We start from the raw sequence: 49,654 nt of genomic DNA on the forward strand, positions 1-49,654 counted from the left end.
TCCGCGTGGCTCAGCGGATCCTGGCGATGACCTGCGCGATCTGGCACAACCGCACCATCGGCGCACCCGTCACCCGCTCGCTGATCGCCTACGACCACTGAGCCACATCGGAACTAATCGTCTAGGGCTGGCTGCGCCACTCCTCGCGCTGGTCTACACACATGGTGTCAGTGAAGAGAGCGCCGCAGGCCGTGCGCATCCCGGCACGTCCGGCCCGGTGACTATGCACACTCAGGCGGCGGCCGCGGCCGAGCACAGCCGCGGCCATCAGGGGCCCGGATCCCACCCTGGGGAACTGCACGCCGACCATCACGATGCCCCAGAGTCCGATCATGCGGCTCACCAGTGCGCGACCGGCCACCCCCAGCAGCGTGCTGCGCTGCCTGCTCCGTGCGAGGCTGCGCCGGAGGCGATTCAGCCTCCCCGCGCGCCCATGCTGATCGCCGCGCGATCCGCCGCCGTCCCCTGGGCGTCTCACCCTTTGCCGGATTCAACGGTCCTACGGATCTAGATCCTCGCGCCGCAAACCCATCGACGACCGGACCGGCACCCCCAACTCTGTTTCCGCCTGCCTGTCGGCGGCGCTTCGGCGACGTCTCGCAGCGCCTCTCGCTGCCCCGCCATCGGCCGCCGAACTCCCTTGAAAGGCCAGCTCTTGTCCTCCTCACCCGGCATTGCAACCACCCCTGCCCCGCATCCCGTCCCAGCCGACCAGCCGCAACGGGCGGTCCCGCAGAAAGCAGCGAGTCCCCTCCCTGTCGTGGCGCTACAGCGGCTACGTGGGCTACTACATGGGGGCCTGACTCATCAGCGGCGCGGTGGTCCACCACCCCATGGATCCGACCCGGCATTCGTTGATCGCCCTGTCCGGCGTACTGGTCTTCCTGGTCGCAACCGTTCTCAACGAGGTCACGCGTCCGAGAAGCCCCCGCTTCGGGGATCAGGCGGTGTGGTGGGCTGTTCTCTTCGCCGCCGTCGGCCTGGGACCCTGGCGATGTCCGTACGCGATGTGGTGACGCGCGGCTGGGGGCACGTTCATCACTGGGCCCACCATGTGGTGGGGGGCGCGGCCATGGTGCTGATGACGCTGGCCATGCCCGGAGCATCCCGGGAACGGTCCTCGCCTTGGGCGCCTCTCACGGACGAGCGCATGGTGCGCATAGGGGCACGGCATGGGATCGATGCCGGGCATGGAAACCGCGCACAGCATGCCGGGGATGGAAGGCATGCCGGCCCACGCCGCGGCGGGAGCGGTGACATCCTCGGGCTCCACCGCTATGTGGCGCCTGGCCTTCGGCCTGTTGGCGGTGTACTTCCTGGCGTCCATTGCCCTGTCCGTGCGGTCCCGGCTGCGGGGCCGCGGGCAGCCGGTGACTCTGGTGAGTGGCTCATGCGCTCGGCACCGCCGACCCAACCGGGCCCACAAGGGACTGCTCGCACCGAATACGGTTCTCGCCGGCCAAGTCGGCATGGGCGGGTGCATGGCGACGATGCTGATCATGATGGCGGCATGACGGTACTCGTGCCCTTCGGGCTGGGGCCCAGCCCCGCCCGGGGACGGCAACTTCGCCCCAGCGGAACTCGAGACGCCGACTTTCCAGCCCCTCGAAGAGCCGGAGATGCCCACCGCTCCCGCCCATCCCGGCGCAGGCTCGGCGGCCCGCGCCTCGGGCCGATCGGATGGCTGGGCCGGCTGACGACGATTCCTGACGTCGATGCGTACGGCGCTCGTGCTGCTCCTTCTGCCCTCCTCGCGGTGATCCCCTGTACGAGGTGGCTGCCGCCCGAGCTCCCGACGCCGCGGCGTTCTCTGCGGGCGGCCCGCGTCGTCCTGCGCATACGGCGGATACTCACGCCCGCACCCGAGCGCCACCGCGCGCTGACAAGCACGATCCTGCTTACCGCTGCCGCGGCCCCGGTGCTGCCTTTTCTGGTCGCGTGCGGGCCGAGGACCTCCGTGAGGAGGCGGGCCGGGCCCCGGCGGCGCCCGTCGGCGCTGAGCACCACCGATGGCCGCGCTCCTCGTCGCTACCGGGACAGGCGTCCACCGCTCCAAGGACGGGGGTGCCTCCTTCACGGAGGTCCTCCCGATGGAAGGCGAAAGCTCCGGCCACTGACGGTGCAGCCGCTCGCGAGTCGTAGTGAAGCCCTGATCCCCCCGCCGTGTGGGCAGGGCGCTGTCTACAGCGGAATGTGCGCCGGGGAGGCGATACCGATACGGTCCGCCACCATCTGGCGGAACCGTGGGCACCTGGTGAAGTCCTCGTGGTCGCAATCCAGCGCGCACTCGATGAGGTCGAGCGCCGCCTGCGTCTCGGCGATGCGCTGCCGAAGTGCTGCCCGCCGACGCTGCAAGGTGGCTCGGCGCTCCGCTGGTGCATCCCGCCCGCGGGCGGGATGCACGACGACCTCGTCGAGGAACTCCTGGAGCAGATGCCGCAGGAGGTCGGGGCGCTCCAGGTGCACGTCGTGCCCTGTGCCGGGGACGCTCGCGGCCGTTGCCTCCGGTTGCCGTCAGAGCATGGTCTCGGACTCCTGCGGAGGGATGATGCCGGACTGGCCCAGGACGGCCAGCACCGGGCACGTGATCCTCACCCACTCGCTCCAGAAGGAGCGTTGGGCGTTCTCGGCCAGTGAGGCGACCATGACGTCCCGGTCGAAGCGCGGCCACCAGCCTCCGTCGCGCTCCTCCAGTCCGGCGGCCCGCCCCTCGCCGACCAGGCCGCCGCCGAGAAACTCGGCGGCGGACTCCCGTGACGGGAACGGCATCGGCCACGCGTCGAGCCATCCGCCGATCTCGGCCTGCACGTTCGGGTTCGGGCCGCCGGGGCCGGCTTCGACCAGGACGAGCGCGCGCACGAGGTGAGGGTGTGCGGCGGCAGTGAGCATGGCGGTGTGGCCACCCAGGGACTGCCCGGCCCTTGACGGGTTGGTGCAGGTCGAGCTGTTCGAGGACGGCGACGACGTCGGCGACGTACGCGGCGCGCCTCATCTCGCGTGGGTGGCGTTCGCTGGCGCCGTGGCCGCGGTGGTCGACGGCAACGACCCGGTAGTCCGGGCTCAGGGCCCGGGCGAGGTCGTCCCATTCGCCTGCGTGTCCGGCGAGCCCGTGCAGCAGGACGACGGGCGGCCCCGAGCCGCCCCAGTCGCGGCAGGACAGACGGACGCCGTCGCGTTCCACGGTGCGTTCGGACCAGGTCATGCGGCCCCTTTCCGGGTCTGGTGGATCGGCTGTTGCGGTGTGGTGGTCAGCGGTAGGCGGCGAGGAAGACGCGGGCGCCGGCGGTGGCGTAGCGGTCGAGGTCGGCCTCGGTGTGCTGGGCGCTGCCGGTGAACATGGCCTTGTTCACCGGGATCCACAGCAGCAGGCCGGAGAAGTGGTTCGCGGCCAGGAGTGCGTCGTCGATGCGGAGCAGTCCCTGGTCGGCCAGGCGCTGGAAGGCCGCCGCCAGCGTGGCGAGCCCTCGTTCGAAGCCCCGCTCGTACCACTTGGTACCCAGGTCAGGGAAGACGTCGGCGTTGGCGATGATCAGGCGCCGCAGCTGGATCACTCGGGGGTTGGTGAGGGCGGTCAGGAACTGGCGGGCGAGCCGGGTCAGGTTCTCTTCCAGGTCGGCATCGTCGGTTGGGAGGTCGGTCAGCAGGTCGATCGTGGTGTCGAGCCGGTCGGTGGTGGCCAGGACGATGTCGGCGAAGAGCTTCTCCTTGTCGGAGAAGTGCTTGTAGACGGTCTGTTTGGACACCGCGGCCAGTTTCGCGATGTCGTCCATGCTGGTGCCCGCGTAGCCCTTCTCCATGAACACTGCGGTCGCGGCCTCCATGATCGCCTGGCGTTTGCGGGCCGAGCGGCCTTGTCCGTTGGCGTCCATGTATCTCCTCCAAAAATGGGTACTGGACAGTCTAGTTCCTCAATGGGTACTGTACCGTCCAGTTCCGAAGCCGCGGGACGTATCCAAGGGAGGACAACCATGCGGAAGATCGTTGCGGGCCTGTTCATGTCGCTGGACGGCGTTGTGGAGGGCCCGGAGAAGTGGGGCATGCCCTACAACACCGGTGAGGCGGCCGAGGCGGTGACCCGGTTGTTCGACGACGCCGACACCGCCCTGCTGGGCCGCAGCACCTATCAGATGTGGAGCTCGTTCTTCCCGCACATCACCAGCGAGCAGGTGCCCACCGCCGACTGGATGAACGCCGCTCCGAAGTACGTCGTCTCCTCCACCCTCACCGAGGTCGACCAGTGGCAGGGCAGCCGCCTGATCACGGGCGACGACATCGCCGGCCAGATACAGGACCTCAAGCAGCAGCCCGGCGGCAACATCAACGTCGGCGGCAGCATCACCCTCGTCCAGTGGCTCATGAGCAACGGCCTGTTGGACGACCTCTACCTGCAGATCGCTCCCGTCATCGCCGGCACCGGCCGAACCCTGGCCGACGGCGAGCAGATCCCCATGCACCTGGCGGCCACGCGCGCCTTCGCCAACGGCGTCATCGAAGCCCACTACACCCCCAGCCCCGCTGAGCACGCCTGACCGCCCCCTCTGTCCACGACCAGGAAAGACCTCCACATGTCCCAGACGCTCAACCCCCCGGCCGTCCTCGACGTGCCACCGGCCCGCCCGGTGCCGCGGCTCCTGTCGGCCGCCGGCATCGCGGCAGGCCCGCTCTTTCTCGCGGCGGGCCTGGCCCAGGGCCTGACCCGGGACGGGTTCGACTTCACCCGCAACGCCCTCAGCCAGCTCAGCCTCGGCGCCCTCGGCTGGATCCAGGTCACCGTCTTCCTGCTCACCGGCCTGCTGGTCATCGGCGGCGCGATCGCGATACGCCAGGCACTGCGCGATGCTCCCGGCGGCACCTGGGCGCCCCGGCTGCTCGGCGCGTTCGGTGCCTCGTTCCTGCTCGCTGGGGTCTTCCCCGCCGACCCGGGGGCCGGGTTCCCCGCCGGTGCCCCCGAGGACCGGGTCACCTCGCTGAGCGCACACGGCACCGTCCACATGCTCAGCGGCACGGTCGGCTATCTCGCGCTGTGCGCCGCGTTCCTCGTGCTCGCCCGGCACTTCGCCGCCCGCCGACAGCGCGGATGGGCGCTCACCGCCCGCCTCGTGCCGGTGGGGGTCCTCGCCGGATTCGCCGCCTCCGCCACCACAGTGGCGGCCTTCACTGCCGGAGCAGGACTCGGCCTGCTCGGGCTCAGCGCCGCCACCGCCCGCCTGACTTTCCCCGCACGGCAGTAAGCAGCCGGGCTCCGCCCCACCCGCAGCAACTGCACCATGACCATCGCCGACCGACAGGAGACTGCGGCATGACCGCACCGGCAAAGGGCCCCGCCAGCTACTTCCCCGCGATCGAGAAGAAGTACGGCCGCCCCGGTAGAGGAGTGGCACGACCTCATCCGCACCTCACCGCTGACCAAGCACATGGAACTCGTCGCCTGGCTCAAGGCCGAGCACGGCCTGGGCCACGGTCACGCCAACGCACTGGTCGCGCACACACTGGCCAGCCGCGGCAGGTGAGCCCTGACCCGACGCACGCCGTCGATACTCAAGGAGCCGACCGCCCCTCCCGCGCCATGTCGTCCGCGGCTGTTTGGGGCCGGGAGCAGCCCCGCTCCCGGCCCCGGCTGTAGAGCGAGAGGTCATGCTGCCCGGCCATAGCCGTCGGCCCTGACGGATCGTCGCCGTGCAGCGGGCTGAAGTCGACGTCCAGGTGCGGGTCGTATGCCTCGGGCTGAGGCCGAGTTCGTGGATGGAGCGCCAAGGCACCTCAGCTCTACTCGGGCTCGGCTTCGCGCACCCACGCCACGGCCGCCGCCAGATCGGCTGCGGTCCCAGCGGGGACGTAGGTGAAGCCGTCCCACTCCTCCAATGCCCTGGGCTCGTCGGGGTGGAGGTGGCCGGCGCCGCCGTGCAGCGGCCGGTGGCGCCGGTGGATGTCCAGGGGCGGTCGGCGCCGCTTCACGTAGGGTGCGAGCGGGTCGGCTGGGTCGACGTGCGCAGCACGCGATGGCTGGTTCGGGGGGCCGGGTCGGCTGTGCTTGCCCATGCGGTCGATGGTCTCAGGCGGCGATCGTGGTCGGGCGGGCGGCGGCGAGATCCCTCGCCCTGCTCCGTACGTCCTCCACCGCGGCGGTGTTGTACGGGCGGGCGGCGTCCAGCAGCGTGTTGAGCCGGGAGGCCACCAGCGTGGAGTCGACGCGGGCGGCGTCGTCGAGCGCCTGATGGGCCGCGGCGGCGCCTCGCTCCGGCTCGCCCTCGTCGAACAGCGCGGCGGCGAGCCCGATGCAGTCCATCACGCGGACCCGTTCGAACCCGGGCTTGCGCAGCCGCAGCGCCTGCTGGAAGTGGGAGCTCGCCGACCCGCTGGGGCGGCCCAGTCCGGTCAGGTCGCGGGCGGCCACCGCGCGGGCGCCAGCGTGCTCGGCGGCGTCGAAGTACGCCACCCACTCGGGCACCTCCTCGCCGAGCCCGTCGGCCAGCAGCTCGTCCGCCGCGGCGAGATGCACCTCGGCTTGGCGCTCGTCGCCGAGTGCCGCGTGCACTCGTCCCGTTTGCGAGGCGACCAGCGCCTTCACCGCGGGCAGCTTGGCCTTGGCCGCGGCCACCCCCAGCAGGCCAAGGGCGTCCTTCGGCCGGCCGAGGTAGATCATCTGGTGGGACATGCGGGTGACGATTTCCACCCCGCGGTCACGCTGCTCTGCCTCACCGGCCGCATAGGTGCCGTAACTCCAGTACCGTTGCGCGGTCGCATACCGGCTGCTGTCGTGGCTGACCCACCCGGCGAGCGCCGCCAGGTCGGCGGTCGCGGCGAAGACCCGGGCCCGCAACGAAGGCGGGATGCCGTCTTGGATGCGCCGGGCCACCTCGGCGAGCTGTGCCACGATCGCCGAGCGGTACAGTCCTCCGCCCTTGGAGGCGTCTGCCTGGGCGAAGAAGGCGGTCACCTCTTCAAGCGCGATGACGGTATCGGCGTCGAAGCCCTTGCGGCCATTGTTCAAGGCCCGGGCTTTGCCACCGAGCATCCGCTCGGCAGCCAGGATCAGCGGAGTGCCCACGGCCAGCTTCAGGGTGTCGCGGCGGTTCATGAACCGGTCCATCTGCGTCCATCCGGCCAGGGCCTCGGCGGCTGCCTCGGTCAGCAGCGGCAACTGGATCGTATCCAGCGCGGGACCGGTAGCCGTCAAGCCGAGATCACCAGGAGTAAGCGGCTCGCCGACCGCCTCGGAGACCACCTCGGCGAGCAGGGCAGGCACGGGCGGGCGGGGCCGCTCACCGTCCATCCAGCGTCTCACCCGGGTGGCGTCCGGGGCGATCTGGCGGTGACCCTGGCGCATCGCTCCGGCGGCCACCCGGCGGGCGATCTCGCCATGGGACAGGCCGGTGGCCACGACCCACAGTGCAAGGTGCGGGTTGCTGGTTCTGCCGGTCATCGCCGTCACCCTCCGTCTCGCCGTCACGGAGCGTAGCAACTTCGCTACGGTTCGCGGCACTTACGGTACTGGTCAGAACCAGGGCGAGGGGCGGATTCTGCTGTTGCGGGGGCCGCCCGGCTACCCGCTTTCCGCTACAGGGAAGGATCTCGCATGGCGACACTTGCACCTGGAGCACCGTGGGCGATGCGGCTGGTCACCGACCGGCTGCCGGTCGGGGCGCCGTCGTACGCGACGGTGACGCTCGACCCGGCCACCCAGACCGCCCGCTACACCGATGCCGCCGGCCAGGTGGTCGAGATGGGCAAGCACGGCTCGTCGAGGACGAAGGGCACCGCCTCGATGTCCGGCGGGGGTGACGGGCAGAACCCGCAGCCGCAGTCGCAGGACGACAACACCACCGACTACGAGTCGGACTGACCGCGATGGCTCCCCTTGTCCTGGCCGTCACGTCCCTGGAGGACGTCACCGCCGACATGGTCATCGCCGCGCTGAACGAGCGTGAGGTGCCCGTCGCCCGCGTCGATCCGGCGGACATCGGGCCTGACCTGCTGTTCGGGGCCCGCATTGACGCCCAGATGCCGATGTGGGCCGGGCGGCTGCGGACGGCCAGCCGCGAGGTGGAGCTGGGGGAGGTGGCGGCGGTGTACTACCGCCGCCCCACCCCGTACCCCGCTCGGTTCGGCCACCTGCCCGCCCAGCAGCGCGACTTCGCCGCCGCGGAGGCCCGGCACGGGCTCGGCGGCATCCTGACCAGCCTGCACGGCGCGCGCTACGTCAACCACCCGGCCGCGGTCACCCGTGCCGACTTCAAGCCCGCCCAGCTCAAGCGGTTCGTCGAACTTGGCCTCACGATCCCGCCGACCCTGGTCACCAACGACGTCGAGCAGGCCGGAAGTTCGCCGCCGACCACGGGCCGGTCATCTACAAGACATTCCGCGGCCTCCCCGCCTCGGAGGACGGGCACTCCGGGGCGATCTGGGCCCAGCGCGTCGACCCTGCCGCCTTCGATGAGGCGCTCGCGGTGACCGCGCACCTCTTCCAGGCCGAGATCCCCAAGACCAAGGACGTGCGCGTGACCGTGGTCGGCAGCAGGGTGTTCGCCCAGCAGATCGTCGCCCCGGACGGCGCCCTGGATTGGCGCCGCGGTGACTGGGACCAGCTCATCCACACCCCCATCACCGTGCCGGCCCCGATTCCGGCCGCACTGCACAGCTACCTGGCCTCACTCGATCTGGCCTTCGGCTGCTTCGACTTCGCCCTGACCGGCGACGGGGACGACCCCGAGCACTGGACGGCGATCGAGTGTAACCCCAACGGCCAGTGGGGCTGGCTGCCCGACGCCCCGGCCATCACCGAGGCGTTCGCCGACCTTCTGCAGGAGGGAGTACGCCGTGACGGCGTCCACCGACCTTGAGACCGACGCGGCCCGACTGCGCGAGACCCTGACGAGGGGCCTCGCCGAAGAGGGCGTGCTCACCGATCCGGCCTGGCGTGAGGCGGTGGAGTCAGTGCCCCGGCACCGGTTCGTGCCAGGCTTCTACCTACCCGCCCCCGAGCTCGACGACAACGGGCTGACCGTCTGGGAGCCGGTCACCGCCGAGCTCGGCTACGGCCGGTGGCTGGCCGCCGCATACTCCGACACCACGCTGATCACCCAATTCGACGGCGAGGAGCCCGACTGGAAGAACCCCGCCGTCCGGCACGGTGGGGCACCGACATCTTCCTCCACTCTGCCGTCACTGGTCGTGCGGATGTGGGCCGACGCCGAGATCGCCCAGGGGCACACACTGCTGGAGATCGGCACCGGAACCGGCTACTCCACCGCGCTGGCCTGCGAACGCCTCGGCTCCGACGCCGTCACTTCGATCGAGGTCGACGGCCGCCGCCTGGAGACGGCCGCGACCGCGCTGTACTCGCTCGGCTACACCCCCACCCTGGCAGTCGCCGACGGACTCTACGGCTACTGGCCCGAGGCCACATTCGACCGGATCGTGGCAGCCTGCTCCTTCCGCGCCGTCCCGCCCGCCCTGCTAGCCCAGACCCGGCCGGGCGGGAAGATCCTGCTCACCCTGTCAGGCTGGCTCTACGGATACGCCCGCGTCCTACTCACCGTCGGTGAGAACGGAACCGCCGAAGGCCCGCTGCTATCCGGAACCGTCTCTTTCATGTCCGCCCGCACCCATGCCGCACCAGCGTTCGGCAACCCCACCCACTGGGCCGCCGAACTCCCCGATACTGCGCGAGCTTCCCGGCACGACCCGGAGCGGATCACCGCCGCCACCGACGAGGCGTTCCACCTGCGGTTCCTCGCGCAGTGCGCAGTGCCGGACGCCCAGATGACCACCGTCGGCAAGATCGTGCACCTGGTCGACGTCGTCACCGGCTCCGCCGCCACCCTCACACCGCGCGGCGACCGCTGGGAGGTGCGCGAAGGCGGCCCGATCAAGCTGTGGGAGCGGATCGAGAACATCCTGAGCGCCTACGAAACCGCGGGCCGGCCCGGACCAGAGGGCTTCCACTTGCACGTCTACGACGGCGGGCAGCACCTGCGGCATCCGCAAATGCCCATCGGGCCCTTGCCTAAACCCTGACCTCGAAACTCCCTCTGCAATACCGGATTTGTGACTGAGGCATTAGCACCTGAATTGAATCGGTTCCGAGCAATGCGCAGCGGTGGGGGAATGCTGACGCAGGTGGCACCCCAACCGTCCCCGGCGAGCACCTACTTCGGACGCGCGGTGAAAGGCTCGCGATCCGTCGACTCCCTACGTACAACGACTCGCATGCACTTACCGGCGAGGCGAGGTCGCCTGGTCGTGAGTTGCCGCCGGAAGCCCAGCGACCGCCCGCGAGGGGGGCAAGGGCCAGCCGCACTGCGCTGCTCAACACGCTGACTTGCCAGGGAACGCCATGCGGAAGGAGCTCTGCCAGATCTGCCGATCGCCCGCCGCCCGTGACGAGCGCGGCGTGCTCTATCTGGTCGAAGACGGCAGTGGCGACTGGGAAGGTTGGCCCAACGGTCTTGTCACCGCTCATCCGCCCCTGTGCCTGGCCCATGCTCGGCAATCCGCTGGGGCCTGTCCTCACTTGCGGAAAGGGGTGGTGGCGGTACGCGTTCAGCAGTCCGAGGTCTGGGGCGTCATGGGGGTGCGGTACCACCCCGGTCGGCCTGGCGCTCCCCTCCCTGTACGGGGCGAACGCGTCGAGATGCCGTACGACGATGACGAGATCCGGTGGGTCCTGGCCGCTCAGCTCCTGCGGGTACTCGACGGCTGCACTGTCGTCAGCCTCAACGCAGAGCCCGCACGCCCCCGATGACTGTCGCCCGGCGGGCCGGCTGCCTCGGCCCGGCCCATTGGGCGGCGCAAGCCCGGCGTAAGGGTGACAGCTTCACGCCCTCACCGGCCGACGTAAGAACCCGCGTCAGGACGCATAACGCAAGCGCTCAGCCACCCTCGGCGTACCCCTCACGAAGGGCAACCCGATGATTAGCCTCCTCCATGTGGACGCCGCTCGGCACCAACGCCGGGCACAGCTAAGGCCATTGCCCGCACTGGTACGTCACTGCCCGGGCGCTACCCACCTGCCGACCAGGCGCAGCCGGTCCCCTCCCCCGCGGCGAGCATCAGCGAACCGGTTCCACCATCTCCGGTGCCGTTCGCACTGCGCCACCGGCCACCTCATGAGCAAGCACGACACGAAGGAACTTCCCCATGACCGATGCGACGACCGTCGACCCCGACCGCGCCACGCTCCTGCGTGACAAGGTCGTCGATGAGCTGCGCGCGGACGGCACGATCGTCTCGCCCGAGATCGACGCCGTGATGCGTAAGGTACCGCGCCACCTGTACGCCCCGGAGGCTTCCCTGGAGCAGGCCTACAGCACGTACGCGGCCGTCATCACGAAGACGGACGAGCACGGCGTGCAGCTGAGTTCGGTGTCCGCGCCGCAGATCCAGGCGCTGATGCTGGAGCAGGCCAAGGTTCGTCCCGGGATGCAGGTGCTGGAGATCGGCTCCGGCGGCCTGAACGCCTCCTACCTGGCCGAACTGGTGGGTGAGGACGGCGAAGTCACCACTGTCGACATCGACCCAGAGGTCACCGACCGTGCCCGCCGCATGCTGGACGAGAACGGCTACAAACAGGTCCGCGTGGTGTGTGCGGACTCAGCCGAGCCCATTCCCGACCTCGGCCAAGTCGACGTCATCATGGTCACCGCCGGTGCCTGGGACATCCCGTCGGCCTGGATCGAGCAACTTACGGCGGGCGGCCGCCTGGTGGTGCCGCTGCGGATGCGCGGCCTGACCCGGTCCGTCGCCTTCACGCGCCTCGGGGACCACCTAGAAAGCGAATCCGCGAAAATCTGCGGATTCGTGCCCATGCAGGGCTCGGCTGCGCATCAGGAAGAGCTGCTGCTCGTCAACGGCACACCGGAGATCGGGCTCAGGTTCGACGACGGCCTGCCGGCCGACCCGAGCCTGCTGGACAACGCAGTCCGCACCCCCAGGATCGAGGTCTGGACAGGCGTCACGGTCGGGCTCCAGGAACTCCTGGACACCCTCCAGATGCACCTGGCGATCGTGCTGCCGGGGTTCTGCATCATGGCCGTCGATTCCGACCTGGACACCGGCGTGGTCGCGCCGGTCAACAAGGGCTTCTCCCTCGCCGCGGTCGACGGCCCGAACTTCGCCTACCTCACCACCCGCCGTACCGAGGACAGCAAGCACGTCGAGTTCGGCATCCACGCCCTGGGCCCGGACGGTCCCGCCTTCGCCCACACGGTCACCGAGCACGTCCGCGATTGGGCCCGCGAGCGGCGCGGCGGCCCCAGCCCGGTCATCCGGGTCTGTCCGGCCGACACCCCCGATGGCCCGGTCTTCGGAGACCGGGTCATCGACAAGGTGCACAGCCGGATCTCGCTGTCCTGGCCCCCGGCGTAGCTATCGGGTGTCAGGCGAAATCCGCACCACTCCACCGATCAAAGGAGCGTGACCGACATGACGAACACCATGGCGCTGGCCGAACGGCCAGCAGTCGACGAGGACGAGGACTTCGCCCCGCTCGACGTCAGGGTCGTCGTGGCCGCGCACCCCCACGGGAAGTTGATGTGCTCCACGGGTGACGGCTGCGGCCAGACGTGCGCGACCGGCGCCTCCGCCTGCAGCTCGTTCACCGAGGACCCGGCCTGACTCTCCCCCCTCGTCGGTGTGCCGGGCGTACTGCGCCCGGCACACCGGCACCACACCCCCGGCGCGCCGCACTGAAAGGAAGAGCTGCCCGTGGCCTTCAGAGCAGTCGTCAGCTACCAGTGGCAGGGTGCCGCGATGCTGCGCGCCACCACCAGCCCAGGCCTCGCCGACCTGCCCCGAACGCTCGATCTCGACGACCCTGCCGTCACGCAGGCGTGGCTTGCGAGGGTGTGGCAACGCGAGGAGGTCCGCGACGCTTTACGTGCGGCCAGCCCGGTCCTGTGCCAGAGCATCGACGCCATCGTGAGCGGTGCACGCTCGCAGCCGAGGCAGGTCCGCCGGACCGCGCTGTCGGTCGCCTCCTATCTCCTGCGCTGGCAGCACCGCCCCACCCCGTTCGGCCTCTTCGCCGGAACCGCCCCCGTGTCGGTCGGATCGGTGCCGCGCATCAGGTGGGACGCCAAACACCGGGTTGCGGTGCGAGCCGACGCCGAGTGGATCACCGACATCATCCAGCACCTTCAGCAAAGCCCCGCGCTGCTGGAGCGCCTGCCGCTGGTCGCCAACAACACCGCTCAGGTACGGGGTGACCGGCTCGTCGCACCGGGCCCGCCCGCGGACGGCCGCGCCCACCTCATGGCGCCGGTCGAGGTGTCCGTCCGACACGCGCGGCCCGTGAAAGCGGCGATGGCCGCGGCGGACAGGCCCATCCGGTACCGAGACCTGCGCGACCACCTCGCCGCCCAGTTCCCGACGGCCGCCGCCGCACAGATCGACGCGCTGCTGGGCGACCTCATCGCGCAGAACCTGCTCATCACCAGCTTGCGGACGCCGATGACCACCTTGGACGCACTCGGGCACGTGTGTGCCGAGCTGGAGAAGGTGGAGGCCCACACCCTGGAGGATGTCGGCGAGCTGGTGCGGGAGTTGTACGCGATACGCGACGGCCTGACCGGTCACGAACCCACGCTCTCCCCCTCCGCGCTGAACGACATCACCGCGCGGATGCTCGCTCTCTCCCCCATCGCACCGGCCCCTCTGCTCATCGACACCGTTCTGGACTGCGACGCCCAGATCCCCGTTCAGGTCGTTGCAGAGGTGCAGGATGCCGTCGCGGCCCTGTACCGGATCACGCCGCAGCCCTACGGCTACCAGCAGTGGCGCGACTATCACCGCCGCTTCCGCGCCCGGTACGGCGTCGGTGCGGCCGTCCCCGTCCTCGACCTGGTGGCCGACAGCGGACTGGGGCTACCCGCCGAGTACGTCGGATCGGAGCGCGGCCGGGCACCCAAGCAGCTCACAGACCGCGACGATGCGATTCTCGCGCTACTGCAGCAGGCCCTCATGGAGGGCCGCGACGAGCTGGTCCTGACCGATACCGTGATCGCCGACCTTGCGACGGCCGCAGGTAGCGACGAACCGATGTTCGTCCCCCGTGCGGAAGTCGCCTTCGAGATCCATGCCCCCTCGTCCGACGCTCTGGCGCGTGGCGCGTTCCAACTCATGCTGACCGGACTGCCCCGGCCCGGCAGCAGCATGGCCGGACGGTTCGCCCACCTGCTGCCGCCCGAGCAGCAAGAGGTGCTGTCCCACACCTACCGCACCACCCGGCCTGACACGATCACCACGCAGCTCTCGTTCGCACCGCGCCGCCGACGCAATGAGAACGTGGCCCGCACCGCACGCCTGCTGCCGCACGTGATCGCGTTGTCCGAGCACCGAGCCGCTGACGAGGGCGTGATCCCGCTCGCGGACATCGGGGTCACCGCGGACGCCCGCCGCTTCCACCTCGTGCAGCTCTCGAGCAGCCGGCCCATCGACGTACATGTCCTGCACGCGCTCGAAGCCGGGGTCCAGACGCCGCCTCTGGCCCGGTTCCTGGCGGAGATCGCCACCGCCCGGTGCGCCGTCTATAAGCCGTTCGACTTCGGCGCCGCTGCTCGCCTGCCCTACCTGCCGCGCGTGCGCTACCGCAGGACCGTCCTCACCCCGGCCCGCTGGCTGCTGATGGCCGAGGATCTTCCCGGCCGTGCCGCCTCGACAACAGAGTGGGAACAGACGTTCGCCGCGTGGCGGGCCCGGCTGAGCGTCCCCGACCGCATCGCGATGGTCGAGGTCGACCAGCGTCTCCCCCTGGATCTGACGCACCCGGTCCACCGGCGTCTGCTGCGCTCCCGCCTCGACGACACCCGCCGCCTCGAACTACGCGAGGTGGCAGACCCCGATGAGTACGGCTGGATCGGCCGCGCCCACGAGATCCTGCTCCCCCTCATCCGCACCCAGCCCGAGGAGAACGGCACGCTTCCCACGCCGCGCCTGCTCACCGCGGTGAGCGCCGAGGACACCCAGCTGCCGGGGACCGGGACCGTGCTGCGTGCACACCTGCACGCCCACCCGCAGCGCCGCAGCGAGATCCTGGACCGCCATCTGCCCCGTCTCCTCGCTGAGTTCGACGCTGCACCGCTGTGGTGGTTCACCCGGCACCGCGAGATGGCCCGCCCCGAGGCCGACCAGCACCTCGCGCTCTTCCTCCACCTCGAACCCGGCAGGTACGGGGCCGCGGCCGAACGCGTCCACGCCTGGACTGACGGGCTACGCCGCAGCAGACTGGCGTCGCACCTGACGCTCGCCAGCTACCAACCACAGGTGGGCCGTTACGGGTACGCGGCAGCGATGGACGCCGCCCACCGCGTCTTCGCCGCCGACTCCGCCGCGGCCCTCGCCCAGATCCGCTTCACGGCCCGCGCCGAGGCCCTCGACCCGCAAGCCCTCGCGGCCGCGAGCATCCTCGACCTCATCACCCACCTCGCCCCTGACGCCGACCACGGCATGAACTGGCTGATCCAGAACGTGCCCCAGGGACACGGACGGCTGGAGCGGCGGCTGTGCGACCAGGTGCTCGACCTCGCTGCCTCCAGCGAGCCGTCTCCACTCTTCGCCGCGCTGCCCGGCGGCGAGGACGTGACGCACGCATGGCAGGCCCGCGCCACAGCCGTGCACGCCTACCGCGAGAGCCTGGCCATCCAGCGCGACCCGCTCACCGTTGCACGGTCGCTGTTCCACCAGCACCACGTACGGGCGCTCGGCGTTGACCCGGCCGCCGAAGCCGTCACGCTGCGGCTCGCTCGCACGGCAGCGCTGCGCCACACCGCCAGGGCGGACGCGTGAGTGCTCCGGCCGCGTACGCGGCACACCTGACGCGGGAGTTCACCGATCACCTGGCTCAGCCCGCTCAGCGGCCCCCTGATGAGCCGTGGACGGCGCAGTCCCTCGCCGAGGGGGCAGCTGGCATCGCCCTGCTACATGTTGAACGCGCCCGCGCGAGCCTATTGCCCTGGAGCCTGGCCCACCGCTGGATCACCCAGGCGGCCTCCGGCGAGGTCAGCGCCGCCGACACGATCGGCCTGTTTCTCGGCGCACCCGCCGTCGCGTTCCTCCTGAATACCACCCCTACCAGCCGCCACGCCCTCTACCGCGACGCGTGGACGACCCTGCACGCCCACGTCACCGCGCTCGCCCACCGCCGTACTGACAGCGCCCTCGCCCGCATTTCCATCGGCGACCTGCCCGCCTTCGCCGAGTACGACGTCTTCTACGGCCTCACCGGCATCGGCGCCTACCTCCTGCGCAGCGACCCCAGCGGCAGCGCTCTCGAGAGGGTCCTCAGCTACCTCATCGCACTGACCCGCCCCCTGAAGTCCGACGGCCGCAGCCTTCCCGGCTGGTGGGTCGGCCACGACCCACACCGAGGCCGCTCCGTTCACTTTCCCGGCGGGCACGGCAACCTTGGGGCCGCGCACGGCATCACCGGACCACTACTCCTCCTCGCCCAGACCCTGCGGCGCGGCATCAGCGTGGACGGACAGCACGAAGCCATCCGCACCATCTGCACCCATCTCGACGCCTGGAAGCGGGACAGCGAGGCGGGCCCCTGGTGGCCAGAACACCTCACCCTCACGGACCTCGACACCGGCCGGTCCCACCAACAGGGGCCCGGACGACCGAGCTGGTGCTACGGCACGCTCGGCATCGCGCGCGCCGGGCAGCTCGCAGGTATCGCCTTGGACGACCCGGCCCTTCAGCGCTCGTACGAGGATGCCCTGTACCGCTGCCTAACCGACCCCGTACAGCTCGCCCAGGTCACCGACACCAGCCTGTGCCATGGCTGGGCCGGCATCTACCAGACCGCTTTCCGGGCCGCCCACGACGCGCTCAACACCCACCTTCACACCGTGCTCCAACCACTGGGGGAAGCACTGGCCGCCCACGCCCGACCCGACTCATCCAAGGGCCCCGGACTCTTGGACGGCGACGCCGGATGCGCACTCGCCCTGACCACCCTCGCCGCCGACCAGCCACCGACCACCGGATGGGACGCATGCCTGCTGATCGATTGACCCAGGCCACTCGACCTCACGCCCCCAGCACGACCGGCCGCGCCGTACTCGACGTCCTGGCCGGCGAGCCGATAGCCGACGCCGCCCACCGCGCAGGCGTGGAACCAGCGAACCTCGCCGACGCCGTCGAAGTCTTCCAGCAGGCCGGCCACGCAGCGCTCGCCCAACAGGCCGGTCGCACCGACTGGTCGCAGGTCTACATCGAGTTCGCTGACTGGGCGAGCGCAGAGCAGACCGCCGCCACCCACCTCGCACCGCTTCTGCACGACGCGGAGGCGAACGGCACCGTCACCGCTTGGTGGTTCACCAGCAAGCATCCCTGCTGGCGGCTACGCCTGCGCGTCCAGCCCGAAACCGGCGTCAAAGCCGACCTGGGCACCGTGCTCGATCGCCTCGTGACCGACGGCCACCTGCGGCGGTGGTGGCCGGGAATCTACGAGCCGGAGACCGCGGCCTTCGGCGGTCCCGCCAGCGTGACAGTCGCACACGAACTCTTCGCCACTGACAGCCGCGAAGTCCTGAACCTGGCCACCCGCAACGACGTCACCCTCGGCCGCCGCGAGCTGTCCGTCCTCCTCTGCGCGATCATGATGCGCGCCGCCCGCCTCGAATGGTACGAGCAAGGCGACGTGTGGCAGCGCGTCATCGGCGAGGAACAGCGGTCCACCCTGCGCGACATCCCCGCCGGACGGCTCCAAGCAATGGCGAGGCAGCTCCGAGCGCTGCTCCTGGCCAACACCGACCCTGCAGGCCCCGTCCTGAGTTCCGGCGGGCCGCTGGAACCCGTCACAGGATGGGCCGACGCCTTCCACCACACCGGTCTCGCCCTCGCCGAAGCAGTCCAACAGGGAACACTCGACCGCGGGCTACGCAGCGTCCTGGCTCTCCACGTCATCTTCCACTGGAACCGCCTCGGGCTCTCTATGCGCGCCCAAAGCGCACTGGCCTGGGCGGCCCGGGAGACGATCCTCGGTAGTTGACGTGCAGCTGGTTGATGAGTTGGTCGAGGATGGATGCGTACGCACGCCCCGCGGAAGAGGCGATGCGGAAGGTACGCCCCCCGCCACCTCTTCGTCCTGGATGCGCCGTTGGAGAAGGCGTACGGGAACGCACCGGTGAACACGAAGCTCGACGACAGCAGCGCACCGATCAGTTGCGGCTCGCAGTCCGACGTTGTGGGGATGATCCTGGAGCAGCTCCAGGTCGAGCGGGGCCTGAAGGTGCTGGAGCTGGGCGCCGGTACCGGCTTCAACGCCGCGCTCCTCGGCTGCTTGTGTCGCGAGCTGGCGTCCGGCCCCGCAAAGCGGCCCACGCCGACGCCGCCCGGCCAAGCCGTAGCGACTGGCTCAGGTACTTCTGGGCGATGCTGTGCTCGCCGTTGTCATAGATCATCCACCCAAGTGGATAGGTCTGTTCGGCTGCAACCTCGCATAGCGTGCGGCACACCCGTTCCGTGTGGGTTCGGTGGAGCAGCGGGAACACGTCCAAAACGGCAGCGAATCCCCTTTCACTTGGGACGGATCAATCGTTCCATGATGGAGAGTAGGCGATCAGGTTCGACGGGTTTTGTCACGTAGTCGGAGGCGCCGGAGTCGATGGCCTTCTCCCTGTCGCCCTTCATAGCCTTAGCGGTGAGCGCGATGATCGGCAGCGCGGCGAACTGCGGCATCCTGCGGATGGCCGTCGTCGTCGTATAGCCATCCATCTCGGGCATCATGATGTCCATCAGAACGACCGCGACATCACGGTCTTGTTTCAGGACTTCGATGCCCTCGCGCCCGTTCTCCGCGTACAGCACCGTCAGTCCGCGCTGTTCTAGCACGAGCGTCAGGGCGAACACATTGCGGACGTCGTCATCAATGATGAGCACCTTCTCGCCGTTGAACTCGAAGGAGCTCCGTGCGTAAGGCAGCCGCGCATCTATGCCACTGGCTTCAGATATGGGCTCGTGCACCGTCTCTGCACCTGTGGGGACGGTCCTCATGGCGATCTCGGTGCTGGGACCGCGTTGGGGGTCGTCCTGCGGCGGCAGCTCGCCAGGGTGCAGCGGCAGGTAGAAGGTGAAGACGGACCCGTGGCCCAGCTCGCTCACCGCGTGGATCTCGCCGCCCAGCAGCCGCGCGATCTCCCGGCTGATGGACAGGCCGAGGCCCGTGCCGCCGTACTTCCTGCTGGTCGTGCCGTCCGCCTGCTTGAACGCCTCGAAGATCACCCGCATCTTGCTGGCCGCGATGCCGATACCGGTGTCCGTCACCGAGAAGGCGATCAGATCGGCGTCCGGGTCGCGCAGCGAGCCCCTCTCCAGCAGCTGCTCGCGGATCGCGGCCGGCACATCGCTGCGGGCCAGTCTGATGACCAGCTCCACCGCCCCGCCCCCGCTGTCGGTAAATTTCACCGCGTTGGACAGCAGATTGCGCAGCACCTGGAGCAGCCGCTGCTCGTCGGTGTGCAGCGTCGCGGGCAGCTCCGGGGATAGCCGTACGGAGAAGTCCAGGCCCTTCTCGTCGGTCAGCGGCCGGAAGGTCGCCTCGACGTAATCCACCAGCTGCACCAGGGCGATACGGGTCGGGCTGACGTCCATCTTGCCCGCCTCGACCTTCGACAGGTCGAGGATGTCGTTGATCAGCTGGAGCAGATCGGAGCCCGCTCCGTGGATCGTCTCGGCGAACTCCACCTGCTTCGGGGAGAGGTTGCCGTCAGCGTTGTCGGCGAGCAGCTTGGCCAGGATCAGCAGCGAGTTGAGCGGGGTGCGCAGCTCGTGCGACATATTGGCCAGGAACTCGGACTTGTAGCGCATCGCGACCGCGAGCTGCTCGGCACGCTCCTCCAAAACCTGCCTGGCCTCCTCGATCTCGGTGTTCTTCACCTCGATGTCACGGTTCAGACGAGCCAGCAGCTCGGCCTTCTCCTCCAGCTCCGCGTTCGAGGCCTGCAACTCCTTGGCCAGCTCCTGCGACTCGCTCAGCAAGAGCTTGGTCCGCTGCTGCTCAAGGACCGCTGAGCTGCTGTGCTCAATGAGGGCGGCCACTTCCTGAGGAATGTCGGCGCTGCGCTCCCCCAGCCATCGCTGTGCTTCCGCTACCCGCGTCGCTGATAGCAGGTCGCCTTCGGCGGCTCGCTCCTCCATGACAGCGAGCCATTGCTGGAATTCAGCGTCTTCGTCCACCCAAGTGGCTAACCGGCCCCACTCTCGGATCAGCGCCTCGTGTGCGATTTCAGCGGTATCGGGGCCGCTGGAGCCGAGAACGACCAGCCGCTGTTCAGGCTGTGCGAGAAGTTGCGCGATATACCAGTCACTGCCGAGGTGAGAACGCTGGGCGGTGACACGGACGGCGCTGCCTGCACCACCACGGGCTCGCACCATGGACAGCAGCACTCGACGCATTCGGGCCTCATCCACCTGCTGAGCCAGGAAGTGGTACGCCTTCTCCGCATGCCGGTTCAGCGCTCCAGACACCCCGCCCAGGCCGTGGTAGCTGTCAAAGCTGATGCGCCGCTGCTGTTGTGTGGGCCACAGTTCCGTCAAGGCGAATTCAAGGAGCGGCAGGCTTCCCGGCGCCTTGCTCGCCTCGCGAGCGATGTCCTTTGCCAGTCCTGGAGTGAACGTGACGCCAGAGAGTTCAGCCGGTTCGACGATCACCCGGGTCAAGGCCGCTTCGTCCAGCGGAGAGACATTGAGTTGACGGTCCTGCAGGCGCAGTCCGAGATCAGGAAATTCGAGCAGGTTGGGGAGAAAGTCCGCCCGCAGCGTACACACCAGGCGTACGTCTGAGTTCTGCAAGGTGTCGGGAGGCGGCAGCATGTGCTGCAGAAATTCCAGGGGTTTCTCAGTGTCCCGGCCGCCGCTGAGCACTTCCTCGAACTGGTCGCCGATCAACGCCAGCCGACGCCCGCTCAGCAGAGCTACCCGTGCGGCGACCTGCCAGAAGCCTTCCTCGCGCAGTGAACGGGCCCGGCTATCCAGTTGCTCAAGCGAGTAGTCCCCGGCAGGCTGCTCGAGATCCAACAAGGCGCGGGCTACGGCCTCGTACGGAGTTGCTCCTGGGCGGAATGACGCCACGGCCCACCCGTCTGCCGCCAGCGCCGGCTGGAGCCCGGCCGCCACAAGCGACGACTTGCCCACGCCCGACGGGCCGGTCACCACGACGAGGGGCTGCGTCCTGACCATATTCTGCAGCCGCTCAACCTCCCGTTCCCGGCCCACGAAAACCCCGGCTTGCGCGTCTGCGGCCGTGAATGACTGAAGGCCGCGGTAGGGGCACGGCGGAAGCACACTTCGGTCCAGTGCTTCCGGCCAGGCAGCAGCTACCTCCGAGAGCGGCACGGCATACGCGTCATCCGCTGAGCCATCCCGGCTTGCGATGGCGAGCATGCCGACGACGGCGTCTCCCCACCGATCGGTGGTGATGACCGGTGCTCCGCTGTACCCCGGCTGCGTTCGCAGAGCTGACTCACTGTCGGAGTCCAGCTGGATCAGGCCCCCGCCGACGGCTCCGCGCAACACACACGCAGTCCACGCCCCATTGACTTTGCGTGGCGGTTTGCCGGGATAGCCGAACACCGACACGTGGGCATCAGCGGCTGTACCTGCCCGCGCATCGACCAGCCGTGCTGCGCCAGCACCGGGCGGCAATGTATCCCCTCCGACCATCACCAGCCCTGCTGTGTCCCGACCGGGCTGACCGACCCCAGGCGGCGGGTCCCAAGCACTGATGCGGCAATGGCGCAGCGGCGCACCCTCGGCATCGCCCAAAAGTGGGAACTCAACCTGGATCCGTGCTTCGTCCGGGGGGCGGTCGCGGGCGCCTTTCTCTCGCCCCAGTGCCGCATTGACCACGTGGGCACACGTCACAATTTGCTTGCTGCCCACCACGAATCCCACTCCGACAGGAGCGTCACACGTGCCGAGGCGCACTTTGACAATGAACCCCTCGCGCTGCATACCCATGCGAGTCAGGGGCGGTTCCAGACAAGCCGCACGGCGAAATTCACTTCAGCTGTCCCTTTCGCGATGATCACACCAGTCTCGCCGCCCATCTTGAGACCGAACTCGATCTCGGCCTCGTCCGGTTTCAGCTCACGGACTGTCCCAGCAACCCGGGACAGAGTCGGTTTCACCTGTTCCAACGCGTCATGAAGGGATACCCGGGCCCGGGCAACCGTGCCCTCTCCTGCTGCCAGTTCCAGATCAGTGCCCATGAGGTCGCCATCCACCTCGAACACTGCCCTTTGAGCGCCGCTGCCATCCAGAGTCATCTCGAACAGCTGCCCCACAGGGATCCCCTTCCATTGACCAGGGCGCCCATCGCCCCCGGCGCCAAAATCGTCGGGTTCATCCTCGGACATGACTCGTTCACTTCGCAGGAATACCGGCCAGGAAGATACGACCGACCGCTCTCCCGGTCACAGCACCGCAACCCCATGTGGCGTGACGGTCGGCGCTGCCTTTGGTGTGGCCGTGTGAGAAGTCGCTGACGGTTGAGCAGATCGAGTCGTGGGAAGCCGGGGACGGGTATGCCGCACAGGACGTGCTCGCATACGACGGGTGCCGAGCGCGCCCGACATCAGCGTCACCAGCGCTTCGGGGCGATGGACATCCGCTACTCGTCCCAGCGAGCGGCAGCCAGACGGGCTCGCGCCTCCATCAGGGCGAAGCCGAGCAGATTCTGACCACGCCACCGGGAGGGGTCGGTGACACGATCGTCGGACGCGTCGAGACCGATGCCCCACACCCGGTCACGCGGGCTGGCCTCGACCAGCACCCGGTTACCCGTGCCGAGCAGGTACGCGCGCAGAGCCGGGTCCTGCCCGAACTTGGCGACATTGCCCGCGACGACCAGCTCGAAGCGGGCGGCGGCCCAGGGCGCCTCGTCGAAGGCGTGGACCAGTCGCCCGAGGTTCTTGGCTTCGGCGGGAGTGCGAGCCGCGAGTATCGCCGGGAGCGACGCGTCGTCACCGAACAGGCGGGCCTTACCCGCCATCATCCAGTGCTCCGCGCTTGCGTAGGTCACGCCGTCCACGGTGAAGGGTGAAGGCCACCACTGGCTGAGCGCACCCGGACCGATCGAACCATCCCGCTGCGGCTGATGCCCCCAGAACATCAGCCACTTCGGCCGCGCTCCGGCAGCAACAAGCACCGAGAGCTGTTCTCGCGTGCGGGCCTGGACCGGGCTCTTCATGTCGATCGTCTCCATACCAGGGATCCTTGCAGCTGTGGGCGGCAGTTCAGTCTGTGCGCGCGTTCACGGCCACCAGGTGCAGACGTCGAGCAGGGCGCCGACCACGTCCTCGACTGCCTCGCTGCCACGCCCCGTCAAGAGGATGTCGCCTCGCACCAGGACGGAGTATCGACGTCCCTGCTCATTTCTGGCCGAGGGGCGGATCAATGGCGGAGGAGGTAGCGGGTCAGGCGTGAGCGGGCCTTGTCCGCACTGAGTCCGAGCGCCTTCCCGATTGACTCCCACGACAGCTCATCGGCCTCCGCCGCGCGGGCAGCTTCCCTACCGACATAGTCAGTGAGGCGTTCCAACACCGCCACTGCCTTAAGCGCGGCCACTGGGGCCTGCTCAGCGAGGGTGGTCAGTTTCTCCTCCAGGTGCTCGATCGTCTCGGTGAGTTCGGCGGGTAGCGGCACCGTCTGGTGTTCGACCGTGTGGATGTGCTGGCTCCAGTCGTTGTACGTGCCGGAGGTGTCGAGGTCGTCCAGGCGGTCGTCTTCCGCCTGATCCCAGTCGATCGGGTAGCTCGGGCCGCGCCAGCCGCACGCGCAGGCGGCCCTGTAGGCGGCCGCCTTCGGGCGGTTCATCCGGCCGTCGTAGGCCCACCACTCGCTCGTGCTGTGCCCGCCACTACCGCTGCCCACGTCCAGGTACACGGGCTTGGGCTCGCTGCCCTCGGCTAGGACGGCTCCCACGATGCCCTCGTGGGACTCCCCGAACTCCTCAGTCCTCCATCCCACTGCTTCCTCTTCCTTCCTGCCCCGGAGCAACCCCGGCCGGCTCCTCAGTTGGCGCCACGCCGGTCAGCGAGAAGCGATGCCCGCGGCGGCCGAACGGTGATGCGCTTCGCGGTCCGAGAATGCCGCAGGCCAAACACCTGCGTCGGGCGATTCACCTAAACCGGCCGGATCGAAGCGGGCGCCTCCTCCCGGTCGAATGACGCCGCCTTATCCTCGATCCACCGGTCCCCGAAGACCGATGTCAGGGCTCCGGTCCGCTGCTCGTGGGCTCGTTGCCCTGTGTGGGCGGTTGAGTACGCTGATGGGGTAGGCAGGTCCTGAGGCTGTTTCGAGATGGGGGGTTCATCGGTGCCAGGGGAGGTGGATCGGCACTACGAGCGGCTTGCCGACACATACGACGACAATTGGGCTTACAGCCCGAACTACGTACGGTGGATGGCGTCCCGTATCGCCGAAGTCCTGGAAATCCGGCCCTCGGACCGGACTGCGGATATCGGGTGCGGCACTGGGTTGTTCGCTCGTGAGGTCGCCGACCTCGTCCATCCTCAGCTGCCGCTTCAGTGTGTGGACCCGTCGGCGGCCATGCTCAAGCAACTCGATGCCTCCGCGAGCCTCTTGCCTGTCCAGGCTTCTGCTGAGGACTTGGCTGAGCAGCGTGTTCGGCTGCCGCATGGGCCGCTGGATGCGGTATGGATGAAGGAGGCCGTGCACCATGTGGCTGACCGAGCGGCGACGCTTGCCGGACTGGCCGAGCTGCTCGCCCCGGGCGGTCGGCTGCTGATCGTGATGCTCCCGGCCACCATCGAGTACCCGCTCTTCAGCGAGGCCCTCAAGCGGTACGAGGCGCTGCAGCCCGACCCGGCTGGCATTGCCGAGCACCTGACTGCTGCGGGTCTGCGCACCAGCCTCACGTATGTCGAGCACCAGCTCACCCTGAACACGGAGCGGTATCTGGCCATGGTGCGAGCCCGCTACATGTCGTTGCTGTCCATGTTCAACGACGAGGAGATCGAAGCGGGCATCGAGGAGATCCGTGCCCACCATCCAGAGCCGGAGCTGCGCTTCCCCGACCGATTCGCCTTCATCCTGGGTCGGCGCGACGATGTCCCGCCCTCTTCGGCACCGTCGGATGCTTCCGGGGGCGCAGGGTGACCGGGGTGGTCGATGAGCGGCTGAGCCGTCTGCGTCTGGAACTGGATGACCACACCCGTATCGCGGAACGGTTGGGCCTTGACCTCGAGCGCCCGCTGCGGTCGCTGAGCGACGGCTATCCGGAGAACGCCATCACGCTGATCGGCAAGCTCACCGAGAAGCTGCTGAAGGAGTTATGGCGGCACCATCAAGTCCCCGGCGACCCTTCAGGCCGCGCCCTGAATGAACTGATCAAGGGGTGCCGCCACCACGTCCGCAGCAGCACGGTCATCGATGCGCTCACCGATATCCAGCGCCTGCGCAATCGCTCCTCCCACGACGGGTATGAGATCGCCGAGGAGGACGGACTACTGGCCGTACGTCGGCTGGTGACGGTCCTGGCCTGGTTCACCAGCACCGCCAACCAGGCCCTGACCGGCGGTGATCCCCAACTGCTGCCCGAGGCCGCCCGTCGGACGGAGTTCCTCTCCGGTCTGTACGTGACCCTGGGCTACCGCGTCGCCAAGCGCTTCGTCCTCTCACAAGACACCGTCTACCAGCTGTTTTGCCGCGAGTCCGGCGTGCGCTTGGAGTACGTCGAGCTATTGCTGTCGACCAACGCGGACGAGCTGGGCTCAGTCCTGGAGTCCACCGGAGGGGAGCTGCTGCGCACCCGGCTTCCAAAGGTCACCCGCTTCGTCATCCTCGACGATGACCTGGCCGATACCCACGCCCTGTTCGGGCAGGACTGCCGCTGCGTGCGCTATGAACACTTCGTCGGCACCCTGATCGACTTCGATAGCCACCTTGCGGCCGTCGCCACCGCCGCCCCGGTCCCGCCGCCTGAGCGTGCCCCGCTGCCCGCGGCGCTGCTCGCCTCCGATCCGCGGACCGGGGAGAGCCGGATCACGGACGTGGCGGACGCGCAGCCGCTGCTCACCCAGCTGGCCAGCGGTTCGGCCAACGTCCTGGTCATTGGGCGGCCCGGGAGCGGTAAAAGCACCTTGCTGCGCACTCTGATCACCGATTCCCCATCGGGGGCCGTCCGTCACCGCTTCTACTTCGATCTGAGTTTGAAGGCGAAGGACGAGACGTTCCCCGAATACGTCGCCCGTTCCCTCACCACCCGTAGCCCCGAGGACCGCGACCGGGCCTTCGCCCTCTTCCTGTACCTTGTCCGCTCGGGCTCTGCACTGTGCGTTCTCGACGCCATCGACGAAGCCGTCGACGAACCGAGCCCCGCAGGGTTCCTCCGCCTGTTCGCCGACCTCGCCCCCGTGCTCTCGGCGGAGTCGTCGGTGGTGATGAGCTCGCGCGTGGCCTTCCTCGCCGACTCCCCGCAAGTCCGCGGACTGCTCGACCACCACAGCGCACTGTCCGAGCAGCTGGTGGAGCAGATGTACGCAGGCGGCGTGGACCCCGACCGCATGCCCCACATCAGCGTGCTGCGCCTGATCGACGACCACCCTGACCCCGCCAGACAGCCGACCACGAACGTCGTGGGGTCGACACCGCTGGAACGCCAACTCTCCGCCGCTCTCGACATCGACGCACCGGTGCCCCTGGGCCACCTCCTGGCCCGCCATATCGACACCACACTCCACACCACGGGCCTGACGCACCTGGCCGAGCCGCTCGCTGACCTCGCCGGGCAGGCCTTCACCACAGGCCGGACCGTTCTCCCGCTGCTCGAGCTCTACAACACTCTGGGCCCGGACATCTTCAGCGGCGGCCGCATAGACACCGCCGCGCTCCGCCTGGCCCCGCTGTTCCGCCCGGTCGGCACCGACGCGGTGGCGTTCCTGCACTCGGCCTACCAAGAACTCCTCACCGCCCGCTACCTGACCGTTCCTGCCAACCGGGAGCAGGCTGCGGCCCTGCCGGGTGGCGCACGCCTTACCGAACAGGTCCGCGCCTTCCTCTCCCGCCTCTCCGGCAGCGAACCCATCAGCGACGACTGCGTCCTCCCGACCGGCGTCTACCTCGTCGGCCCTCCAGAGCGCCTCCTCCTGCGTGCGATCAGCCACCCGGTCCGCTTCGACCGCCACCCGGTCACCGTCGCCCGCTACCGCCGCTTCCTCCAGGCGCTGAACGAGGACGGCACCTCTGCCTGGGATCACCCCGACCAGCCTGCCGGAATCACCCACACGCCCTGGACGCAACGGCTGCGGGTGACCGACTACTTCCGCGACCCGCGCTACGACGACTACCCCGCGGTGTGCGTCAACTGGTGGAGCGCCTTCGCCTTTGCCGCCTTCGAAGGCAAACGCCTGCCGACCTCCCTGGAATGGGAAGCCGCCGCCCGCGGCAGCGACGGCCGGCTCTTCCCCTGGGGCGACACCCCCGACCTGACGGCGGTCAACTGCGTCGATGCCTGGGTCGGCCGACCGATCGTCACCTACCAGGCGTGGAAGGCGGAATACGACCGCAGTCAGCTGGGCGACGCCTGGGTGACCCCGGTCGACGACCACCCCATCAACCGGTCCCCGTACGGGATCCGCGGCATGGTCGGCAACGTCTGGGAATGGACGTCTACCAGCCTCAACGACCCCGGCGAAGCGGTCATCTGCGGCGGCTCCTACGACAACCCACTACGCGCCGTCCAGACCAGCGCCAAGGCCCTCTACCGGCGTCGCGGCGGCAGCAACGTCGTTGGCTTCCGCCTCGTCCAGGACCTCTAAACCCCTCCGACGGGAGGAGCAGCACTTGAGTGAGGAGACACCCGGCACCGTGCCTGACAGCCCGCCCCACTTCGGCCGCATCATCGACCGCCAGGCCTTCGGTGGCGGCGCCCATGGCCGCGTCGGGACCTTCGTCGTCCAGGACGAAGCCGACGGCAACAGCTACTCCTTCGACTACACCGACATCGTCACCGAAGGCTTTCGCACCATCCGCACCGGCGAACGCGTCCGCTTCCACCTGACCCGCCCTGACGCATGGCGCGCCACCTTCGTCATTCGCCTCGACCAGCCCGACCCGGAAGCCTTCTACGAGTGAGGCCAGCGCGCATCCCCGCGTCCGGCGTCCGGCAGACCATCGCCGTCGTCCTGCCCGCCCAACTGCCCTCACCCCCAGCCTGGAACGAAGGCCCCCTCCCCTTCCACCACGGCACACGCCGCGCCGACCGCCCAACCCGGCGCACCTACTTCACCACCGCCGCAGCCCGGGTCCTGTACGGAGAGCCCGAGCGCCCCTGCCGCTGGCACCGCACCACCACTGCAACCCACAGCCCCCTGGCCGCCCACGGCGTGGAACTCCTCCACACCCCTCTCGGCAATGACCCCCACCGGGCCCTGGCCATCCTCCACCTATCGGCCACCGGCCCCGGACTCCACGACTTCCACGACACCCTGCGCTCCCTCGCCCGCCGCCAGGCCGCCCCGCCCACCCCCCTAACCGGCGAGCTCGACCCCGAACAACTCCTGCAGGACCAGGCCCACATCACCCCTGGGGCCCCGCCGTTCACCGTCGCCTTCCTCACCCCGACCCGGGCACGCCTGATGCACCTCTACCCCCGCAAGTACAGACGCAGCTGGAACCCTGCCGACCAGTGGCTGTGGGCGCTGGCCTCCCGCACCAACACGGCCGACTACCCGCCCGACTCCACCGACATCCCCGCCCTCACCAGCGGCACCCTCCGCCTCTCAGCGGACTGGAGCGCCCTGGTCCTCCGCGACGGCGCGGCCTTCATCGGCCGCCGCCGCGACCTCGGCCAGGACGACCCGTTCTTCGGCTACGCCGAACTCCACGCCCGCACCGTCTATCTCGACGCCTTCCTCCTGGGCATGATCCAGCGCAGCCACATCGATCAGCTCACCGAGAACCTCTCCCGCGTCTTCGACGGCACCCACCTCGCCCGCCGCGTCGTCGCCCTCGAACAGCACATCGCCCAATTCCGCAGTACCTACTGGCGCCAGCACCTCACCCACCACGGCCCCGCCAACGACCTCCTGCTCGCCTACCAAAACCAGCACCGCCTCCCTGCCCGCTTCGCCGAAATCCTCACCGAAGCAACCGACTACGCCCGCCTCGTCCAAAGCCAGGAAAGCCAGCAAATCAGCGGCGCGCTGGGCATCCTGACCATCCTCGGGCTCCCCATCAGCACCGCCCTGGCCGCGCAACAGGTCCTCGCTGATGACAACCCCTGGCACCTCCTCGCCTACACCGGCGCCGCCCTCGCCACCACCGCCGCCCTCCTCACCACCCGCTACGGCCGCCTCGTCCTCAGCGCACTCCGCGGACACCCCAGACAGCGGTAAGCAGCAGCCCTCCCCAGCCGCGGATGTCCCCATGCGATCAAGATCCGGGGTGGCAGAGTGGGCCTGTGACACGGGACGAACTCATGAGCGCGTTGTCCGGGCTGCGGCGCGCTCAAATAGGCAGCCGCCGCGCGCCGCACAAGCCGCTGCTGGTGCTCTGGCTGCTGGGACGGTTTCTCGCCTCAGGAAATACCGCGGTCGCGTACGACGAAGCAGAAGAGCCCGTCAGCCGCCTCATCAACGACTTCGGGCCAGCCATGACCAGCCGATCGAGGGCGCGGCAGCGGGCCGCGATGCCGTTCGTGCATCTTGAGCGCGACGTGTGGGACCTACGAGACCGACACGGCAATGTCATTGATCAGGACGCTCCGGAGCGCGGCAGCTGGCTGCGATCGCGCGGCGCCCACGGACGACTGCACACCCATGTCGAGAAGCTGCTGGCCGATCCCAGCACGCTCGCAGCAGCCGTACGGCTCCTGCTGGAGCAGCACTTCACCCCTGCGCTGGAATCGCCCATCTGCGATGCCATCGGCCTGGACCTCGCTGGCCTGGATGACGTGATCTACCTGGTGCCGACGAAGAAGCAACGCAAGAGACGTGCAGGATTCGCCGAAGAGGTCCTGCGCGCCTACGCGTACGCATGCGCCTTCTGCGGGTTCGACGGAGCGCTCGGCCGGAACCCCGTGGGGATCGAGGCCGCGCACGTCCGGTGGCACAGCCAAGACGGGCCCGACGAGGTGAGTAACGGACTGGCCCTGTGCTCCTTGCATCACCGGCTCTTCGACCTCGGCGTCCTCGGTCTGCTGCCCGATCTCCGTATCCAGGTCTCCGAACTGTTCGTGACCCGCAGCCCGGCGGGGCAGGCCATCGATGCCCTTCACGGACAACCTGTCGCTTCACCTCGCCCTGGACGGAACGCCGTTGACGCCCAGTTTGTCATCTGGCACGGGCAGCAGGTCTTCAAGCGCCCCGGCGCGCAAGCACCGTAGATCAATTGGCTCCTCGCGCTGCGTTCGGGAGGACAACTACGTGGACGGGCGAGTCCACGGCACGACAGCTGACTCGTAAGTGTCACCCCGGGCACCAGACCTGGCGCGGTGAACCGTCCCGGCCCCGTGGACGAAACCTGCCACCTTCTTCGCCGCGGCCACCCACGGCACAATCTCAGCCAATCAGGCACGCCTCCCAGCTCGGATTCGGGCCAGGCCCAGCGACCCTGTCGCGCCACGGCCTGCTGGGCAGGGATCGCCTGAACCACAGCCCGTGGAATGCGACCTGATGTGCCATGAGATGGATCACACCACGACACGCCCAAGTACTTTGAGTCTGCAGCGCCTCACAGGAGAGGATGTTCGATGGACTGCCAAACGTCAGTGACGCAAGTGCGCGCCGTGACCAATGGACAGCGGCGCACACCATAGTTCGGGGGTGGGGTGCATGAAGTTCGACATGGGCAGTACGACTCTGTCCAGTCTCGGGAAGAGCACGATGGGGTCCAGTGACGACCTGGGCGCGCTGATCCGGCTGCTGATCGCTGCCGCGGAGCCGCTGGAGGGGAAGTTCAACGGTGCCGGCAAGGTCGCGTTCGACTCGTTCAAGCTGCGTGCGGACGAGATCACCGCTGCGTTGAACGGCTCGCTGCAGGCGATCCTGGGCGGCCAGTCGGGCATGGACACCGCGTTTGCCACTGGTGATCAGGAGCAGGAGGACAACGCCCACCAGAACATGGCCGGGGCCAACTTCGACGCCGCCCGGTTCTCCGGGCGATAAGAGGGGGTTTTCGCGATGGGGCAGAGCCAAGACCGCAACTCGTACGACACGGGCGTCTCGACGGAGGTGCAGGGCAGCCTGCAGGGGATCATCGGCCAGCTCGAGCGGGTCCTGAATGACCGGGACCTTGCGGTGAAGGCCGCGATGGCCGACTTCCAGGCTGACGGAGTCTCGGACGAGTACCACGGCAAGGAGATCCGCTGGAACCGCGCGGCCAACGAGGTACGCGAAATCATCCGCCTGGTGCGCTCAACACTGGAGAAGAACGACGGCACGGCGCAGTCGACACTGGCAAAGGCCAAGGCCGCGGTCGACAACATCGGTTGAGCCGCGCGGTGCGACCGCAGACGGCAGTTGGCAGGTGCTGAGGCTGTAGCAGGGGGATGGGCATGACTGGGTGGGACATCACTCCGTCCGGAGTCGACTTCGTGACCTCTTTGGTGGGGGACGCGATGGACGGGATCGACAAGGACGTCAAGTCGTACGGGAAGAATGCGGAGAGCGCGGCCACGTCGGCCGGCACCATCAGCGCGGCCTACTGCGGCGCCGGTCCCCCGACCGGCCCGGTCGGAGCGGCGCTGGCGCTGTTCGTCGAGAAGACCGCGCGGGATGTGATGTTCCTCGGCGCCCGGGCCGCGAAGTCGGCGAATGGGGCTCGTGAGGCCACCGCGTACTACGTGGCCGGGAATCTCGACATGGCCGCCGACACCCAGCACAAGGCCCTCGCAGCGCCGAAGATCGATCTGCCGGGCGACGGCAAGCAGGGTGGCGGCCACAAGTGAACATGATCGAACCCGGGGGCATACCGCAGTTCACCGGCGATCTCGAACAGCTCGAGAAGGACGTCTCCGGGCTGCGCGGCGATGCGATCGGCATCCGTAACGGCGGCATGGACGTGCACTCCCGCTTCCAGATGCTGGAGGCCTTCTACAAGGCGCCCGAGGCGGAGCAGCTGTTCGCCACCACGCTGCCAGTGCGCGACAAGGCCGATACCTTCGCCGGCGACCTGGAGGCGGTGGCCGATGCGCTGGATACCTTCGCGACCGAGGTCCGCCCGCTCGTCAAGCGGTTAGCACAACTGAAGGTGGACGCTGCCGCGTTCGTCGACAGTGTCGAGAGCGATGACGAGTGGACCTACGACGAGGACAAGGTCAACCGTCACCAGGAGCTGCGGGACGGCGTGAGTGCCGCGGTGGCTGCCTTCCAGGAAGCTGAGCGCAGGGCCGCCGGCAAGATCTCGGCTCTCGTGGGTGGCCCGAAGTTCGTGGTGGACGACGGCAGCCACACCCAGAACCGCAAGACCGTGATGTACGGCTACGACCTCGACGTCCTCAAGCATGCCGAGGAACTTCCCTGGGGCGCTGCGGTGACCGAGTCCCACCACGCGTGGGAGATCGGGTACCACCTCAAGAGCTTCGTCTGGGACGGCCTGGTCATCGACAACATCTGGGGCGGGATCCAAGGCCTGGGAACCCTCGTAGGCGTCGACGGTGCCGATGCGGCAGGCGACGCCTGGGGGCATCTCGGGGACATCGTCGGCGGCATCGGCCAGTACACCATGACCCCCTACGACGCGCTCATGGACTGGACATTCGGCGAGGAGCCGGACAGCCCTGCCGAGACCCGGCAGAAGCAGGCCGCCAAGGACTTCGGCAAGGCCCTGGTCGCCTGGGACAAGTGGGAGGAGAACCCCGCCCGCGCCTCGGCAACCGTCGTCTTCAACGTCCTCACCCTCGGTGCCGGCCCACTTGCCGCTGCTGCCAAGGGCGGCAAGGCCGGAGCGGCTGCCAAGGGCGCCGCTACCGCGGCCAAGATCGGCGAGTACATCGACCCGCTCTCGGCGGCGTTCAAGGTTTCCGGGAAGGCCGCCGGTTCCCTGCCCAAGATCTCCGAGGTTACGGCCAACATCCGGACCGGCCTCGACGCCACACCTTCACAGCGCCTGCACAGCGAGCTCGAGCTCTCCGACGGCTCCAAGGTCCGCATCGAGGACGGCCAATTCATCCGCGTCGACGCCGACGGCAACCCCATCAGGGACACACCGCGTCAGGAGCTGCGCGCCGACCAAAGGGTCGCCCAGCACGAGACACCTGGACAACGAGAAGTTGCCGGAGTCGGCGCGGGCTCCCGGGCCCCCGGAGCCTCCGCCCACGCAGGGGACAACGTGCCGCCGCAGGTCAGCCACGAAGCCCCTGCCGGGGGCAGCGGCGGCAGTAGCGATACGCCCCTCGGGCCAGGTGGCAACAGAACGGATGGGGCTGGGGCTGCGAACCACTCGGCGGGCGACGGCGGGTCCAGTCCGGACACCACTCATGCCGGTGGTGGTGAGGGGAACCACGGATCGGAACGTGGTGGCGATGACGGTGGGCGCCCGCACCTGGTACGCCAAGACGACAATTTCCGGTCGGAACACAACCATAAGGGCCAGCGCAAGTCTCATCTCAATGAAGACGGCGATCTTGTGCCAGCCAATCCGGATGGCGACGCGACCATCGTGGACCACATCGTCGGACGTGATCCCGCCAAGTCGGATAGTCCCTTCACGTCCCTCAGCCGGGAGGGAGCCAACGCCAAGGCATTCGGCACCGGGAAGATACGAGTAGACCTACCTCGGCTCGAGCGGGACATCGCTGCCGGCCGGGTTACCGGCGTCGAGGTGTACTCACCCGAACAAGTCCAAGCCGCGATCCAAGAGAGCGCGAACAAGATCGTCGGTCGCCATGTGGACCTTACCGTTCCACCAGGAGCAACCCGTGCTGACGCCGAGCAGATCGCGGAATCCCTGGGCCTGAGCAAGGGCAAGACAAAGCGGATCGCGCAGCGGATGATAGACATGAAGAATACGATGCGCGACGAGGAGTGGCTCATCAAGGGTACTGTTCCGCACGATTACATCAGCAGACCGTTCGGCGGTTGATCATGAAAGGAGGTCAGGGGGTGAGCCAGTTCAGCCGACTACTTGGCACCGATTTCGACGGTCAACCGACCGAGGATCTGGATGATGTCATCTACGGGGGCCTCGATGACCCACGACACCGTGATCGCGTACCGGGCCTCATCAAACTCATGGAGGACCGCGCAGCGCCTGCAAGGGATCGTTTTCTTTCGTGCGTGGCGCTGACAACATGGGGCGAGCTGGCCGGGTACAACGCGGTGATGAGCGCAGCCAAGAACGCCAAACTCGCACCGTGGTACGAAATTCTCATCGACCGAAAATTCTCGGTGGACAGCACGTTTGCGCAACTGACGGCGGCCGTGAGCGACAGCGATGAAATGGCCGAGGAAAAAGGGACGCTCACGGAACGAACCGAAGCTTTCCGCGCCCTTGTGCGTATTGCGGACAGCGAGTATTTCGAGGACAAACTTGGGGATCTCTTCGACCGCACCTCAGCGAGCAGCCTTCTTGACGACATCGCTGAAACGGTGGAAAGCGGAGTCGTTTCTCTGGCTGCCCGGGAACCCCAAAAATTCGACCTTGCGACTCAACTTGTCGATCTGGCGAGCGCGGCGGCGCTCGTCGACGGACGTGTCGCTGCAAAGCTGGTCATGGACGTGCTGAATGTTGCGCCTACGCACCGCACGCTGGTACACGCAATCCCCGTTCTGCACCGCTCGAAGTGCCCAGAAGTCCAACAACTCGGTGAGTACATGGAATCGATCGGCGACGAGGAGGTACGTCGCATGGTGGCGCAAGCTCTCGAGTCCACTTGAGCTGGACGCCGTAACGCCAACCCGCTCAAGATGCTCGGGATCATTGCGTTTCACAATCCCACCGCTCTTGAATCACATCGCAACAGACCTCGCTAGCCAATGAATCGGCTACCCATAGGTTGAGGCATCCACGTCAAGGGAACTCATGTCTTCTCCGTTTTCTGCCGCTGAGAGTGCTCCTCCGTCGTCTCAGCCCTACATGCAGTACGGCGCGGGCTTGGTTACGGGTCGTCCGATGGCGGAACGGCCTGAGTTGAGCCCGCTCAATCCGTTGTGGTGTTGCTGGAACAGGCCGTTCCTGCAGTGTCGGCACGACAAGGTGTCGGACACCATGGCCGTTGACCGGCAAGCCTCGTGATGGCGCAGGATTACGACAATCAGTTGCTGGAGTCGGTGTCGGTGCGCCGTCGGCGATTGCGGGATGCCTTGCTATTTGGGGCGCAGCGGCAACGGCGTTCGGTCGATGAGCGGCTGGGGAAGGTGCTGACGGGCATTGTGATCGCAGCGGTGTTGTGCGCCGGGTGTGTGGGGTGGTCATTTATCTCTAGCCGGCTCATCGGGCAGAGTCCGTACGGGCCTGCCGTACCGTCGTCTTCACCGTCCGTGGGGACTTCGGCTCGATGATAGGTTCGAGCACGTGGTAGCAGCGCGGTCGATGAGCCGTACAGGGCTGAGCCGGGTCACTCTTGTCGGGGAGCGGCGGCGTATTGATCTCGTACTTCCGTCTCAGGAGCCGATCGGTCGCTTGCTGCCAGAAGTGATGCGGCTGTTGGACGACCAGGTGGCGGCGCGGCCCTTGCTCCGGCATCTGGTCACTGCTGACGGTTCAGCGCTGGCACAGGACAGCACGCTGACGTCGGCGGGTGTGCCGGATGGTGCAGTGCTGCGGCTGGTGCGGGTGGAGGATGCGCCGTCGGCCCCGGTGGTGCATGACGTCACCGATGAGGTGGCCGAGGACCTGGACGTCCGTGCGTGGCGGTGGCGCCCGGCTGCGAGGCGGGTGACGGCCGGTGTTGCGACGGTGGCGTGGGCATTGGCGGCCGGGGTGCTAGCGCGCGGGGAGTTCGCGTTGTCCTCTGTCGCGGCCGTACTGCTCATTGTGGCCCTGGTGTTGGCTGGAGCGGGAGCTCTGGTTGGCCGTGCGGAGCATCGTGGGGCGGCCACTGCGTTGATCGTCACGGCGGGTGCGCTCGGGGTGCTGGGGGCGTGGACGCTGGCCGATGCGGAGGACTGGTCCGGCGGAGCTCGGCTCGCAGCTGCAGCCGGGGCTGTGATTGTCGCGCTGTTGCTTCTGGGGTGGTTTTCGCGGCTGGGGCGGGGCGGGCTGATCGGGGCCGGGGCGGTCGCGGTCATGGCGGTCTGCTGGGAGGTCGTCGCGGCGCTGCAGACCGGTGCGGGGGCGGCTGTGGAGCAGGCTCGCGTGGGCGCGGTGCTCGCGGTCGTGTCGGTCGTGGTGCTGGGTGCGGTGCCGCGGTTGGCGTTGATGGCCTCGGGGCTGGCTGGGCTGGACGATCGGCGCTCTGGTGGGTCCTCGGTGAGCCGGTATCAGGTGGCTACGGCGTTGACGGGCACGCACCGCGGGCTGGCGCTCACCACGCTGGTCGTGGCCGTCTCGGCGGCCGCGGCGGGGATTCTCACGCTGCGTACCCCTTCGATCTGGACGGTGCTGCTGGCCGCTGTCGTCACCGTGGTGGTGCTGCTTCGGGCGCGAGCTTTTCCGCTGATCGTTGAGGTCGTGGGACTGCTGCTAGCCGGGGCGGCCGTGGGTCTGCGGTTGATCATGGTGTGGCTAGAGCGCTCTGGTGCCTACGGGCCACTGGCGGTGCTCGTCGCACTGGCGGTGATTCCGCTGGTGGTGCTGGCGGTGCAGCCTGCCGAGCACGTGCGGGTACGGCTGCGGCGGATGGGGGATGTGGCCGAGTCGATCGGTGTGATCGCGTTGTTCCCGCTGGTCATTGGAGTGTTCGGAGTGTACGGGCGCCTGCTGGGCACGTTCGCGTAGGGGTGCAGCGTGTCTCAGGGAGACTGGCAGCGAGACGTGCTGCGGGAGTTGGGCCAAGGCACACCCTCCAGCGAATCGCCGGACCGGCCCACCGCGACCCCGCGCCCGACGCACTCCGAACCAGCCACCGATTCGAAGGCCGGTTCCCCGTCGGATGAACCGGGCCCGGCGCCGGGGCCTGCTGCCCGTGGTCCCCGAGATCCTCGCGTCCCGATACAGGCGCCGCAGTCTGTACCGACCGTCGATCCGCGCCTTGCCCAAGCGATGGGCCGCCCGGTGCACGGGGATTCGGTGGCGCGGCGTACCGGCCGCTCGTTGCGCACGCTGGGGGCATCCGCAGCCCGGGAGGTCGCTGAGGAGACGCAGCGGGCGCGGGAGTTGCAGCAGCCGGTGACGACCGGGCGGCTGATCGCGGTTACCTCGGTCCGCGGCGGGGTGGGCAAGTCCACGGTGGCCGCCCTGTTGAGCCGTATCTTCAATCACTACCGGCACGATCCGGTGCTCGCGCTGGAGGCCGATGCGGCGCTTGGCACGCTGCCGGTCCGCCTGGGAGCGGAGTCGGTGCGCTGGTCGTGCGCGGAGCTGGCGCAGATTCTCACCCCGTCGATGCAGCTGACGGATGTCATCGGCTATCTGGTGCCGGTGGCGGACGGCGGCTGGTTGCTGCCCGCCAGCCAGGGACGTGTCGGGGCGCCGTTGGATGTACGGACGTACCGGACGGTGACGTTGGCGCTGCGGCGGTACTTCGCGGTGACGGTGGTGGACTGCGAGTCGCTGCCGGGCGAGGTGGCGCGTACGGCGATGGACACCGCACACGCCCGCGTGGTCGTCGCCCCGATGACCGCGGAGGGGGTCAACGGCACGCGCATCGTCCTGGACTGGCTGGCCCAGCTGCCTCACTCCGCCCTGGCCACCACCGTGGTGGCGCTGACCGCCAACTCCCCCGACACGACGCTCGACCTGAAGACGGCGAGCGCGCACCTGCGGGAGACGGGAGTACCGGTGATCCCCGTCCCCTACGACCGCCACCTGGCCGGAGGAGGCCCCATTCTGAACGCCATGCTGGGCCGAGACACCCGGGATGCCGCCACCGTGCTTGCCGCCGAAGCCTTGCAGCGCGCGGTAAGGGTGCGGTGAGGGCCAGGTGACGCAGCAGCTGATTCACCGGCCCGCCCGCAGCACCCGGCCGCTGGACCCCGCCGAGCCGCGCACGATCGAGCCGCCGCCGAACCTGCCCGAGGGCAAGATCGGCACCGCGGCGACCGCGCTGCTGCCAATGGCCGGCGTCATGGGCTCGGTGGTGATGATGACGGTGATCCGCAGCAGCCAGTTCGCCGCGATCGGCGCCATCGTCCTGGTCTTCGCCCTGCTCGGCGCCGTGGCCTTGTTCTGGTCCCAGCGCGGCAAGGCCCAGCGCACCCGCCGTGCCCAGCGGGAGCGGTACTTGGAGTATCTGGAGGAGCTGCGCGAGGAGTTCGGGCTGCAGGAGCGGCAGAGCCGTCAGGTCGCGCGGGTTTTGAATCCGCCGCTGGAGGCGCTGTACGACGTGGTACGGGACCCGGCGCGGCTGTGGGAACGGCGCCGCCTCGATGCAGACTTCCTCCGCGTGCGGGTGGGCACCGGCGAGGTACCGGTGCAGGCGCTGACCGTGGGGCAGCACTCGGGCAGCGTCCTGACCCCACCGGACCCGTTCATGCTGAACGAGGCTCATGCGCTGCTGGGCCGATTCGCCACCGCCACGGACTTCCCGCTTACGGTGCCGCTGGACCGCGCGGGCAACATCAGCATCGTCGGCGACCGCGACGGCGTCCTACGCGTCGCCCGAGCCCTGCTGATCCAGGCAGCCGTCACACATGCCCCGGACGACCTCGCCCTGGCCCTCGGATTCCCCGGGGAGCGGGAGGAGGACTGGGCATGGTGCAAGTGGCTGCCCCACGTGCTGGATGCGGACGAGCGCGACGGGGTGGTTGCCGCCCGCCGGATCGCGCCGAGCCTGCCACAGCTGGCCAAGCTGCTGAACGCGGATCTGCGGCGCCGCGCCTCCTACGCCGCCGAGATACGCCGGGGCCTGTCCGACCGGAACGCCTTGAAGCTGACCGACCGGCTGCTGGTGGTCAGTGATGAGTACGGCCAGACGGCCGTCGAACTGCCGCGCCCGGACGAGGCCGTCGCCCTGCCCGCCATGGGCATCACCGTGCTGCACCTGCTCGAACAGCAAGTCCACGAACCCGACCAGATCAGCGTCCGCATAACCGTCGAAGGAGACCGGATCGAGGTCGAGGACCTGCGGATGCCCGTGCCCGCTCGCTCCACGGGCACGGTGGATGACGTCACGCTTCCCGGAGCGGAGGGGCTGGCGCGCGTGCTGGCGCCGCTGCGGCTGTCGGCCGAGTCCGCGGCGGAGGGGACACCCGTGTCCGGGCCGGTGGACTTCCCCCAGCTCCTGGGCATCGACGACCCGGCGGCGCTGGATCTCGACCGGTTGTGGGCACCGCGCGGCGAGCGGGCGTTCCTGCGGGTCCCGATCGGGCTGAACGACCGGCACGAGCCGGTACTGCTGGACTTGAAGGAATCCGCGGAGCTGGGCATGGGCCCGCACGGGCTGTGCGTGGGCGCCACCGGCTCCGGCAAGAGCGAGCTACTACGCACCCTCGTCCTCGCCCTCGTCGCCACCCATCCGCCCGAGGATCTGGCGCTGGTGCTGGTCGACTACAAGGGCGGCGCGACCTTCGCCCCGTTCGAGGACCTGCCGCACGTCGCCGGTGTCATCACGAACCTGGAGAACCAGGCGGGCCTAGTCGAGCGTGTCCACACCAGCCTGGCCGGAGAGGTCAAGCGCCGCCAGCAGGTGCTCAAGGACGCCGGGAACGTCGCCGACATCGGCCACTACACGGCGCTGCGCGCCACGCGTCCGGAGCTGGAGCCGCTGCCGCATCTGTTCGTGGTCATCGACGAGTTCGGCGAACTGCTCACCGCCAAGCCCGACTTCATCGACTTGTTCCTGTCCATCGGCCGCATCGGCCGCTCCATCGGCGTGCACCTGCTGCTGTCCAGCCAGCGCATCGAGGGCGGCAAACTCAGAGGCCTGGAGACCTACCTCTCCTACCGGCTGGGCCTGCGCACCTTCTCCGCCGACGAATCACGTACGGTCCTGGACACCACCGACGCCTTCCACCTACCCCCGCTTCCCGGCTTCGGCTACCTCAAGGTCGACACCTCCACCTACGAACGCTTCAAAGCCGGCTACGTCTCCGGCACCTACCGCGGCCCAGCCCTACGCGACAAGGTGGAGGACGAGCCGCTCGCCTGGCCCTACCCCACCTTCAACACCCACCAGACGGCGGTGAAGCACGCGGCCGAGGACTCCCCCGCGATGCGGGAACGGGTGACCGGGCCGACCACGATGTCGGTGATGGTCGACCAACTGCGCAGCGCCGCGGAGCCGGTGCGCCGCATATGGCTTCCGCCCCTGCCCGACGCCATCACGCTCGATGCCGCTGCGGGACCGGTCCAGGCCTCGGAACGCGGACTGCACCTCGCCCATCGGCCAGAAGCGATGCAGATACTCCTCGGCGTCCTGGACGACCCGGCCAAGCAGTGGCAGGACCGGTGGCGCCTGGACCTGACCGTCGCGGGCGGCCACGCGGCGATCATCGGCGGCCCGCAGTCCGGCAAGACCACCCTGCTGCGTACCCTCGCCCTCTCCCTCGCCCTGACCCACACACCCCGCGAGGTCGCCCTCTACGGACTGGACCTGGTCGGCGGGGGCCTCAGCGCCCTGACCGACCTGCCGCACGTCGGGGGCATCGCCGGGCGCGCCAATCACGAACGTGCCGCCCGCACCGTCGCCGAGATCCGCGCCATGCTCGCCGAGCGCGAAGAACTCTTCCGCACCCACGGCATCGACTCCATCGACCAACTCCGCCACCTGCGCGCCCACGGCAAGCTGCCCGAACTCTCCTCCACCGACATCGTGCTGCTCATCGACGGCTTCGGCGCCCTGCGCGACGAATTCGCCGACCTCGAAGACACCGTCACCGACCTGCTCAAGCGCGGCAGCGGCTACGGCATCCACGTCGTGGCCGGCATGCTGCGCTGGAACGACGTCCGCATCGCCACCCAATCCATGTTCGGCACCCGCATCGAACTACGCCTGAACGACCCGGCCGACTCCAGCATCGACCGCAAACTCTCCGAAACCCTCAGCCCCGACACCCCCGGCCGCATCCTCACCGACCGCAAACTGTTCGCCCAGGTCGCCCTCCCCCGCATCGACGCCCGCCCGGCCACCGGCGAACTCGGCCCCGCCCTGGAAGAAGCCGCGCGCACGATCCGCGCGACCTGGCACGGCGAACTCGCCGCCCCCGTCCGCGTCCTGCCCACCCACCTGCCCGCCGACAAGCTCCCCTCGCTCGCAGCCGAGCCCGTGAGGATTCCCATCGGCGTTGACCAGGACACCCTCGCGCCGGTCCTGCTGGACCTCTTCGAGCAGGACCAGCACCTGCTGATCCTGGGCGACAACGAGTGCGGCAAGACCAACCTACTCAAGCTCATCGCCCGACAGGTCATCGACCGCTACACCGACGAGGAACTGGTCTTCGCAGTCTTCGACCCGCGTCGGGGCCTGCGCACCGTCATTCCCGAGCCCTACCGCGGCGGCTACGCCCACAACGCCAAACTCTCCACCGCACTCGCCGCAGGCATCACCAAGGAACTGGACAAGCGCCTCCCCAACGAGACCCTCGACCACGACGCGCTTGCCGACGGGCCCGCCTTCACCGGGCCGCGCATCGTCATCCTCATCGACGACTACGACATCCTCACCACCGCCGGACAACAGCCGCTCGCCGAGTTCCTGCCCTACGTCTCCTCCGCCCCCGACATCGGGCTGCACTTCGTCATCGCCCGCCGCGTCGCAGGATCAGCCCGCGCCCTGTACGAGCCACTGCTGACCACACTGCGCGAAACCGGCACCGCCGCCCTGGTCATGACCGGCGACCGCACCGAAGGCCAGCTCTTCCCCGGCCTCTACGCCACCACCCAGCCACCCGGCCGCGGCACCCTCGTACGCCGCGGCCGCCCCCACCAACTCATCCAGACCGCCCTCGCCCCCAACCCCCCGGAACCCACCCCGTGACCAAGGACGTCATCGCCCTTACCCCCGAGATGCCCGACATCCGCACCCTCCTGGCCGGACTGTACGCGGGCGGCCCCGACCTGGGCATACGATCGGCAGCCGACGGGGCCGTCGTCCAGCTCTGCGCCCCGGGCGGACGCTCCCTGGTCTCCATAGAGGCCCCCATCCTCATCCAGGTCCCTGGCGAAACCGCCCGCCTCCTCGGCACCGACACCACCGTCCCGGACACCTCTGTGTGGTGGACCGAAGCCCGCGCCTCCACCGCCGTCCCCGAAGCCGAACAACTCGCCGGCTCCTTCGCCGGACGCCTCGCCACCGTGCTGGGTGGCACGGTCTGGCCACCAGAAGCAGCCACCACCGACGTCATCCCTCTCACCACCGAGGTCGCCGCGACCCCACCACCCGATGCCGCACCACCGGCCGTCGACGTCCTCACCGACAAGGCTGTGGTCGTCATCCAGGACCGCCCGGTCATCGCCATGACCAGCTGGCTGGCCGACGCCCTGCGAACCGCCACCGCCAGCGACCGCACCCTGCAGATCGTCACCCCCAACACCGCATGCCTCACCCTCCCCACCCGCAGCGCACTGGGCGGACACCCCAACCGCTGGGTCGTCCAAGACGAGAAGGTGGGCTACTACGACGGCCTCTCCGGAGCCGTACTCCGCTGGCAAGACGGCGCCTTCGCCCCCGCCCGCTCCAAGGCGGGCACGACTCCCGTCGCTGAAGCCTTCGCAAACAACGCCGACAACGGCGACTGCCAGTTGATCCTTTCCCTGCGCACCCAACACCCCGCCGACGAACACCTCGTACTCGGCCGCACGCTCGTGACCGCCTGGCACCACCTCACCGGCACCCCACCCGCCGGCTGGAGCACCGCCGAACCGGTCAACCTCCCCTGGTCCACCCGCCAACTGACCGACCTCGCCCGCAACCGCGCCCCCGACCCCACCTGGCTCATCGCCATCGGCCACCCCGACCGCCCCGCCCTCGCCACCCTCCGCATCACCCGCACCACCGCCGGAGTCGAAGAAGACATCGCCCTCACCCTCGGCTACGGCGAAGCCGAAACCCCACCCCTGGACGCCATCGAGCCCCTCACCGAAGCACTGGCCACCGAGCACAATCTGACCACCATGCTCACCTCACTCCGCCCGGCCCGCCGCGACCTCACCATCCCCCCACACTTCGAGCCGTCCCCCAACCCCATCGCCTTCACCCTCGGCGCGGAGGCGGTCCACGACATCGGCCTCCCCCACGCCAGGCGCCCACCCCTCAACCTCACCCCCACCCAACTCGGATCCGCCGCGAGACCTGCCCTCCACTATTCCCTCGGCGACGGCACCGCCCCCCAGGCGTGGACCACGCTGCGACAACTCACCCAGCACCTGCGCCTCGGCAGCTGACCACAGTGAGGCAGGCCGCCGTTCGGACTACGGCACCTCGGTACGTTGCCTCATGCAAGGAGCGCCACCGCGATGGGCTGCGAGTTCACCTTCGTGGGAGCCACTTATCCCATAAGCACAGCGAAGCCGGGGCTACGAGTTACTCGAACGGCCAGCGCCAGCCTCTGCAAGCCGGTCGAGACACGAGGTTCAACACAGATCCTCAGCCGATTTTGCGGGCGCATCGTAGGGATGGCCCGCCCCTCACCCAGTACCAGTCCAGGCCCCGCTTACCACATGCGCGGTAATAGTCGCCACTCGACTCAGCACGGCCGAGATAGGTACGGCACGAGTGACGGGGAGAACTGAGTGGCCGTTGACACACGAGCGCAGGAGGTCACCGCGGTGCACGTAACGGACGATCCGAGCACGCGGATCGGGGTCGTACCGGACCGCGACCGTATGACCAGGAACACGCACGTTCTTACAGCCGTACGCCGCGGCGACGGCGGTCTCGGCAACGGTACCTGGGGTGACGATGGCGGCAGTGGCCAGCAGCACGGCCGCCACCGCACGGAGGGAAGTGCGGTGCAATCGAACCTACTGATGAACAAGTCGTCACCCGGAAAACCACGAGCAAGACCGTTTCGGCACGGTACGTCACCTGCATGGCGGTAGCGTCCGGCCTGGCCAAGTACAGCTGCCGACGCGGATAGCGCAGGCCGTTGACCTGCCACACCGCCCACAGTTTCGGATCACCTCCGCTCGCGCGGAGAGCACCTCTTCCTGAGCTGCAACTCTGTGGGGGCTTGTCGTTTCGTCATCAGTTCCGAAGCCATGGTCGGCGGTCGCTGGCGGGTTGCTTCTCATATCAGGACCGTGGGTCGAGGAGCTCGTGCCTGCAGGTCTGCACCCAGCAGCTCCGTGATCGAATTCATGCGGGGAACACGGATTCCGGTGGTGACGATCTCGATGCATCGGCCTCGAAGACGGCGTCGAACGCCTGGGTCTATTTGCTGTCGCGGTCCTGATCAGGTGCGTGACCGTGGCGCCGACGTCCTGGAGGTCCATGGCCAGGTTCCTCGCGATCTGGGTGTCCTGGCCGTGAAGAAGTCGCAGGCCAGGATCGCGTGGGCCTGGTTTCGCAGGAAGCCGGCCCAGTCTGGCGGTCGCGTTCGGCGGGGTCGATTCCGTGCGCCTTCAGGATCTCCCACACGGTAGAGGGTGCGAGCTTGATGCCGAGGGCCGCGAGTTCGTCGTGGATCCTGCGGTATCCCCACGTGGGGTTCTCCCGTGCCAGACGCAGGACGAGGTCCTGGATTGCGCGGCGGGTAGGCGGTCTGCCGGGCCTCTTGCGTCGGGAGGCGTCAGCGTGGCGGCGGCGCATGAGGTCACGGTGCCATCGCAGGATCGTCTCCGGGGAGACGATCAGTTGCAGCTGCCGCAGTCGGACACAAGGGAGCCGGTGGAGCAGCGCGGCAAGGAAAGCGCGGTCCGCCGGAGTGACACGCGGCCTATCGATCTGACCCTGTGGGACAACCAGCTGGTGGCGCAGCGTCAATATCCCATGACCTTGTCCATATTGCTCATCGATAGCAGCCGTATTAAGGAGAACACGCTCGACACGACGAGGTAGGCAGTCGCATCAGCACCACCGATCAGCCTGACACTCTGATCCGGCGATCACTGAGTGCTTGCGAGAACCTGCACGTCGCAGGCATGGATGGGATATTCGGCACCCGCAGGTGTCTGCGGCAGTGGGAACGGCGGCGAGGTGTACAGATGCCGGGCCCCGGTCCTACGGGTACGGCCGACGGCTCACCGGCTCCGCTGCCGACGCCAGTTTCTCCTGCTGCTCTCAGCCCATCGAGCTGCTTCGCGTGTCGATGATGCTGGTGGGAACGCCGGTGAGAGTCCCCTGCGCCGCGAGACCAGCAATGTCAGCGTGCAGGGCGGGCCGAATGTCCGGACCCACTCTGGCCCAGCCGAAGAAGCGGGCCGCGTGCACGATCAGCTCGTTCTCCGTCATACCGGGTGATTCCGCCGCAAGTTCCTCGATGGCCAAGCAGCGCTCAGCCGCAGGAACTTGGCTGACCACGCGGGCCGGTTCTTCAGGAGCGGGTCCTTGCCTGCAGCACAGAGCGTCCCGGGATGTCCAGGAAAGCTCTGTCACTGCTGCGGTGTATTCGGCCGGAGGACACCAGAGTGCCCACCGCGCTGTCGAAATTGGACTTGACCCGCCTCCCGGCCCTACCTACACCCCATGCTTCACGCACTCGTTGCAATACCAGGTCCACGTGCACTGCCTTCCGTCTCGACCACAGCCATGACGGCGCGCTGCAGCGCGAGACGGGCTTCAGCGGTGTGCAGTTCGACTCCGAGGTCAGCCAAGTGGTTGACGTCAGCCATCTGATAGTACGTACTCCAATCCCGGCCGGCTCCGGACTCAACAGGGGTAAAGGTCACGTGCTGTCGACCGTCAGCGGGTGGCACCGGGTGGTGCAGAGCATCGAGTTGCTCCCGCGCCTTGGTCGTGCGTATGTCTTGCGTACGATCCGCCTCACGCTCCGCACGCACATCCGCGACCTCGGCACGGCTCGTGGCAGATGATTCCGCTGCCGGAGCCGAGGTCCGCATGGGGAACGGGTCGGCAGAGACTGCGCGTTCGACCGCCTCCTTCAGCCTGCGCTCGGCCTGGGGCCGGTTGCGGTACCAGTCGGTCCCCCAAATCCGGTACAGACTCCACCCCAGGCCTTCCAGCACCTGCTGACGCAGCCGGTCACGGTCCCGAGCCGCCCGTGAAGAGTGGTACATCGCTCCGTCACACTCGATCCCGAGAGCGTAGGTGCCGACGGCCCTGGGATGACGCACGCCGAAGTCGACCCGGTATCCGGCGATACCAACCTGAGGTTGTACGTCGTAGCCCCAACCCTGCAGAGTCCGCAGCACGGACTCCTCGAAGGGGCTTTCGGGCTCGGCAGTGGATATAGCAGCCTCCACCGATAGCGCAGCAGGGCCGCGCTCGGCGTACTCGAGATAACGCTTGAGCGCCTGGACTCCCTCGTTGTCGCTGTCCCGCAGTTCTCCGCCACGGAAGGAAGCGACAACCTCCATCCGAGTGCGAGCCCGGGTGACGGCAACATTGAGGCGCCGCCAGCCCCCCTCATTGTTGACAGGCCCGAACCGCGAGTGCAGCTTGCCATCTGCATCCCGACCGTATCCGATGGAAAGGATCATCACGTCGCGCTCGTCGCCCTGCACCGCTTCGAGGTTCTTGACGAAGAAGCCGTGGAGACGGTCCTCGGTGAAGTGGGCATCCATGTCGGGGCGGGCTAGCCGGGCCTGCTGCACTGCCTCATCGATGGTGTCCGCCTGGGCCTTGGACAGAGCGACAACGCCCAGGCTCATCGCCGGCCGAGTGTCGAAGTGGTGCAGCACCCGGCGAGCGACGAATTCCGCCTCGGGGCGGTTGTCGCGGCGACCGCCCCGGTCATACAGCCCATCGGTCTTGAAGAAGGCGACGCCAGTGTCTTCGCCATGCTCACTGGCGCCCGGAAATGTAACCATGCCGCCGTCGTAGAAGCGGTGGTTGCTGAAGGCGATGAGGTCTTCATGGTGGCTGCGGTAGTGCCAACGAAGCGGGAGACTCCGAACAATGCCGCTGCCCTTGCACATCTCCAACAGCGAGGGAAACGAGTCCAGTGCGTCCTCCGTCCACTCCTCTTCCTCGTCGTCCCCGCTGCCGGCGGCGAAGAACTCAGTGGGCGGCAATTGCTTGGCGTCACCGGCGACGATCAGGCAGTCCGCCCGGTAGATGGAGCTGACTGCGTCTCCGGGCCGTACCTGTGAGGCCTCGTCGAAGATGACGACGTCGAAGCGGAAATCGGGCGGTAGGTGCGAGCTGACGGTGAGCGGGCTCATCATGAAGCACGGCTTGAGCTTGCGAACCACGTCCCGTGTGCGGGAGAGCAGTTCACGCACCGGCATGTGGCGCCTCTTCTTCTCGGCCTCCCTACGGATGACGGCGGCCTGCCCCACAGCACCGACCGGACGGCGGGCCTCGCAGGCCTCGAGCACGGCCCAGCGTGCGGACTCGACCAGGCGTCTGTCGGCCTCGCGGAACCGATCGACGAGCGCGTCGCGGTCCTCGGCCCTGACAGTCGCACGAAGACGGGCATCAGCGGCGATCTGGGCGTCCGCCCAGGCCCGGAGCACGGCACGTTCCACAGCCGGGGGTAGGAGCTTCGCGTCCCAACCGTGTTCGGCGAACCGGGCCGCTATGTCGTCGGTGTGATGCCGCCGCAGCACGGAGAGGCCCGCCTGGTGGGCGTACCATTCATCGGGGCCGGAGCTGTCGTCGCACAACCGCTCCAGGGTGCGTCGTGCGCGGTCGAGACTGTTGTGGTGTCCCTCACCGATCAGTTCGGCGCCAAGACTGGCTCTACGGCCGGTATGGAAGAGCGAGAGCAGGTCGTCGGTGGTGCGCTGCCAGTCGTCCAGACGGGTGGCCAGGTCGGTGCGCCAGCGGATCAGTGCAGCGCGCAGCTGAGCAGCTTCCGCACGCAGCACCGTGTCAGGAGCAGCCCCGTCTGCGAGGCAGTAGGCCAGGCGCTTACGCCGGACTGGGTCGGCTATGGCGTGGGGAACCAGTTCAGCGACCCGGTCGGCGGTGGCGAGCGCAGCGTGCAGCACAGCAAAGTTGGTTCGTTCACCACGCGCGTAAGAGCCCAGCAGCGACGCGTGATCTGCCATGACATGTGCCAAGGACTGGTGCGCGGATTGCCACGCCAGGGCTTGGGGCAATCGCTCGGCGTACGCCTTGTCCCATCCACCCCATGCACCCCTTGTGGTGAGTGCGGTCACCGCGGCGCGGTCGGCGCGGTAGCGGCCGGAGAGGCGTCCGAGCATGCCGCGATGCTCCTCGCGGAACCGCCGGTCCAGTTCTGCAACGTCCTCATGATCGAGCACTCGGGGGTCGAAGAGGTCTTCGGCGGCAGCCCTGGCGTCGCGGAGCCCGGTGACCGCTGCCTGGAGTTCCTCAGCGGCGGCATGGGCCTGACGAAGAACAGCTGGGTCAAGCCAGTCCGCCGGCGGAGGGTGCACCGCCTGTGCGAGGTCGGCCAGCAAACAGGTATCGACGGCCTCAGCAACGTCCTGCGGCTCGGCGAGACCGTGTCCATCCGCCACACGGTGCAGGAGCTCAGACACGTCGGCCGATACGGGCGACGCTGAGCGATACGCCGCTGCGTCATCGTCATCGAGCCCGAGACGGTCCAGCTTCCGTACGGCCCGCCGGATGCCACTGAACGTCTTCAAGTCGAGGCCGTCGACAACTGTGAGCGCCGAGTGCCTGGTGGCGGTGCGGCGCAGATCGTTGAGGGCCGCGAGCGCAGTGTCGGCCAGCCTTCGCGGATCGGCGATGCCACCCATCTCATGCAGCCCGTGCCAGGGGAATAGCTCTTCTTCGAGGACCGGACGCCATGCACGGGCCACTTGCCCGGCTGCCTGGCGCAGTTCGTCGAGAGCTGCGGCGTCGAACCCGTCCGCCCAGTCCGAGTCGGCAGGTGGGCCGACCAGAGTGGGCAATCCGGCAGGGGCGAGCCGGCGGTCGAGCAGCGAGATCATGCCAACGACGTGGTGCAGCGAGTATCCCAGCGGCGCTCGAGGCTCGTTCATCGCGGCGGCGTATGCGGAGAGTTCCTCACGCAGGCGGCGGGCTTGCTGCGGGTCCTGGCGGGCCAACCTCGGTGCCTGGGCACGATACGCAAGGGATCTGCCGAGTTCGGCAGCCATCGCTTTCCTGCTGGTGTCGTGGCTGTGGATTGCGAGGACGAAGGAGTCCAGCCCGACGTCACGAAGCCGGTTGCGCACGACGTCGAGCGCCGCGGCCTTCTCACTGACGAAGAGGACGCTGCGGCCCGCCTGCATCAGGGCCGCGATCATGTTGGTGATGGTCTGGCTCTTGCCAGTCCCGGGTGGGCCGTCCATGAAAAAGGAACGCCCTTCGAGAGCTGCGGCGACAGCCTTGCGCTGGGAGGCATCGGCGTCCAGCACGAGGGGGGTGGTCTCGGGCACCTGAAGTTCGTCGATGCGCTGCTCGTCGTACGGCTCGAACCACAGGCCGTCACCAGGGAGGGCAGCGTCAGCGCCCAGCCCGACGGCGGGCCTGTATTTCAATTAGTGCTCGGTGGGCGGGTGTTGGCGGAACACTGAAGGTATGGCTGCGCGTACGGTCGACCGGGTCTCCGTTGCGGCTCTGAAGGCCAAGTTTGATCAGCTCCTGCCCCAC

The 49,654-nt window shown here is 68.4% G+C and carries 38 protein-coding genes and 7 pseudogenes; 31 read left to right on the forward strand and 14 right to left on the reverse strand.

The annotated features are described in order from the left end of the window. Window positions 1-101, forward strand: a pseudogene (locus ACTWQC_RS33010) (IS982 family transposase); the annotation flags it as partial. Window positions 102-1,190: 1,089 nt separating this feature from the next. Next, entirely contained in the window at window positions 1,191-1,514 is a 324-nt protein-coding gene (locus ACTWQC_RS33015; protein ID WP_443319541.1) for a hypothetical protein, read from the forward strand. Window positions 1,515-2,406: 892 nt separating this feature from the next. Here ACTWQC_RS33015 and ACTWQC_RS33020 read toward each other — a convergent pair. Next, window positions 2,407-3,202, reverse strand: a pseudogene (locus tag ACTWQC_RS33020) (alpha/beta fold hydrolase); the annotation flags it as partial. 46 nt (window positions 3,203-3,248) lie between these two features. After that, window positions 3,249-3,869: a TetR/AcrR family transcriptional regulator C-terminal domain-containing protein gene (locus ACTWQC_RS33025; protein ID WP_443319542.1), complete on the reverse strand. Its 621-nt coding sequence runs from the start codon at window positions 3,867-3,869 to the stop codon at window positions 3,249-3,251. 99 nt (window positions 3,870-3,968) lie between these two features. Here ACTWQC_RS33025 and ACTWQC_RS33030 point away from each other — a divergent pair, with 99 nt between their 5' ends. The 3 genes and pseudogenes from ACTWQC_RS33030 to ACTWQC_RS33040 all read left to right on the forward strand — a co-directional run bounded on the left by ACTWQC_RS33030 (window position 3,969) and on the right by ACTWQC_RS33040 (window position 5,510). Continuing rightward, window positions 3,969-4,529, forward strand: coding sequence for a dihydrofolate reductase family protein (locus ACTWQC_RS33030; RefSeq protein ID WP_443319543.1), 561 nt, complete (start codon window positions 3,969-3,971; stop codon window positions 4,527-4,529). 36 nt (window positions 4,530-4,565) lie between these two features. Beyond that, complete coding sequence (locus tag ACTWQC_RS33035) at window positions 4,566-5,231, forward strand: DUF998 domain-containing protein (RefSeq protein WP_443319544.1); 666 nt, start codon at window positions 4,566-4,568, stop codon at window positions 5,229-5,231. A gap of 68 nt (window positions 5,232-5,299) precedes the next feature. Next, window positions 5,300-5,510: pseudogene (locus ACTWQC_RS33040) on the forward strand (DUF4287 domain-containing protein). 256 nt (window positions 5,511-5,766) lie between these two features. Here ACTWQC_RS33040 and ACTWQC_RS33045 read toward each other — a convergent pair. Both ACTWQC_RS33045 and ACTWQC_RS33050 read right to left on the reverse strand, forming a co-directional pair. Next, window positions 5,767-6,039, reverse strand: a complete 273-nt coding sequence (locus tag ACTWQC_RS33045) for a DUF6087 family protein (protein ID WP_443319545.1) — start codon at window positions 6,037-6,039, stop codon at window positions 5,767-5,769. A gap of 13 nt (window positions 6,040-6,052) precedes the next feature. Next, window positions 6,053-7,423 carry a Tat pathway signal protein gene (locus tag ACTWQC_RS33050; RefSeq protein ID WP_443319546.1) on the reverse strand — a complete coding sequence of 457 codons (1,371 nt, stop codon included), beginning with the start codon at window positions 7,421-7,423 and terminating at the stop codon, window positions 6,053-6,055. Window positions 7,424-7,576: 153 nt separating this feature from the next. Between ACTWQC_RS33050 and ACTWQC_RS33055 the strand changes: the two genes are divergently transcribed. The 10 genes and pseudogenes from ACTWQC_RS33055 to ACTWQC_RS33100 form a co-directional block, all read left to right on the forward strand. Next, the gene (locus ACTWQC_RS33055) at window positions 7,577-7,843 is read left to right on the forward strand and encodes a putative ATP-grasp-modified RiPP (RefSeq protein ID WP_443319547.1); all 267 of its coding nucleotides are present in this window, start codon (window positions 7,577-7,579) and stop codon (window positions 7,841-7,843) included. Between the two features lie 5 nt (window positions 7,844-7,848). Continuing rightward, window positions 7,849-8,451, forward strand: a complete 603-nt coding sequence (locus tag ACTWQC_RS33060) for an MvdC/MvdD family ATP grasp protein (RefSeq protein ID WP_443319548.1) — start codon at window positions 7,849-7,851, stop codon at window positions 8,449-8,451. Beyond that, window positions 8,448-8,840 (forward strand): hypothetical protein, encoded by a 393-nt coding sequence (locus ACTWQC_RS33065; protein ID WP_443319549.1) that lies wholly within the window; start codon window positions 8,448-8,450, stop codon window positions 8,838-8,840. Before ACTWQC_RS33060 ends, ACTWQC_RS33065 begins: the two co-directional genes overlap by 4 nt. After that, the gene (tgmC, locus tag ACTWQC_RS33070) at window positions 8,818-10,017 is read left to right on the forward strand and encodes an ATP-grasp peptide maturase system methyltransferase (RefSeq protein ID WP_443319550.1); all 1,200 of its coding nucleotides are present in this window, start codon (window positions 8,818-8,820) and stop codon (window positions 10,015-10,017) included. The genes ACTWQC_RS33065 and tgmC overlap by 23 nt, the downstream gene beginning before the upstream one ends. Before the next feature lie 1,122 nt (window positions 10,018-11,139). Continuing rightward, entirely contained in the window at window positions 11,140-12,366 is a 1,227-nt protein-coding gene (gene fxlM, locus ACTWQC_RS33075) for a methyltransferase, FxLD system (RefSeq protein WP_443319551.1), read from the forward strand. A gap of 57 nt (window positions 12,367-12,423) precedes the next feature. After that, window positions 12,424-12,615, forward strand: a complete 192-nt coding sequence (locus ACTWQC_RS33080) for an FxLD family lanthipeptide (protein ID WP_443319552.1) — start codon at window positions 12,424-12,426, stop codon at window positions 12,613-12,615. Window positions 12,616-12,705: 90 nt separating this feature from the next. Next, window positions 12,706-15,783, forward strand: coding sequence for a lantibiotic dehydratase (locus ACTWQC_RS33085; RefSeq protein ID WP_443319553.1), 3,078 nt, complete (start codon window positions 12,706-12,708; stop codon window positions 15,781-15,783). After that, complete coding sequence (locus ACTWQC_RS33090) at window positions 15,780-17,012, forward strand: lanthionine synthetase C family protein (protein WP_443319554.1); 1,233 nt, start codon at window positions 15,780-15,782, stop codon at window positions 17,010-17,012. Before ACTWQC_RS33085 ends, ACTWQC_RS33090 begins: the two co-directional genes overlap by 4 nt. After that, on the forward strand, window positions 17,009-17,992 hold the full coding sequence (locus tag ACTWQC_RS33095; protein ID WP_443319555.1) for a thiopeptide-type bacteriocin biosynthesis protein: 984 nt from the start codon (window positions 17,009-17,011) through the stop codon (window positions 17,990-17,992). The genes ACTWQC_RS33090 and ACTWQC_RS33095 overlap by 4 nt, the downstream gene beginning before the upstream one ends. Window positions 17,993-18,025: 33 nt before the next feature. Then, window positions 18,026-18,277: pseudogene (locus ACTWQC_RS33100) on the forward strand (protein-L-isoaspartate O-methyltransferase family protein); the annotation flags it as partial. A 64-nt stretch (window positions 18,278-18,341) separates the two neighbouring features. On the opposite strand, the pseudogene ACTWQC_RS33105 reads toward ACTWQC_RS33100, so the two are convergent. The 6 genes and pseudogenes from ACTWQC_RS33105 to ACTWQC_RS33130 all read right to left on the reverse strand — a co-directional run. Next, window positions 18,342-18,494, reverse strand: a pseudogene (locus ACTWQC_RS33105) (transcriptional regulator); the annotation flags it as partial. Between the two features lie 25 nt (window positions 18,495-18,519). Beyond that, window positions 18,520-19,989 (reverse strand): annotated as a pseudogene (locus tag ACTWQC_RS33110) (response regulator); the annotation flags it as partial. A 192-nt stretch (window positions 19,990-20,181) separates the two neighbouring features. Further along, window positions 20,182-21,960, reverse strand: a pseudogene (locus tag ACTWQC_RS33115) (nSTAND1 domain-containing NTPase); the annotation flags it as partial. A gap of 5 nt (window positions 21,961-21,965) precedes the next feature. Beyond that, the gene (locus ACTWQC_RS33120) at window positions 21,966-22,358 is read right to left on the reverse strand and encodes a CU044_2847 family protein (RefSeq protein WP_443319556.1); all 393 of its coding nucleotides are present in this window, start codon (window positions 22,356-22,358) and stop codon (window positions 21,966-21,968) included. Between the two features lie 254 nt (window positions 22,359-22,612). After that, window positions 22,613-23,206 carry an NADAR family protein gene (locus ACTWQC_RS33125; RefSeq protein ID WP_443319557.1) on the reverse strand — a complete coding sequence of 198 codons (594 nt, stop codon included), beginning with the start codon at window positions 23,204-23,206 and terminating at the stop codon, window positions 22,613-22,615. A gap of 188 nt (window positions 23,207-23,394) precedes the next feature. After that, window positions 23,395-23,970 carry a hypothetical protein gene (locus ACTWQC_RS33130; protein WP_443319558.1) on the reverse strand — a complete coding sequence of 192 codons (576 nt, stop codon included), beginning with the start codon at window positions 23,968-23,970 and terminating at the stop codon, window positions 23,395-23,397. Window positions 23,971-24,405: 435 nt separating this feature from the next. On the opposite strand from ACTWQC_RS33130, the gene ACTWQC_RS33135 reads away from it, so the two are divergent. The 15 genes from ACTWQC_RS33135 to ACTWQC_RS33205 all read left to right on the forward strand — a co-directional run bounded on the left by ACTWQC_RS33135 (window position 24,406) and on the right by ACTWQC_RS33205 (window position 43,386). Then, a complete protein-coding gene (locus tag ACTWQC_RS33135; protein WP_443319578.1) occupies window positions 24,406-25,122 on the forward strand; it encodes a class I SAM-dependent methyltransferase in 717 nt (238 codons plus the stop codon). A 5-nt stretch (window positions 25,123-25,127) separates the two neighbouring features. After that, window positions 25,128-27,782 carry an SUMF1/EgtB/PvdO family nonheme iron enzyme gene (locus ACTWQC_RS33140; protein ID WP_443319559.1) on the forward strand — a complete coding sequence of 885 codons (2,655 nt, stop codon included), beginning with the start codon at window positions 25,128-25,130 and terminating at the stop codon, window positions 27,780-27,782. 25 nt (window positions 27,783-27,807) lie between these two features. Further along, window positions 27,808-28,098 carry a hypothetical protein gene (locus ACTWQC_RS33145; protein ID WP_443319560.1) on the forward strand — a complete coding sequence of 97 codons (291 nt, stop codon included), beginning with the start codon at window positions 27,808-27,810 and terminating at the stop codon, window positions 28,096-28,098. After that, window positions 28,095-29,360, forward strand: coding sequence for a hypothetical protein (locus ACTWQC_RS33150; RefSeq protein WP_443319561.1), 1,266 nt, complete (start codon window positions 28,095-28,097; stop codon window positions 29,358-29,360). Before ACTWQC_RS33145 ends, ACTWQC_RS33150 begins: the two co-directional genes overlap by 4 nt. A 65-nt stretch (window positions 29,361-29,425) precedes the next feature. Then, the gene (locus ACTWQC_RS33155) at window positions 29,426-30,349 is read left to right on the forward strand and encodes a phosphorothioated DNA-binding restriction endonuclease (RefSeq protein ID WP_443319562.1); all 924 of its coding nucleotides are present in this window, start codon (window positions 29,426-29,428) and stop codon (window positions 30,347-30,349) included. Window positions 30,350-30,797: 448 nt separating this feature from the next. Continuing rightward, window positions 30,798-31,130 carry a hypothetical protein gene (locus ACTWQC_RS33160; protein ID WP_443319563.1) on the forward strand — a complete coding sequence of 111 codons (333 nt, stop codon included), beginning with the start codon at window positions 30,798-30,800 and terminating at the stop codon, window positions 31,128-31,130. Between the two features lie 15 nt (window positions 31,131-31,145). Then, a complete protein-coding gene (locus ACTWQC_RS33165; RefSeq protein WP_443319564.1) occupies window positions 31,146-31,457 on the forward strand; it encodes a pore-forming ESAT-6 family protein in 312 nt (103 codons plus the stop codon). Window positions 31,458-31,519: 62 nt separating this feature from the next. After that, window positions 31,520-31,912: a DUF6507 family protein gene (locus ACTWQC_RS33170; protein ID WP_443319565.1), complete on the forward strand. Its 393-nt coding sequence runs from the start codon at window positions 31,520-31,522 to the stop codon at window positions 31,910-31,912. Beyond that, window positions 31,909-34,047 (forward strand): hypothetical protein, encoded by a 2,139-nt coding sequence (locus ACTWQC_RS33175; protein WP_443319566.1) that lies wholly within the window; start codon window positions 31,909-31,911, stop codon window positions 34,045-34,047. The genes ACTWQC_RS33170 and ACTWQC_RS33175 overlap by 4 nt, the downstream gene beginning before the upstream one ends. Window positions 34,048-34,067: 20 nt before the next feature. After that, window positions 34,068-34,841 (forward strand): hypothetical protein, encoded by a 774-nt coding sequence (locus ACTWQC_RS33180; protein ID WP_443319567.1) that lies wholly within the window; start codon window positions 34,068-34,070, stop codon window positions 34,839-34,841. A 357-nt stretch (window positions 34,842-35,198) separates the two neighbouring features. Further along, window positions 35,199-35,465 carry a hypothetical protein gene (locus tag ACTWQC_RS33185; RefSeq protein ID WP_443319568.1) on the forward strand — a complete coding sequence of 89 codons (267 nt, stop codon included), beginning with the start codon at window positions 35,199-35,201 and terminating at the stop codon, window positions 35,463-35,465. A 31-nt stretch (window positions 35,466-35,496) separates the two neighbouring features. Next, window positions 35,497-36,843 (forward strand): type VII secretion integral membrane protein EccD, encoded by a 1,347-nt coding sequence (gene eccD, locus ACTWQC_RS33190; protein WP_443319569.1) that lies wholly within the window; start codon window positions 35,497-35,499, stop codon window positions 36,841-36,843. Window positions 36,844-36,852: 9 nt separating this feature from the next. Continuing rightward, a complete protein-coding gene (locus ACTWQC_RS33195) occupies window positions 36,853-37,980 on the forward strand; it encodes a hypothetical protein (protein ID WP_443319570.1) in 1,128 nt (375 codons plus the stop codon). A gap of 7 nt (window positions 37,981-37,987) precedes the next feature. After that, a complete protein-coding gene (gene eccCa / locus ACTWQC_RS33200; RefSeq protein ID WP_443319571.1) occupies window positions 37,988-41,980 on the forward strand; it encodes a type VII secretion protein EccCa in 3,993 nt (1,330 codons plus the stop codon). After that, entirely contained in the window at window positions 41,977-43,386 is a 1,410-nt protein-coding gene (locus tag ACTWQC_RS33205) for a DUF6177 family protein (RefSeq protein WP_443319572.1), read from the forward strand. The genes eccCa and ACTWQC_RS33205 overlap by 4 nt, the downstream gene beginning before the upstream one ends. A gap of 988 nt (window positions 43,387-44,374) precedes the next feature. Here ACTWQC_RS33205 and ACTWQC_RS33210 read toward each other — a convergent pair. Beyond that, window positions 44,375-44,752, reverse strand: coding sequence for a helix-turn-helix domain-containing protein (locus ACTWQC_RS33210; RefSeq protein WP_443319573.1), 378 nt, complete (start codon window positions 44,750-44,752; stop codon window positions 44,375-44,377). On the opposite strand from ACTWQC_RS33210, the gene ACTWQC_RS33215 reads away from it, so the two are divergent. Continuing rightward, window positions 44,738-45,001 carry a hypothetical protein gene (locus ACTWQC_RS33215; RefSeq protein WP_443319574.1) on the forward strand — a complete coding sequence of 88 codons (264 nt, stop codon included), beginning with the start codon at window positions 44,738-44,740 and terminating at the stop codon, window positions 44,999-45,001. The genes ACTWQC_RS33210 and ACTWQC_RS33215 overlap by 15 nt on opposite strands. Window positions 45,002-45,223: 222 nt before the next feature. Here ACTWQC_RS33215 and ACTWQC_RS33220 read toward each other — a convergent pair whose 3' ends face one another. The 3 genes from ACTWQC_RS33220 to ACTWQC_RS33230 form a co-directional block, all read right to left on the reverse strand. After that, the gene (locus ACTWQC_RS33220; protein ID WP_443319575.1) at window positions 45,224-45,394 is read right to left on the reverse strand and encodes a hypothetical protein; all 171 of its coding nucleotides are present in this window, start codon (window positions 45,392-45,394) and stop codon (window positions 45,224-45,226) included. 82 nt (window positions 45,395-45,476) lie between these two features. After that, the gene (locus ACTWQC_RS33225; RefSeq protein ID WP_443319576.1) at window positions 45,477-45,668 is read right to left on the reverse strand and encodes a DUF3320 domain-containing protein; all 192 of its coding nucleotides are present in this window, start codon (window positions 45,666-45,668) and stop codon (window positions 45,477-45,479) included. Further along, window positions 45,634-49,542 (reverse strand): AAA domain-containing protein, encoded by a 3,909-nt coding sequence (locus ACTWQC_RS33230; RefSeq protein WP_443319577.1) that lies wholly within the window; start codon window positions 49,540-49,542, stop codon window positions 45,634-45,636. The genes ACTWQC_RS33225 and ACTWQC_RS33230 overlap by 35 nt, the downstream gene beginning before the upstream one ends. Between the last annotated feature and the right edge of the window lie 112 nt (window positions 49,543-49,654).

The organism is Streptomyces sp. 8N616 (assembly GCF_052246385.1).
Classification (GTDB): Bacteria; Actinomycetota; Actinomycetes; order Streptomycetales; family Streptomycetaceae; genus Streptomyces.

Bases quoted from the DNA above. Each gene is read 5' to 3' on its own strand.
- ACTWQC_RS33015 (WP_443319541.1), top strand. From the start codon at position 1,191: ATGGAAACCGCGCACAGCATGCCGGGGATGGAAGGCATGCCGGCCCAC.
- ACTWQC_RS33025 (WP_443319542.1), bottom strand. From the start codon at position 3,869: ATGGACGCCAACGGACAAGGCCGCTCGGCCCGCAAACGCCAGGCGATC.
- ACTWQC_RS33030 (WP_443319543.1), top strand. From the start codon at position 3,969: ATGCGGAAGATCGTTGCGGGCCTGTTCATGTCGCTGGACGGCGTTGTG.
- ACTWQC_RS33035 (WP_443319544.1), top strand. From the start codon at position 4,566: ATGTCCCAGACGCTCAACCCCCCGGCCGTCCTCGACGTGCCACCGGCC.
- ACTWQC_RS33045 (WP_443319545.1), bottom strand. From the start codon at position 6,039: ATGGGCAAGCACAGCCGACCCGGCCCCCCGAACCAGCCATCGCGTGCT.
- ACTWQC_RS33050 (WP_443319546.1), bottom strand. From the start codon at position 7,423: ATGACCGGCAGAACCAGCAACCCGCACCTTGCACTGTGGGTCGTGGCC.
- ACTWQC_RS33055 (WP_443319547.1), top strand. From the start codon at position 7,577: ATGGCGACACTTGCACCTGGAGCACCGTGGGCGATGCGGCTGGTCACC.
- ACTWQC_RS33060 (WP_443319548.1), top strand. From the start codon at position 7,849: ATGGCTCCCCTTGTCCTGGCCGTCACGTCCCTGGAGGACGTCACCGCC.
- fxlM (WP_443319551.1), top strand. From the start codon at position 11,140: ATGACCGATGCGACGACCGTCGACCCCGACCGCGCCACGCTCCTGCGT.
- ACTWQC_RS33080 (WP_443319552.1), top strand. From the start codon at position 12,424: ATGACGAACACCATGGCGCTGGCCGAACGGCCAGCAGTCGACGAGGAC.
- ACTWQC_RS33120 (WP_443319556.1), bottom strand. From the start codon at position 22,358: ATGTCCGAGGATGAACCCGACGATTTTGGCGCCGGGGGCGATGGGCGC.
- ACTWQC_RS33125 (WP_443319557.1), bottom strand. From the start codon at position 23,206: ATGGAGACGATCGACATGAAGAGCCCGGTCCAGGCCCGCACGCGAGAA.
- ACTWQC_RS33135 (WP_443319578.1), top strand. From the start codon at position 24,406: ATGGCGTCCCGTATCGCCGAAGTCCTGGAAATCCGGCCCTCGGACCGG.
- ACTWQC_RS33160 (WP_443319563.1), top strand. From the start codon at position 30,798: ATGAAGTTCGACATGGGCAGTACGACTCTGTCCAGTCTCGGGAAGAGC.
- ACTWQC_RS33165 (WP_443319564.1), top strand. From the start codon at position 31,146: ATGGGGCAGAGCCAAGACCGCAACTCGTACGACACGGGCGTCTCGACG.
- ACTWQC_RS33170 (WP_443319565.1), top strand. From the start codon at position 31,520: ATGACTGGGTGGGACATCACTCCGTCCGGAGTCGACTTCGTGACCTCT.
- ACTWQC_RS33185 (WP_443319568.1), top strand. From the start codon at position 35,199: ATGGCGCAGGATTACGACAATCAGTTGCTGGAGTCGGTGTCGGTGCGC.
- eccD (WP_443319569.1), top strand. From the start codon at position 35,497: ATGAGCCGTACAGGGCTGAGCCGGGTCACTCTTGTCGGGGAGCGGCGG.
- ACTWQC_RS33210 (WP_443319573.1), bottom strand. From the start codon at position 44,752: ATGCGCCGCCGCCACGCTGACGCCTCCCGACGCAAGAGGCCCGGCAGA.
- ACTWQC_RS33220 (WP_443319575.1), bottom strand. From the start codon at position 45,394: ATGACGGAGAACGAGCTGATCGTGCACGCGGCCCGCTTCTTCGGCTGG.